This is a genomic window from Streptomyces sp. NPDC050842 (assembly GCF_044456565.1).
In the GTDB taxonomy this organism is placed as follows: domain Bacteria; phylum Actinomycetota; class Actinomycetes; order Streptomycetales; family Streptomycetaceae; genus Streptomyces.
The window spans coordinates 1-48,841 of sequence record NZ_JBITGA010000019.1; the positions used below are offsets into that span (position 1 = coordinate 1).

52 protein-coding genes are annotated in these 48,841 nt (G+C 71.1%); 29 read left to right on the plus strand and 23 right to left on the minus strand.

The window, feature by feature from the left end:
* Window positions 1-111: 111 nt before the first annotated feature.
* The 3 genes from ACIBG6_RS38170 to ACIBG6_RS38180 are packed head-to-tail and all read right to left on the minus strand — an operon-like array spanning window position 112 to window position 2,746.
* Window positions 112-1,083: a hypothetical protein gene (locus ACIBG6_RS38170; RefSeq protein ID WP_399227365.1), complete on the minus strand. Its 972-nt coding sequence runs from the start codon at window positions 1,081-1,083 to the stop codon at window positions 112-114.
* Window positions 1,080-1,946: a hypothetical protein gene (locus ACIBG6_RS38175; RefSeq protein WP_399227367.1), complete on the minus strand. Its 867-nt coding sequence runs from the start codon at window positions 1,944-1,946 to the stop codon at window positions 1,080-1,082. The genes ACIBG6_RS38170 and ACIBG6_RS38175 overlap by 4 nt, the downstream gene beginning before the upstream one ends.
* Before the next feature lie 17 nt (window positions 1,947-1,963).
* Window positions 1,964-2,746, minus strand: a complete 783-nt coding sequence (locus ACIBG6_RS38180) for a hypothetical protein (protein ID WP_399227368.1) — start codon at window positions 2,744-2,746, stop codon at window positions 1,964-1,966.
* A gap of 103 nt (window positions 2,747-2,849) precedes the next feature.
* On the opposite strand from ACIBG6_RS38180, the gene ACIBG6_RS38185 reads away from it, so the two are divergent.
* Entirely contained in the window at window positions 2,850-3,212 is a 363-nt protein-coding gene (locus ACIBG6_RS38185) for a DsrE family protein (RefSeq protein ID WP_024756301.1), read from the plus strand.
* Between the two features lie 27 nt (window positions 3,213-3,239).
* Here the strand turns inward: ACIBG6_RS38185 and ACIBG6_RS38190 are convergent, their stop codons facing one another.
* From ACIBG6_RS38190 to ACIBG6_RS38225, 8 genes are all read right to left on the minus strand, one after another.
* Window positions 3,240-3,500: a DUF3099 domain-containing protein gene (locus ACIBG6_RS38190; protein ID WP_399227369.1), complete on the minus strand. Its 261-nt coding sequence runs from the start codon at window positions 3,498-3,500 to the stop codon at window positions 3,240-3,242.
* A 176-nt stretch (window positions 3,501-3,676) separates the two neighbouring features.
* On the minus strand, window positions 3,677-3,964 hold the full coding sequence (locus tag ACIBG6_RS38195) for a DUF1416 domain-containing protein (RefSeq protein WP_017242395.1): 288 nt from the start codon (window positions 3,962-3,964) through the stop codon (window positions 3,677-3,679).
* Between the two features lie 55 nt (window positions 3,965-4,019).
* Window positions 4,020-4,865, minus strand: coding sequence for a sulfurtransferase (locus tag ACIBG6_RS38200; protein ID WP_055642244.1), 846 nt, complete (start codon window positions 4,863-4,865; stop codon window positions 4,020-4,022).
* 161 nt (window positions 4,866-5,026) lie between these two features.
* Window positions 5,027-5,107 (minus strand): putative leader peptide, encoded by an 81-nt coding sequence (locus ACIBG6_RS38205; protein ID WP_350497993.1) that lies wholly within the window; start codon window positions 5,105-5,107, stop codon window positions 5,027-5,029.
* Between the two features lie 417 nt (window positions 5,108-5,524).
* Window positions 5,525-6,211: a DUF2993 domain-containing protein gene (locus ACIBG6_RS38210; protein WP_317597690.1), complete on the minus strand. Its 687-nt coding sequence runs from the start codon at window positions 6,209-6,211 to the stop codon at window positions 5,525-5,527.
* Window positions 6,212-6,325: 114 nt separating this feature from the next.
* On the minus strand, window positions 6,326-7,498 hold the full coding sequence (locus ACIBG6_RS38215) for a hypothetical protein (protein ID WP_399227370.1): 1,173 nt from the start codon (window positions 7,496-7,498) through the stop codon (window positions 6,326-6,328).
* 11 nt (window positions 7,499-7,509) lie between these two features.
* Complete coding sequence (locus ACIBG6_RS38220) at window positions 7,510-7,764, minus strand: MoaD/ThiS family protein (protein ID WP_399227371.1); 255 nt, start codon at window positions 7,762-7,764, stop codon at window positions 7,510-7,512.
* A gap of 45 nt (window positions 7,765-7,809) precedes the next feature.
* Window positions 7,810-8,673: an alpha/beta hydrolase gene (locus tag ACIBG6_RS38225; RefSeq protein ID WP_399227372.1), complete on the minus strand. Its 864-nt coding sequence runs from the start codon at window positions 8,671-8,673 to the stop codon at window positions 7,810-7,812.
* 217 nt (window positions 8,674-8,890) lie between these two features.
* Here ACIBG6_RS38225 and ACIBG6_RS38230 point away from each other — a divergent pair, with 217 nt between their 5' ends.
* Together ACIBG6_RS38230 and ACIBG6_RS38235 are read left to right on the plus strand one after the other, a co-directional pair.
* Entirely contained in the window at window positions 8,891-9,712 is an 822-nt protein-coding gene (locus ACIBG6_RS38230) for a response regulator transcription factor (RefSeq protein ID WP_329622114.1), read from the plus strand.
* Window positions 9,713-9,736: 24 nt separating this feature from the next.
* Window positions 9,737-10,762, plus strand: a complete 1,026-nt coding sequence (locus ACIBG6_RS38235; protein WP_399227373.1) for a LacI family DNA-binding transcriptional regulator — start codon at window positions 9,737-9,739, stop codon at window positions 10,760-10,762.
* Between the two features lie 91 nt (window positions 10,763-10,853).
* Here the strand turns inward: ACIBG6_RS38235 and ACIBG6_RS38240 are convergent, their stop codons facing one another.
* Window positions 10,854-10,976, minus strand: coding sequence for a hypothetical protein (locus ACIBG6_RS38240; protein WP_399227374.1), 123 nt, complete (start codon window positions 10,974-10,976; stop codon window positions 10,854-10,856).
* A gap of 94 nt (window positions 10,977-11,070) precedes the next feature.
* On the opposite strand from ACIBG6_RS38240, the gene ACIBG6_RS38245 reads away from it, so the two are divergent.
* From ACIBG6_RS38245 to ACIBG6_RS38255, 3 genes are read left to right on the plus strand one after another with little or no spacing between them, the layout of a single operon-like run.
* On the plus strand, window positions 11,071-12,297 hold the full coding sequence (locus tag ACIBG6_RS38245) for a S1C family serine protease (RefSeq protein ID WP_399227375.1): 1,227 nt from the start codon (window positions 11,071-11,073) through the stop codon (window positions 12,295-12,297).
* 32 nt (window positions 12,298-12,329) lie between these two features.
* On the plus strand, window positions 12,330-13,061 hold the full coding sequence (locus ACIBG6_RS38250) for a response regulator transcription factor (protein WP_399227376.1): 732 nt from the start codon (window positions 12,330-12,332) through the stop codon (window positions 13,059-13,061).
* Window positions 13,058-14,455, plus strand: a complete 1,398-nt coding sequence (locus tag ACIBG6_RS38255; protein WP_399227377.1) for a sensor histidine kinase — start codon at window positions 13,058-13,060, stop codon at window positions 14,453-14,455. Before ACIBG6_RS38250 ends, ACIBG6_RS38255 begins: the two co-directional genes overlap by 4 nt.
* 7 nt (window positions 14,456-14,462) lie before the next feature.
* Here ACIBG6_RS38255 and ACIBG6_RS38260 read toward each other — a convergent pair whose 3' ends face one another.
* From ACIBG6_RS38260 to ACIBG6_RS38270, 3 genes are all read right to left on the minus strand, one after another.
* A complete protein-coding gene (locus tag ACIBG6_RS38260) occupies window positions 14,463-14,897 on the minus strand; it encodes a hypothetical protein (protein WP_399227378.1) in 435 nt (144 codons plus the stop codon).
* A 74-nt stretch (window positions 14,898-14,971) separates the two neighbouring features.
* On the minus strand, window positions 14,972-15,826 hold the full coding sequence (locus ACIBG6_RS38265; RefSeq protein WP_399227379.1) for a phosphatidylinositol-specific phospholipase C: 855 nt from the start codon (window positions 15,824-15,826) through the stop codon (window positions 14,972-14,974).
* Window positions 15,827-15,943: 117 nt separating this feature from the next.
* Window positions 15,944-17,797: a bifunctional metallophosphatase/5'-nucleotidase gene (locus tag ACIBG6_RS38270; RefSeq protein WP_399227380.1), complete on the minus strand. Its 1,854-nt coding sequence runs from the start codon at window positions 17,795-17,797 to the stop codon at window positions 15,944-15,946.
* 162 nt (window positions 17,798-17,959) lie between these two features.
* On the opposite strand from ACIBG6_RS38270, the gene mshD reads away from it, so the two are divergent.
* The 11 genes from mshD (at window position 17,960) to pstB (ending at window position 29,446) form a co-directional block, all read left to right on the plus strand.
* Window positions 17,960-18,886 carry a mycothiol synthase gene (mshD, locus tag ACIBG6_RS38275; protein ID WP_399227381.1) on the plus strand — a complete coding sequence of 309 codons (927 nt, stop codon included), beginning with the start codon at window positions 17,960-17,962 and terminating at the stop codon, window positions 18,884-18,886.
* A 100-nt stretch (window positions 18,887-18,986) separates the two neighbouring features.
* On the plus strand, window positions 18,987-19,373 hold the full coding sequence (locus ACIBG6_RS38280) for a GntR family transcriptional regulator (RefSeq protein ID WP_399227409.1): 387 nt from the start codon (window positions 18,987-18,989) through the stop codon (window positions 19,371-19,373).
* On the plus strand, window positions 19,370-20,212 hold the full coding sequence (locus tag ACIBG6_RS38285; protein WP_399227382.1) for an ABC transporter ATP-binding protein: 843 nt from the start codon (window positions 19,370-19,372) through the stop codon (window positions 20,210-20,212). Before ACIBG6_RS38280 ends, ACIBG6_RS38285 begins: the two co-directional genes overlap by 4 nt.
* On the plus strand, window positions 20,209-21,129 hold the full coding sequence (locus ACIBG6_RS38290) for an ABC transporter permease (protein WP_399227383.1): 921 nt from the start codon (window positions 20,209-20,211) through the stop codon (window positions 21,127-21,129). The genes ACIBG6_RS38285 and ACIBG6_RS38290 overlap by 4 nt, the downstream gene beginning before the upstream one ends.
* Before the next feature lie 251 nt (window positions 21,130-21,380).
* Window positions 21,381-23,690, plus strand: a complete 2,310-nt coding sequence (locus ACIBG6_RS38295; protein ID WP_399227384.1) for an RNA degradosome polyphosphate kinase — start codon at window positions 21,381-21,383, stop codon at window positions 23,688-23,690.
* A complete protein-coding gene (locus ACIBG6_RS38300) occupies window positions 23,677-24,708 on the plus strand; it encodes a CHAD domain-containing protein (protein WP_399227385.1) in 1,032 nt (343 codons plus the stop codon). The genes ACIBG6_RS38295 and ACIBG6_RS38300 overlap by 14 nt, the downstream gene beginning before the upstream one ends.
* The gene (locus ACIBG6_RS38305; RefSeq protein ID WP_399227386.1) at window positions 24,705-25,127 is read left to right on the plus strand and encodes an NUDIX hydrolase; all 423 of its coding nucleotides are present in this window, start codon (window positions 24,705-24,707) and stop codon (window positions 25,125-25,127) included. Before ACIBG6_RS38300 ends, ACIBG6_RS38305 begins: the two co-directional genes overlap by 4 nt.
* 209 nt (window positions 25,128-25,336) lie before the next feature.
* Window positions 25,337-26,485, plus strand: a complete 1,149-nt coding sequence (pstS, locus tag ACIBG6_RS38310) for a phosphate ABC transporter substrate-binding protein PstS (protein ID WP_399227387.1) — start codon at window positions 25,337-25,339, stop codon at window positions 26,483-26,485.
* Window positions 26,486-26,592: 107 nt separating this feature from the next.
* The gene (gene pstC, locus ACIBG6_RS38315) at window positions 26,593-27,567 is read left to right on the plus strand and encodes a phosphate ABC transporter permease subunit PstC (RefSeq protein ID WP_399227388.1); all 975 of its coding nucleotides are present in this window, start codon (window positions 26,593-26,595) and stop codon (window positions 27,565-27,567) included.
* Complete coding sequence (gene pstA, locus ACIBG6_RS38320) at window positions 27,564-28,640, plus strand: phosphate ABC transporter permease PstA (RefSeq protein WP_399227389.1); 1,077 nt, start codon at window positions 27,564-27,566, stop codon at window positions 28,638-28,640. The genes pstC and pstA overlap by 4 nt, the downstream gene beginning before the upstream one ends.
* Before the next feature lie 29 nt (window positions 28,641-28,669).
* A complete protein-coding gene (gene pstB / locus ACIBG6_RS38325; protein WP_399227390.1) occupies window positions 28,670-29,446 on the plus strand; it encodes a phosphate ABC transporter ATP-binding protein PstB in 777 nt (258 codons plus the stop codon).
* Between the two features lie 221 nt (window positions 29,447-29,667).
* On the opposite strand, the gene ACIBG6_RS38330 is transcribed toward pstB, so the two are convergent.
* Both ACIBG6_RS38330 and ACIBG6_RS38335 read right to left on the minus strand, forming a co-directional pair.
* Window positions 29,668-30,666 (minus strand): anion permease, encoded by a 999-nt coding sequence (locus tag ACIBG6_RS38330; protein ID WP_399227391.1) that lies wholly within the window; start codon window positions 30,664-30,666, stop codon window positions 29,668-29,670.
* Window positions 30,667-30,671: 5 nt separating this feature from the next.
* Window positions 30,672-31,292, minus strand: a complete 621-nt coding sequence (locus ACIBG6_RS38335) for a DUF47 family protein (protein WP_327163361.1) — start codon at window positions 31,290-31,292, stop codon at window positions 30,672-30,674.
* A gap of 194 nt (window positions 31,293-31,486) precedes the next feature.
* Between ACIBG6_RS38335 and ACIBG6_RS38340 the strand changes: the two genes are divergently transcribed.
* The gene (locus ACIBG6_RS38340) at window positions 31,487-31,852 is read left to right on the plus strand and encodes a metal-sensitive transcriptional regulator (RefSeq protein WP_399227393.1); all 366 of its coding nucleotides are present in this window, start codon (window positions 31,487-31,489) and stop codon (window positions 31,850-31,852) included.
* 51 nt (window positions 31,853-31,903) lie between these two features.
* On the opposite strand, the gene ACIBG6_RS38345 is transcribed toward ACIBG6_RS38340, so the two are convergent.
* The 5 genes from ACIBG6_RS38345 to ACIBG6_RS38365 all read right to left on the minus strand — a co-directional run bounded on the left by ACIBG6_RS38345 (window position 31,904) and on the right by ACIBG6_RS38365 (window position 36,327).
* Complete coding sequence (locus tag ACIBG6_RS38345) at window positions 31,904-32,089, minus strand: hypothetical protein (protein WP_399227394.1); 186 nt, start codon at window positions 32,087-32,089, stop codon at window positions 31,904-31,906.
* 143 nt (window positions 32,090-32,232) lie between these two features.
* Window positions 32,233-33,075 carry a hypothetical protein gene (locus tag ACIBG6_RS38350; RefSeq protein ID WP_399227395.1) on the minus strand — a complete coding sequence of 281 codons (843 nt, stop codon included), beginning with the start codon at window positions 33,073-33,075 and terminating at the stop codon, window positions 32,233-32,235.
* Between the two features lie 330 nt (window positions 33,076-33,405).
* Window positions 33,406-34,128 carry a phosphatase PAP2 family protein gene (locus ACIBG6_RS38355; RefSeq protein ID WP_399227396.1) on the minus strand — a complete coding sequence of 241 codons (723 nt, stop codon included), beginning with the start codon at window positions 34,126-34,128 and terminating at the stop codon, window positions 33,406-33,408.
* A gap of 213 nt (window positions 34,129-34,341) precedes the next feature.
* Window positions 34,342-35,370 carry an NlpC/P60 family protein gene (locus ACIBG6_RS38360; RefSeq protein WP_399227397.1) on the minus strand — a complete coding sequence of 343 codons (1,029 nt, stop codon included), beginning with the start codon at window positions 35,368-35,370 and terminating at the stop codon, window positions 34,342-34,344.
* 87 nt (window positions 35,371-35,457) lie between these two features.
* On the minus strand, window positions 35,458-36,327 hold the full coding sequence (locus ACIBG6_RS38365) for an NAD(P)-dependent oxidoreductase (protein WP_399227398.1): 870 nt from the start codon (window positions 36,325-36,327) through the stop codon (window positions 35,458-35,460).
* Between the two features lie 113 nt (window positions 36,328-36,440).
* On the opposite strand from ACIBG6_RS38365, the gene ACIBG6_RS38370 reads away from it, so the two are divergent.
* The 7 genes from ACIBG6_RS38370 (at window position 36,441) to ACIBG6_RS38400 (ending at window position 44,392) form a co-directional block, all read left to right on the plus strand.
* Window positions 36,441-37,013 (plus strand): TetR/AcrR family transcriptional regulator, encoded by a 573-nt coding sequence (locus tag ACIBG6_RS38370; protein ID WP_399227399.1) that lies wholly within the window; start codon window positions 36,441-36,443, stop codon window positions 37,011-37,013.
* 277 nt (window positions 37,014-37,290) lie between these two features.
* A complete protein-coding gene (locus ACIBG6_RS38375; RefSeq protein WP_017242359.1) occupies window positions 37,291-37,599 on the plus strand; it encodes a hypothetical protein in 309 nt (102 codons plus the stop codon).
* 115 nt (window positions 37,600-37,714) lie between these two features.
* Window positions 37,715-38,548, plus strand: coding sequence for a hypothetical protein (locus ACIBG6_RS38380; RefSeq protein WP_399227400.1), 834 nt, complete (start codon window positions 37,715-37,717; stop codon window positions 38,546-38,548).
* Window positions 38,538-39,869, plus strand: coding sequence for a hypothetical protein (locus ACIBG6_RS38385; RefSeq protein ID WP_399227401.1), 1,332 nt, complete (start codon window positions 38,538-38,540; stop codon window positions 39,867-39,869). The genes ACIBG6_RS38380 and ACIBG6_RS38385 overlap by 11 nt, the downstream gene beginning before the upstream one ends.
* The gene (locus tag ACIBG6_RS38390; protein WP_399227402.1) at window positions 39,866-41,419 is read left to right on the plus strand and encodes an SCO6880 family protein; all 1,554 of its coding nucleotides are present in this window, start codon (window positions 39,866-39,868) and stop codon (window positions 41,417-41,419) included. The genes ACIBG6_RS38385 and ACIBG6_RS38390 overlap by 4 nt, the downstream gene beginning before the upstream one ends.
* Before the next feature lie 20 nt (window positions 41,420-41,439).
* Window positions 41,440-42,834: an ATP-binding protein gene (locus ACIBG6_RS38395; RefSeq protein WP_329622142.1), complete on the plus strand. Its 1,395-nt coding sequence runs from the start codon at window positions 41,440-41,442 to the stop codon at window positions 42,832-42,834.
* 4 nt (window positions 42,835-42,838) lie between these two features.
* On the plus strand, window positions 42,839-44,392 hold the full coding sequence (locus tag ACIBG6_RS38400) for a type VI secretion protein (protein WP_399227403.1): 1,554 nt from the start codon (window positions 42,839-42,841) through the stop codon (window positions 44,390-44,392).
* Here ACIBG6_RS38400 and ACIBG6_RS38405 read toward each other — a convergent pair.
* Window positions 44,382-44,948, minus strand: a complete 567-nt coding sequence (locus ACIBG6_RS38405) for a GNAT family N-acetyltransferase (protein ID WP_399227404.1) — start codon at window positions 44,946-44,948, stop codon at window positions 44,382-44,384. The genes ACIBG6_RS38400 and ACIBG6_RS38405 overlap by 11 nt on opposite strands.
* Window positions 44,949-45,100: 152 nt before the next feature.
* Between ACIBG6_RS38405 and ACIBG6_RS38410 the strand changes: the two genes are divergently transcribed.
* The 4 genes from ACIBG6_RS38410 to ACIBG6_RS38425 are packed head-to-tail and all read left to right on the plus strand — an operon-like array spanning window position 45,101 to window position 48,699.
* Window positions 45,101-46,003: an ABC transporter ATP-binding protein gene (locus ACIBG6_RS38410; RefSeq protein WP_399227405.1), complete on the plus strand. Its 903-nt coding sequence runs from the start codon at window positions 45,101-45,103 to the stop codon at window positions 46,001-46,003.
* Window positions 46,000-46,776, plus strand: a complete 777-nt coding sequence (locus ACIBG6_RS38415; protein ID WP_399227406.1) for an ABC transporter permease — start codon at window positions 46,000-46,002, stop codon at window positions 46,774-46,776. The genes ACIBG6_RS38410 and ACIBG6_RS38415 overlap by 4 nt, the downstream gene beginning before the upstream one ends.
* A 13-nt stretch (window positions 46,777-46,789) precedes the next feature.
* Entirely contained in the window at window positions 46,790-48,031 is a 1,242-nt protein-coding gene (locus ACIBG6_RS38420; protein WP_399227407.1) for a sensor histidine kinase, read from the plus strand.
* On the plus strand, window positions 48,028-48,699 hold the full coding sequence (locus tag ACIBG6_RS38425) for a response regulator (RefSeq protein ID WP_399227408.1): 672 nt from the start codon (window positions 48,028-48,030) through the stop codon (window positions 48,697-48,699). Before ACIBG6_RS38420 ends, ACIBG6_RS38425 begins: the two co-directional genes overlap by 4 nt.
* Window positions 48,700-48,841: the final 142 nt, after the last annotated feature.

Sequence of the window (48,841 nt, forward strand, 5' to 3'; positions counted from 1 at the left end):
CCCGCCCACGACCGGGCATCAACAAGAACCCCACCCATGAACAATCCAACGACCGACCTGTCCAACCGTCACAGCAAAGACCGTTGCAGTACTAGCGACACACGGTGGCGATCAGCCGAGCAGCTGCGCCTGGAGGGCGACGGTCTGCTGGAAGGGCACGGCGAGCGCCTCGCCCTTACGGGTCTGGGTGACCAGCCCGAGGGTGTCGCCGGCCTGGATGTACGCCCACCGGGTCTGCTCGGGTCCGTACGGCTTCCGCTCGTCGAAGGCGTACAGGGAGAGGAAGGGCACCCGGACGTCCTTCAGGACGGTGTCCGCCGTCTCGCCGTCGACGCCGGCCGGGAGCCTGCTGCCGCGTACGCCCGTGTCCAGGACGTCGTCCTTGAACGCCTCCGCGAACGCGACCGAGGTGAACCGCATCAGGTACACCCGGGTGGTCGTGCCGTCCGGCGTCGTCCAGCCGCGGGCGGCGATGTGCCGCAGGGCGGAGTCGGCCAGGGCCTCCTTCACCGCGACCCGGTCGTCGGCGTGGAAGTGCGCGAGGTAGGTGTCGAGGCCGATCCAGCCCCCGTTCAGGCGGGGGTCGACCGTGGCGCCCTCCGGGGCGGGCAGCACGAGCTCGCGGAGGTCGGCGTGGTGGACCTCGCCGCCGTTCCCGTCGGAGTACGGACGCGGGACTCCCTCCGGCAGCGCCGGCAGGGCGATCGCGGGGTAGGTCCAGCGACCGTCGGACTCGGTCGCGAGACCGGGCACCTCGTCGCGCTCCATGGACGTCAGCCCGAGGGCCGTACCGGCACCGACACCGCCGCACACGAGCACCGCGGCGGTCCAGCGGGCGACGGCCGCGAGCAGCGGCCGCCGGGACTTCTTCGGCGCGGGGACGGGTACGAGTGCGGCTTCGGGTGCCGGTACGGCTTCGGCCTGAGGCACGGACGGCGCGGGGATCCGGGGCTCGACCTGAGCCTCGGTCCGGGCCTCAGCCTGGGCCTCGGTCTGCGGCTCGGCCGACGGCTCGCTCTGGGGCTCGCTCTGGGGCTCGCTCTGGGGCTCGGTCTGGGTCTGGGTCTGGGTCTGCTCGGTCATACGTACTCCCCCGGGGACTCGATGTGGTCGAGCTGCTGCTTGAGCAGGTCCGCCACGCCCGCCCGGTCGAACGGCCTGGCGCCCGCCGCCGTGACCGAGACCATGACCTCGGAGTCGTAGGCGACGCAGACCATGCCGTCGAGCTGCTCCTCCCGTTCCTTCTTCTTGAGCGTCTTGTCCTCGGGCATGAGGTAGCAGGCGGCGTTCCGGTGGTCCTTCACCTTGGGACCCTTCGGGAACTCCAGGAACTCCAGGACCTCCTTGCGGAGCCTGAAGCTGTCCTTGATCCGCTTCTTGTCCTTCATCCGCGTGATCTGCACGGAGAGGACGGCGGCGTCGGTCAGGTCCGTGAAGGAGCGGACCGCGATGCCCTGGATGCCGAGCCGGTCGACGTCCTTCTCGTACGCGCGCCGCTTCTTGCCGGAGAGGCCTTCGCCCTCCTGCTTCATCTGCGCGACGGCCTCCGCCTCGCCCAGCTCGCCGTCGTTCCCGAACAGCTCGTGGTCGGGGCCGAGCGCGTACCCGGGCGGCACGGGCAGCAGCAGCTTGCTCAACGGCGTGTTCGCCTTGCCGCGCGCGGCGGACTCGGCGGCCGGGTCCGTGTCGTTCGCGGTCGTCTCCGCCGGGCCCCACACCACCGTCGGCGCGGTGCGGTCGGCGGAGGAGACGGTGACGGCGGTGTACGTCACGCCGCCGCCCGCCGCGCCGAGGACCAGCACGGCGGGCAGGACGACCCCGAGCAGGGTCCGGCGCCCGCCGCGCTTCGGCTGCCGCGGGGCCTCGGCGGCGGCTTCACCGAGTGGAGCGGGCGCGATCGGTTCGGTGGGATCGATGGGTTCGATGGGTTCGATGGGTGCGTTCACGTCGTTCCGGTCCTCAGTCACAGGCGCCCCAGCTGTCGCTCGGCCAGCGAACGGATGTCCTTCTCCGCGATCTTCTTCGTGTCGAAGATGAAGATCTCGACCGCGATGTCGCCGCGGTGGAAGTAGGCCCTGGCCTCGTAGAAGTCGAGGTATCCGGCCTCCCGCCGCACGGGGAAGACGTAGTAGCGGCCGTCGCCGGAGCCCTTGAGGGCCTCGCCCTCGTCCTCCGCGTACTCCTCTTCGGTCATGTAGCCCTGCTGGTCCTCGACGTGATCCTGCGCGCCGAGTTCGTCGCCGGGGCGGTACTGGATCAGGCGGACCTGGCTCAGCCGGTTCTCGCCCGTCTTCCAGGACGTGACCGCGACGCGCCGGATGCCCAGCTCCAGCTGGTAGCTCAGCGCCTCCCCGGCCCGCTCGAAGTCGGAGGCGTACTCGCGGACCGACATCCAGCCGTCGCGGTCTCCGAACTCGTCCTTCTTCGCGCCCGCGGGCTTCGGGACCAGCAGCTTCCGCAGGTCGCCCTGCGCCTTGGCCTGTCGGTCCTCCGAAGCGGGGAGCGGATCCGGCGCCTGGCCCTTCGGGAGAGGCTTGGGATAGGCGAGGGCCGGCTGGTTCAGCGGCGGGAGCGGCGTCGGTTCGCGCTGTGCCTGGACGCCGTATCCGACCGCCGTGCCGCCGACGAGGCCGAGGACGGCGGCGACGGCGACGAGCCCGACCGTACGGAGGGCACGGCGGCGCGGTCGTACGACCTCGGACGGCGGCACTATTCCCTGATCAGGGCTGATTTCTTCGTTGTTCAACAGTCCCCCCACGAGACCTGAATCGCGGATTCCGTAACCCGCGCACCCAGCTGACACGTGAGAGCCGCAGGAGGTTGCAGTGCCGCGCATTACAGTTCGGCATATGGCGAAGAAGCTCGTGATCAAGGTGACCGCAGGGGCCGACGCCCCCGAACGCTGCTCTCAGGCCTTCACGGTGGCCGCCGTCGCCGTCGCCAGCGGGGTCGAGGTCTCGCTCTGGCTGACCGGCGAGTCCTCGTGGTTCGCCCTCCCGGGCCGCGCGGCCGAGTTCGAGCTGCCGCACGCCGCGCCCCTGCCGGACCTGATCGACTCGGTCCTGGCGGCCGGGCGCGTGACGCTGTGCACGCAGTGCGCGACCCGGCGCGAGATCACGGAGAAGGACGTACTGGACGGCATCCGCATCGCGGGCGCGCAGGTCTTCGTCCAGGAGGCCATGGCCGACGAGACCCAGGCCCTCGTCTACTGAGGACGGCCTGAGGCGCCTGAGGACGGCCTACTTCCGGCGCTTCTTGCCGTCGAGCTCGTCCCACCACTCGTCCGACTTCGGGTCCCCTGAAGGGTCGTCCCACCAGCGGTCCTCAGGGCCCCGGCGGTTCGCGATCATCGCGGCGACCGGGGGTATGACCATGGCGACGACGCACATGCCGATCGCCACCGGCATCGAGAAGAGCCGCACGACGGCCCAGGCGCCCACGAAAAGCACCAGGCAGGCGCCCATCAGCCAGAAGTAGACGTGGCGACGGCGTGCGTACACCTCTTCAGCGTACGTCCGGACCCTGGGTCCGGGCAGACCGAAGGGCCGTGCCTCAAGTCCTGGAAATGGCGTCCAACCCCCCAGGAGGCACGGCCCTACGGCCGGTATGACGAGGCTTCGCTCGAAGCCTGTGAGGCGCCCCCGGCGCCGAGCGGTGCGAGGGGCGCGTCAGAAAATCAGACCGCGATGGCGACCTCCGCGAGGCCGCCCTTCTGCGCCACGACCTGGCGGTCGGCGGTGCCGCCCGGGACCAGGGCGCGGACGGTCCAGGTGCCCTCGGCCGCGTAGAAACGGAACTGTCCGGTGGCGGAGGTCGGGACCTCGGCCGTGAACTCGCCGGTCGAGTCCAGGAGGCGGACGTAACCGGTGACGGGCTCGCCGTCCTTGGTCACGAAGCCCTGGATGGTGGTCTCACCGGGCTTGATCGTCGAGGCGTCGGGGCCGCCGGGCTGCGCTCCACACATGGTGTTCTGTCCTTACGGTCGAGGGGTCCGGAGAAGGGGAGGTCCGGAGGAGGACTTACTTGTTGGCGCCGAGCTCGATCGGCACGCCGACGAGGGAGCCGTACTCGGTCCACGAGCCGTCGTAGTTCTTGACGTTCGTGACCTCGAGCAGCTCGTGCAGGACGAACCACGTGAGCGCGGAGCGCTCACCGATGCGGCAGTACGCGATGGTGTCCTTCGCCAGGTCGACCTGCTCGTCCTCGTAGAGGGCCTTGAGCTCGGCGTCCGACTTGAAGGTGCCGTCGTCGTTGGCGTTCTTCGACCACGGGATGTTGCGGGCGCTCGGCACGTGGCCGGGGCGCTGCGACTGCTCCTGCGGGAGGTGCGCCGGGGCGAGCAGCTTGCCGGAGAACTCGTCGGGCGAGCGGACGTCGACCAGGTTCTGGGCGCCGATCGCGGCCACGACGTCGTCGCGGAACGCGCGGATCGAGGAGTCCTGGGCCTGGGCCTTGTACTCCGTGGCCGGGCGGGCCGGCACGGCGGAGCCGTCGACCAGGTCGCGGGAGTCGAGCTCCCACTTCTTGCGGCCGCCGTCGAGGAGCTTCACGTCCTGGTGACCGTAGAGCTTGAAGTACCAGTAGGCGTAGGAGGCGAACCAGTTGTTGTTGCCGCCGTAGAGGACGACCGTGGTGTCGTTCCCGATGCCCTTGGCCGAGAGGAGCTTCTCGAAGCCCTCCTGGTCGATGAAGTCACGGCGGACCGGGTCCTGAAGGTCCTGGGTCCAGTCGATCCGGATGGCGTTGCGGATGTGGTTCTTCTCGTAGGCCGAGGTGTCCTCGTCGACCTCGACGATGGCAACCTGCGGGTTGTCGAGGTTGGCCTCGACCCAGTCCGCGTCGACCAGGACGTCGCTGCGAGCCATGCTGTTCTCCTCCGGGGCAGTGTGCGGCGGTGTGGTGCGGTTGGTGCGGGTTTGTGATCCGGTACGCGTCGTCGCGTGGCGTACGACGTGCGTACGGCTGCACAGGTCGGCCCCGACCGCGGTCGAAGGGCCTGAGGGAATACGGGAGTCGGCGCTCCCGCTCAGACTGAGCGACAGAGCATGGCGGCGACGCGGCACAGGTCTACTGCCCGCCGCTTCGTGAGATCCGCCTGTCGCTTCATGCCCTCGATCGTAGGGACGGACAGGCGGCCGTGTCACCGGTGTGTCGTATTTTGAGACGCGATCGTCCGAGATGCGAGACGTGATCACCGTACGGGTCGGCTCCGGGCGCCTCCGCGCGGCGGTGTCCGCTTCGGTTTCTGCGGATCGGACGGCGACGTCTCAGCATGTGACCAGGGGCGCCGTCCATGGGTCGAACGGGGGCGTACGAGGGCGCATGAGCGCGCGCGGAGGCGTACGGGAGCGTGCGAGAGCCGCGCGGTGACGGCGCGGGTTTGATGGCGCGGTTGATGGCGCGGCGCTGCTCACGGGCCGCTCAAGGGCGCTCAAGGGTCGCTTACGGCCGCTCAAGGGCCGCCGTGGGGCGGCCGCCCGGCCGGAAGCCCCCGCGCAGTCCTCCCCGCCGCCTCCTCCGGGCCTCAGCCCGCCAGGGCGATGTCCTTGCCCGTCACCGCGACGGCGAGGCCGTCCGGCCTGGCCTCGACCTTCTCCACCTTCATCCCGGCGATCAGCCCGATCGGCCGCTCGAAGTCGGTCCGCTCGCGGACCAGTTGCTCCACACCCGGAATGCCCTCGCCCGGCACCTCGTCCGCGCGGACCTTGATCGTGTCGCCGTTCACCACGGTCACGGTGGACAGGACCGAGCGGGTCAGCGTGCGGCCCATGATCTCGACCCCGCCGGTGACCTTCACCTTCCCGTCGCCGCCGTAGGCGACGGTGGCCTCGCGGTCGGAGGCGGCCGTGAGGTCCGCGTACGAGATGAGGGCGGTGCCGGACGCCGAGCCCGCCCGCGCGCCCGACCAGTCGCCGGTGACGGTCACGTCCCGGAGCGCGGCCGTCAGCTCGCCGATCCGGATCTGCCGGCTGCCCGCCGTCGCCTCGACGCCCTTCGCCACCACGTCGACCTCGTCGAACCGCTTGTCCGCGACCTGCGTGAGGAACGGGAAGCCCTTGATGTCGATCTCGATCGAGTCGCTCTTCGTCCCCGAGAGCTTCACCCGGCTCGCCGCCTCCGACTCGGCGTACGCCACGGCGAGCCGGTCGATCCCGACGAGCACCCCGCCCAGCACGACGGCCACGATCAACAGAATCCGCAGTGCTCGCATGGGCTGTGCGTCTCCCCGATAGACAGAAATGCGACTGGATAAGTGTTCGGCCCCCCGACACGAAGATCGACGTGTCGAGGGGCCGTTTGGTTCCCTCCCGGGTCCCGGCCGGACTCAGGCCAGGGCGCGGCCCAGCAGGTAGACGGCGGGCGCGGCGGCCGTCAGCGGCAGCGCGATCCCCGCGGTCATGTGGACGAAGCGCGACGGGTAGTCGTAGCTGGCCACCCGCAGGCCGATCAGCGCGCAGACCCCGGCCGCGAGGCCGATCAGCGCGCCGGAGGAGCCCAGGTCGGTCAGCCCGCCCGCCGCGATCCCGGCACCCGCGCCCGCGAGGAGCGCGATGACCAGGGAGACCGGGCCGGGCAGCGGGAGCGCCCGGGCGACGACGGTCGCGGCGACCGCGATCCCGCCGACGACGACCGCGTCCGGGGCGGCGCCGAGGTGCCCGGCGGCGACGACCGTCAGCGCGGCCGAGGCGATGCCGGCCATCAGGCCGTACATCCGCTCGTCCGGGTCGGCGTGGCTGCGGAGCTGGAGGACGAGACAGAGCAGGACCCAGACGCCGAGCGTGCCCAGGATCGCGGCGGCCGCGTGCTCCCGGCCGGTGGCCAGGAGGGCGGCGTCGGCGACGAGACCGCCGGCGAAGGCGAGGGCGATGCCCTGCCGGGCGGGCCACATGCCGTTGAGCCGGAACCAGCCGGCGGCGGTGAGGCCCTGGAGGAGGACGAGCGGGACGAGCAGCCCGTACGGGCCGAGGGCGGCGCCGCCGGCGAGCAGCAGGCCGAGGACGGCGGTCAGGGCCGCCGGCTGGAGACCGGGCTCGATCACGGGCGAGCGGCCTTCGGCACGCGCGCGCTGGGCGTCGGTGATCCGGGTGTTGCCGGAGGTGGTCGGCGACGAGTAGCCCGAGCCCGCCGCCTCGGCCACGGGCTCGGGCGCGTACTCCACCGGCACGGGCGTGTCGTACGCCACGGGAGCCGCGGGAGCCGCCGCGTACTGCTGCCGCTGCTGCTGGCGCTGGTGCTCATACGGCTGCGGCTGCTGCGGCTGCTCGTACGTCACGCCCTGCGGCTGCGGGTACGCCGTGCTGTCGTAGGCGGGCTGCGCGTACGGATCCTGGTACGGCGCCTCGTACGTCACGGGCGGCTGCTGCTGTTGCCGCTGCTGGACCGCGGGCTGGAACTGGGTGTCCCAGGTCTGGCCCTCCCACGTCTGCGTGACATCCGGGACGTGCTGCCCGTGGCCCTGCCCGTTCGCGTACGGGTCGTACTGCTGGTCGTTGCTCATGCTGCTGGGGTTCACCCTCCTGCGAACGGGGGGAGCACCTCGACCGTGCCGCCCTCGGCAAGCCGTACGGTCTCATGGCTCCGGGTGCCGACGGGGTCGCCGTCGATCAGGAACGAGCACCGCCGGAGGACCTGGGCGAGCTCGCCCGGGTGCTTCTCGCGGGCCGCGTCCAGGGCCTCCGCCAGGGTCTCGGCGGTGTACGGCTCCTCGGCGACACCGGCGGCGGCCTTGGCCGCGGCCCAGTAGCGGATGGTTCCCGCTGCCATAGCGGCGCTCCCTTCGTTCGTGTGCGCGCCGCTTCCCATGATGGGCTATCGGCGCGTGAGCCAGTCCCCCAGCCGGGCGAGCAGTTCCTCGTCGGCCGCGTTCTCGGCGTGGCCCATCCCCGGTTCCAGCCACAGTTCGGCGTCGCCCGCCCCGGCCAGCATCCGCGGGTGGTCGAGCGGGAAGTACGCGTCCCGGTCGCCGTGCACGATCAGCAGAGGGACCGGCGCGATCAGCGGGACGGCCTCGACGGGCGAGAGGGGTACGGGGTCCCAGGTCCGCCGGTCGATCCGGGTGCGGAGCCCGTAGCGGCCGACCATCCGGCCCGCGGGGCGGGTGACCACCCAGTGGAGGCGGCGCATCGGGGCCGTACCCCGGTAGTACCAGCGTGCGGGGGCGGAGACGGCGGCCACCGCGTCCACGCGTCCCTCCGTACCCCGCTCCAGGGCCGCGTGGCGCAGGACGACGGACCCGCCCATGGAGAAGCCGACCGTCACCACGCGCGCGTGGCCGAGCTCGCGGGCCCAGCGGACGGCCGCGGACAGGTCGAGGACCTCCCGGTCGCCGACCGTGGAGCGGCCGCCGGAGCCGCCGTGCCCGCGGAAGGAGAAGGTGACGACGGCCGCGCCGCGCTCCGCGAAGGCGCGGGCGGCGCGGCGGACGGCGGGCCGGTCGGCCGACCCGGTGAAGCCGTGGGCGACGACCACGGCCGTACCGGTGACGGCCGTCTCGGCGACGCCCGTACCGGTGACGGCCGTTTCGGTGACACTTGCCGCAGGGGGTTCGTAAACCGCCTCGATACGGACACCGTCATCCGTACGCAACATCACACGCCGCGGATCGCAAGGATGGACGGAAGTGAGCGACGAGACATCCACCATGTGAAATCGGCTCTCTCCCTCTGAACTCATGTGGGCTATTCTGCTGGGCATGAGGATCCGGGCAACGCAGCCCCCGGGTCCTTTTGCGTTTTCCGACCGTTGTTACGGATAGGTGAACAAAAGCTCTCAGGGCGCGAGAGCTTTCAGTGATCTGTACGAAGCAGTGCACGTCCTCGCAGGGACCGAGGAGGAACCGCGTGATGAGCGAGCGAACGAAGCACGACCGACCGATGGCAGGTGGCGCGGTATGAGCTCTCTGCTGCTCCTGACCAACGCCCTCCAGCCGTCGACCGAAGTGCTGCCCGCACTCGGCCTGCTGCTGCACAACGTCCGGGTGGCTCCGGCCGAGGGCCCGGCCCTCGTGGACACCCCCGGCGCGGACGTGATCCTCGTCGACGGCCGGCGCGACCTCCCGCAGGTCCGCTCCCTCTGTCAGCTGCTGCGCTCCACGGGGCCCGGCTGTCCGCTGATCCTCGTCGTCACGGAGGGCGGCCTCGCGGCCGTCACCGCCGACTGGGGCATCGACGACGTCCTCCTCGACACCGCGGGACCGGCCGAGGTCGAGGCGCGGCTGCGGCTCGCGATGGGCCGCCAGCAGATCGTCTCCGACGACTCCCCGATGGAGATCCGCAACGGCGACCTGTCGGTCGACGAGGCGACGTACAGCGCGAAGCTCAAGGGCCGGGTCCTGGACCTGACCTTCAAGGAGTTCGAGCTCCTCAAGTACCTGGCCCAGCACCCGGGCCGGGTCTTCACGCGGGCCCAGCTCCTCCAGGAGGTGTGGGGGTACGACTACTTCGGCGGCACCCGAACGGTCGACGTCCACGTGCGGCGGCTGCGGGCGAAGCTGGGCCCCGAGCACGAGTCGCTGATCGGCACCGTGCGGAACGTTGGCTACCGCTTCGTCACCCCGGAGAAGGTCGAGCGCGCGGCCGAGGAGGCCCGGGCGAAGGACACCCGGACGGAGGAGGCCGCCCGCACCGCCCGTGTCAAGGAGGCCGACCGGGAGGTCACTCCGCTGGAGGACAGGAACGTGGCGGACGCCACAGTGCGACCTGCCGGTAGGTAGGTCACCCCGCGTAGACTGCCGCGCGTGGCCAAGGTGACGCGGGATGACGTAGCTCGACTGGCAGGTACTTCGACCGCGGTCGTGAGCTACGTCATCAACAACGGACCCCGGCCGGTCGCCCCGGCCACGCGCGAGCGTGTCCTCGCCGCCATCAAGGAGCTGGGCTACCGTCCCGACCGGGTGGCCCAGGCGATGGCGTCCCGGCGCACGGACCTCATAGGCATGATCGTCCCGGACGCCCGGCAGCCGTTCTTCGCGGAGATGGCCCACGCGGTCGAGCAGGCCGCCGCCGAGCGCGGAAAGATGGTGCTCGTCGGCAACTCCGACTACCGCACCGAGCGCGAGGTCCACTACCTGCGGGCCTTCCTCGGCATGCGGGTCTCCGGACTGATCCTGGTCAGCCAGGGCATGAGCGAGCAGGCCGCGAGCGAGATCGAGGCCTGGGACGCCCGCGTGGTGCTGCTGCACGAGCGCCCCGAGGCGATCGACGACGTGGCCGTCGTGACGGACGACATCGGCGGCGCCCAGCTCGCCACCCGGCACCTCCTGGAGCACGGCCACCCGTACGTGGCCTGCCTCGGCGGCGTCCCGAACACCCCGGCCGTCGGCGACCCGGTCGCCGACCACGTCGAGGGCTGGCGGCGCGCCATGGTGGAGGCGGGCCTCCCGACCGAGGGCCGGCTCTTCGAGGCCCCGTACAACCGCTACGACGCCTACCAGGTGGCCCTGAAGCTGCTCGCGGGCCCGGACAGGCCGCCGGCCATTTTCTGCTCCACCGACGACCAGGCCTTCGGCGTCCTGCGGGCCGCACGCGAGCTGCGCATCGAGGTGCCGTCGGAGCTGGCGGTCGCGGGCTTCGACGACGTGAAGGAGGCGGCGCTCACCGACCCGCCGCTGACCACGGTCTTCTCGGACCGCCCGGCGATGGCCCGGGCGGCGGTGGACCTGGTCCTGGACGACAGCCTGCGCGTCGCGGGCTCGCGCCGCGAGCGGGTCAAGCTCTTCCCCTCGGGCCTGGTCGTCCGCCGCTCCTGCGGCTGCGGCGAGTAGGCCTTCACGCCGGTACGCGCCGGTACGGGCACGCCGCCCGTACCGCGCGGGGACGTCGCCGCCCCCGCACGGGATCGTGATCGGCAGCCGATCAGCCGAGGAGCCGGCCGGGCTGACCGCCCACACGCTCGTTGGTGACGGCCAGCAGGTCGTTGGTGCTGCCGCCGTCGTACGAGCCGACCGCGAGATGGACGACGGCTCGGACGGGCCCCACTCAGGGGGATCCTTATTTCGGGCATACAGGGTTCTGTCGGGCCTCTCAGCCGGTCCTCAGACGCCTCTCATGTACGGCTCCGAGAGTCATAGCCATGACGGACTTCCAGGAGCAGCAGCCGCAGCAGCAGCCGTACTACCCGCCGCAGCCCCCGAGGCCCCCGTACGCCCCGACGCAGCAGCAGGGTGACCGGCAGCCGTACGACGCCGCGCAGCCGTACGAGGCGACCCGGCCGATCACCACCGAGCCGATCACCACCGAGCCGGGGACCACGATCTGGCCGTCCGGCGGGCACGGCGGGCACGTCCCTCCGTCCGGCGGGCACCTCCCTCCGTCCGGCGGGCACCTCCCGCCGCCGCCCCTGGATCCACCGGTCGCCGTCGCGGCGGACGGCGCCCCGGGCGCCCGTCGCCGCGCCAAGCGCGGGGTCGGGCTCCTCGCGGCCGTGGCCATCGCGGCCGCGGCGGTCGGCGGCGGTGCGGCGACGCTCGTCCAGCAACTCACCACCGACACCCCCGCCACCGCCTTCTCGGGCGTGACCGGCACGAACGTCTCCGCGAGCAGCGCGGGCACGGTCGCCGGCGTCGCCCAGGCCGTCTCCCCCTCCATCGTCGAGATCTCCGCGAGCTCGAACTCCGGCAAGTCCACCGGCTCGGGCGTGATCATCACCTCCGACGGCGAGATCGTCACCAACAACCACGTGATCTCCGGCGCCTCCCAGATCAGCGTGCAGCTCAGCGACGGCACGTCGTACCGGGCGGAGGTCGTCGGCACCGACCCCGACAAGGACCTGGCGCTGATCAAGCTCCAGGGAGCCTCCGGCCTGAAGGCCGCCACGCTCGGCGACTCGTCCCAGGTGAAGGTCGGCGAGGAGGTCGTGGCGATCGGCTCCCCCGAGGGCCTGACCGGCACGGTCACCAGTGGCATCGTCTCGGCGCTCGACCGGGACGTGACGGTCGCCAAGAACGACGACGGTGCCGGTGCCGGTGCCGGTGCCGGTGCCGGCCAGGAGCAGCAGCAGCCGCAGTACGACCCGCGACAGGGCTGGCCGTTCGAGTTCGGCGGGCAGCAGTTCAACGGCGACACGGGCACGTCGAAGACGACGTACAAGGCGATCCAGACCGATGCCTCGCTCAACCCGGGGAATTCCGGCGGTGCGTTGATCAATATGAACGGCGAGATCATCGGAATCAATTCGGCCATGTATTCGCCCAGTTCTTCGAGCGGTTCCACGGCCGGAAGTGTCGGCCTCGGATTCGCCATTCCGGTCGACACGGTGAAGGCCGACCTCGACGGCCTCCGTTCCGGCGGAGACGACTGAGCGGTGTCCGGAGTGCGTGCGAGGCTGGTGCCATGACTGGCCAGGTGAACGAAGGCGCCCGCGAGCGCATCCTGATCGTCGAGGACGAGCCCGCCGTGCGGGAGGCCCTGCGCCGCAGCCTCGCCTTCGAGGGGTACGACACGCAGGACGCCGTCGACGGTCTCGACGCGCTCGCCCGCATCGAGGCGTACGTCCCCGACCTCGTCGTCCTCGACGTCCAGATGCCCCGGATGGACGGGCTCACCGCGGCCCGGCGCATCAGGGCCTCCGGCTCGACCGTGCCGATCCTCATGCTGACCGCCCGCGACACCGTCGGCGACCGGGTCACCGGCCTCGACGCCGGCGCGGACGACTACCTCGTGAAGCCCTTCGAGCTGGACGAGCTCTTCGCCCGGATCCGGGCGCTGCTCCGGCGCAGCTCGTACGCCTCCGCCGCCGCGGCCCCGGCCGACGACGACGTGCTGTCGTTCGAGGACCTGCGGATGGACCTGGCGACGCGCGAGGTGACCCGGAGCGGGCGGACGGTGGAGCTGACGCGCACCGAGTACACGCTCCTGGAGATGTTCCTGGCGCACCCGCGGCAGGTGCTGACCCGGGAGCAGATCCTCAAGGCGGTGTGGGGCTTCGACTTCGAGCCGAGCTCGAACTCGCTCGACGTGTACGTGATGTACCTGCGGCGCAAGACGGAGGCGGGCGGCGAGCCGCGCCTCGTGCACACGGTGCGGGGCGTCGGCTACGTCCTGCGCGGAGGAGGCAGCGAGTGATCCGCTTCAGGCCCCTGGCCTGGTTCCGTTCGCGGCCGCTCCGGTCGCGGCTCGCGCTGCTCACCGCGTTCGCGGTGGCGGTCGCGGTCGCGGCGGTCTCGCTGGCCTGCTGGTTCGTGACGCGGGCCCAGCTGGAGGCCGAGATGGACTCGTCGCTGCGCAGCAGCAGGCTGGACGAGGCCTCGGTGCAGAACCTGCTCACGCTGTGCCGCCTGGGCACGACGCCGCCGCCGATGGGGGGCTCGTACACGGTGCAGGTGATCTTCGCGAACGGCAGCGTGTGCACCTCCGGCAAGGCCGCGATCCCGGCCGGCCCCGCCGACCTCGCGGTGGCGCGCGGCCAGCTGTCGTACGCGCTGCACACGGTGAAGGACGGCGACGGCCGGGAGATGCGGGTCTACACGTACCCGCAGGGGGGCCCGCCCGGGCTCGCGGTCTCCGTCGCCCGCCCGCTCGCCGAGATCGACAACTCGATGTCCACGCTGCGCTGGGTGCTGCTCCTGGTCTCCGGGATCGGCGTCGTCGGCGCCGGCGCGGCGGGCCTGTGGGTCGCGCGGACCGGCCTCGAACCGGTGAACCGGCTGACCGGCGCCGTCGAGCACGTGGCCGCGACCGAGGACCTGACCCTCCGTATCCCGGTGGACGGCGAGGACGAGATCGCGCGCCTGTCGCGCTCCTTCAACACGATGACGGCGGCGCTCGCGACCTCCCGCGACCGGCAGGCACAGCTGATCGCGGACGCCGGCCACGAACTCCGCACGCCCCTCACCTCGCTCCGGACGAACGTCGAACTGCTCGCGCGGAGCGAGGAGACCGGCCGGGCGATCCCGCCGGACGACCGGCGGGCGCTGATGGCCTCGGTGAAGGCGCAGATGACGGAGCTCGCGGCGCTGATCGGCGACCTCCAGGAGCTGGCCCGCCCGGACACGGTGCGGCCGGGGCCCCTCGAAGTCGTCCCGCTCCACACCATCCTCCGCTCGGCCCTGGACCGGGCCCGGCTGCGCGGCCCGGAGCTGACCTTCGTCACGGACCTCGCGCCCTGGTACGTACGGGCGGAGCCGGCGGCGGTCGAGCGCGCCCTCGTCAACGTCCTGGACAACGCGGTGAAGTTCTCGCCGCCCCGGGGCACGGTCGAGGTGACCCTGATGCGGGGCGAGCTGACGGTCCGGGACCACGGCCCGGGCATCCCGCCGGACGAACTCCCCCACGTCTTCGACCGCTTCTGGCGCTCCCCGTCGGCCCGCAGCCTGCCGGGCTCGGGCCTGGGCCTCTCGATCGTCGCCCGCACGGTCCACCAGGCAGGCGGCTCGGCAAGCCTCGCCCCGGCCCCGGGCGGCGGCACGGTGGCGACGGTCCGGCTGCCGGGCGCACCGACGCCGCCGCCGGAACACTGAAGCCGGATCAGTCTCCGGTGAAGCCCCAGAAGCACAGCTCCGCCGGACGGCCCTCGCCTGCGTACACGATCGTGCAGCAGCCGGAGCCGCGATCGAACGGAGGGAACCAACCGTCTCCGGCCCGCTTCAGGGCCTGCTCGACGACCTCCCGTCCGGGCTGCGCCGTGCCGAAGAGTTCCATGGCTTCCGCCGCTTCGACCACCCTCACGTCGCCGGGCTCCTCCATGGCCTCCTCGCAACGGACCACGCGCTCGACGTCCAACACCGAATGCGCCGGCTCCTCCTCCAGCCAACCGCTCGCCATCAGCGCTGCCGGCGTCTCGATGCCCGCTTCCCGGTAGTACTCGGCGTCCTGGGCGAAGACCGCCTCGCGAAGATCGTTCAGCGCATCCTGCTCACTGTGCCGGAAAGGCGTGAAGTACGACCATCTGCTCGCTCCCATGCCGGGGAACCTTACTGACGGCCTGAGACAGGAGCCCTTGGCGAAGTACCGCAGCGTGATCGCCCGGGCAGGTCCTAGTTGTGCCGGAGGAGGGCCTCGACGAGGCCTGAGCGGGTGTTCGGGTAGTCCATGGGGACGATCCCGAGGCCGGTCCGCCCGGCGGCCTCGGCGCCGTCGAGCCAGGAGTGGACGCGGGGGTTGAGCCGGTCGGCGTTCCAGCGGGGCGGGAGCGCGGCTGCGGTCGACACGTAGTTGACGTACAGCTTCCCGGGCTGGGCGATCGCCTTGCGGAAGTGGGCCTCGATCTTGGGGTACTTGCCGAACGGTTCGGCCATGTAGTCGTCCTGGATGTCGAAGAGCGAGCCGTCGCCGTAGCGGACGCCCGGCAGCCCTCCGTTGTCGGCGAGCAGGACGACACGGCCGCGGGCCTCGCCGAGGAGCGGCAGGCCGGCGCCGATCCGGAAGAGGGAGCGCCAGCCGCGCGCGTCGAGGTAGTCGTCGAAGACGGCGCGGAAGGTGGCGTCGGACTCCTCCGAGTACTCCTGCTTGACCCGCATGAGGACGGTCTCGGAGGGGTGGGCGGCGAGGAAGGTCCGGCAGGCGACGAGGACGTCCCCGAACATCATGTTCTGGTACGAGGCGCCGTGGTGGATCGCGAAGGACCCGCCGGTCACCCGGCACCGGATGTCCAGGAAGCGGATCCCGCTGTCCAGCTGCTGGGCGATGGTGCTGTTCTGGCATTCGGTCCAGGGGCCGCCGTACCGGGCCCCGGAGTCGTGCGTCCCCGGGATGGTCAGCTGCCGCAGGGCCGTACCGTCCCCGTGCGCCGCCATCCAGGCCCGTACGTCCACGGCGGAGGCGGCGGGCGCCCCGAGCATCACTCCGGCCCCGGCGGCGAGGGCCCCCACGAGAAAACGTCGTCGCTCCATGAGCCGGATGATGTCAGGGTCACGACAAACACACCAGGGGTCTTCCGGACGTACGCGAAAGGGGGCGGCGGCCCGTCGGAACGGTCCGCCGCCCCCTCGCTCAGGGGCCCGGAAGGGCTACTTGACGACCGTGATGCGGCCCGTCGCCGGCGGAGCCAGCGGCGCGGTGGCCGAGGAGTGCGCCGCCAGGTAGGCGGTGAACATGTCCAGGTCGGACGCGCCGACCAGCTTGTTCTTGTGCTCCTTCAGGACGGCGAAGCCGTCGCCGCCACCGGACAGGAACTCGTTCATCGCGACCCGGTAGGTCTTCGCCGGGTCGATCGCCTCACCGTTCAGCCGCACCGAGTCGACCACGATCCGGTCGGCGCCGGCCTTGGTCATGTCCAGGGTGTAGGTGAAGTTCTTCGACACCTGGAGGATCTTCGGGGCACCCAGGTTGAGGCCGCTGACCTGCTGCTGGAGCGTGGTGACGAGCTGGGCGCCGGTCAGGTCGACCGCCGTCATCATGTTGGTGAACGGCTGGACGGTGTACGCCTCGCCGTAGGTCACGACCCCGTCGCCCTCGGCGCCGGACGCCTTGTGGGTCAGCGGCGCGCGGACGCCGCCCGGGTTCATCAGGGCGAGCTGCGCACCGCCCTTGTCCGCCGGGGCCATGCCCTCCAGCTGCGCGTCCGCGATCAGGTTGCCCAGCGGCTTCTCGTACACCGCCGGCTCGAGGGGGTTCTCGATGTCGGCGGAGATGTGACCGACGGGACGGCCGGCGATCGGCGCGGCCAGGTCCTTCCAGCGCTTGATCAGCTTGCTCATGTCGCCGGCCGGCTTCACGTCACGGGTGACGACGTGGTTCGCGGAGGCGACGGCGGTGCGGACGATGTCCTTCGTACGACGGTCGTAGGTGAGCGTCGTGTCGGTGTAGAGCCGGCCGAAGGAGGCCGCCGAGGTGACCGTGCGCGGCTTGCCCGCCGGGTCCGCGATGGTGCACGCGTAGGCCTGGTGGGTGTGGCCGGTGACCAGGGCGTCGACCTGCGGGCTGACGTTCTTGGCGATGTCGACGATCGGGCCGGAGATGCCGTTGCCGGGACCCGGGCTGTCACAGTCGTAGTTGTACGCGCCCGAGGCGGGCAGGCCGCCCTCGTGGAGCAGGGCGACGATCGACTTCACGCCCTTGCGCTCCAGCACCTTGGCGTACTTGTTGATCGTCTCGACCTCGTCGCCGAACTTCAGGCCCTTGATGCCCTCGGCGGACACGATGTTCGCCGTGCCTTCGAGGGTGACGCCGATAAAGCCGATCTTGACGCCGTCGCGCTCCCAGACGAAGTACGGGTCGAGCAGCGGCTTGCCGCTCTTCTCGTCCGTCACGTTGGCCGCGAGGTAGGGGAAGTCCGCGCCCTTGAAGGTCCTGCCCTCTTCGAAGCAGCCCTCGGTCGGGTGACAGCCGCCGTTCTGTATGCGGGCCAGCTCGCGCGCGCCCTCGTCGAACTCGTGGTTGCCGACCGAGCTCACGTCGAGCTTCAGCTTGTTCAGCGCCTCGATGGTCGGCTCGTCGTGGAACAGCCCGGAGACCAGCGGCGAGGCGCCGATCATGTCGCCCGCGGCGGCGGTGACGGAGTACCGGTTGCCCTGGCGGGCCTGCCGCAGGTGCGTGGCCAGGTACTCGACGCCGCCGACGTCGTTGATGGTTTCGGTCGTGCCGTCCTCTTTGAGGTGGGTGAGCCGGCCCGCCGAGCCGGTCGGCGGCTCCAGGTTGCCGTGGAGGTCGTTGAAGGACAGCAGCTGGACGTCGACCATCCGGCCCCATCCCTTGCCGTTCCCGTAGCCGTTCTCGCTCCCGGCGGCGAACGCGTCCCCGGCGGCACCCGCCGACGACGGCATCGCGGCGAAGAGCGCCCCGACGGTCGCGAGTCCCGCACCGGCGGCCAGAATTCGCCGCCCGGTCTTGTTCTTCCGCTTCTTCCCCGGTATTGCTGCCATCTCTCCCCTTGCCCCTTGCCCCTTTTGCGGCGTTGATCTACGCACCCGTCTGCCGGTGCAGCCTAGAGTCAACGCGCGTAGCGCAACAGGGGGTAGCGGGTTACAAGACAGTTGCCGCCGCCTTTCCCCTGGGCGGCGGTACGTCACCGTAGGCTCGTACCCATGACTTCCGACGCGGCGCCGGCCATCGAACCGGGACGGCAGATCCACACGTATGACGAGCTCTCCCCCGAGCAGGTCCAGGACGTACTGGAGCTCCTCGAGGCCGCCGACCGGGCCGACGGGCTGCACGCCGTGTCCGAACAGGGGCGGCTCTACCTGCGGCACGGCCGCCGCGAGGGCGTGCGCCACTTCCTGCTCACCGTCGGCCCGCACCTCTACGGCTACGCCCAGCTGGAGGAGACCGACCCGATCGAGGCCCCGGCCGCCGAGCTCGTCGTCCATCCGAGCCACCGCGGCCGCGGCCACGGCCGGGCGCTCGGCACCGCCCTGCTCGCCGCCTCCGGCAAGCGGCTGCGCGTCTGGGCGCACGGCGGCAAGTCGGCGGCCCGGCACCTCGCGCAGGTCCTGGGCCTGACGCTCTTCCGCGAACTCCGCCAGCTGCGCCGGTCCCTGACGCCGCTGGACATCCCGGAGCCGGTCCTGCCCGAGGGCGTCACCGTCCGAACATTCGTCCCCGGCCAGGACGACACGGCCTGGCTCGCCGTCAACGCGACCGCCTTCGCGCACCACCCCGAGCAGGGCTCGCTCACGCAGCGGGACCTGGACGACCGGATGGCCGAGCCGTGGTTCGACCCGAAGGGCTTCTTCCTCGCGGAGAAGGACGGGAAGCTGATCGGCTACCACTGGACGAAGACGCACGCCGAGGAGCAGCTCGGCGAGGTGTACGTGGTCGGCATCCTGCCCGAGGCGCAGGGCGGCGGCCTCGGCAAGGCGCTGACGGCGATCGGCCTGCGGCACCTGGCGGCGCAGGGGCTGCCGACGGCGATGCTGTACGTGGACGCGGACAACACGGCGGCGGTGACGGTCTACGAGCGGCTCGGCTTCGCGACGCACGAGGTGGACCTGATGTACCGCACGGAGTCCTGAGCCCTCCTCGACCATGTGAGGACAGGGGGCGGTTGACACCGCCCCCTTCTTTGCACCACCCTTTCACTACTTGATTAGTGAAAGGGTGGTGGAAGCGATCGTGGTCGAGTACCGCATCGACCGGCGCAGTGGCATCGCCACCTACCTCCAGATCGTCCAGCAGACGAAGCAGGCCCTCCGGATGGGCCTCCTGGAGCCCGGCGACCGACTGCCCACCGCACGCGAGGTCGTCGAAGCGACGGCCATCAATCCGAACACGGTCCTCAAGGCCTACCGCGAGCTCGAACGCGAAGGCCTCGTCGAGGCCCGCCGAGGCCTCGGCACCTTCGTCCGGGCCACCCTCGGCACCGGCCCCGCCGACTCGCCCCTCCGCGGCGAACTCACCGCCTGGGCCCACCGCGCCCGCGCCGCCGGGATGGACCGCGAGGACGTGTCCGCGCTCTTCACATCCGTACTGAAGGAACACTTCGAGGGGGACGACGCATGACGAGAGACGGCATCGCGCTGGAGGCCGATCTCCTGGGCAAGAAATACGGCGGGAGAGGCGGCGGCTGGGCCCTGCGGGAGTGCGACTTCGCCCTCCCCGCCGGCCGCATCTGCGCGCTCGTCGGCCCCAACGGCGCCGGCAAGTCCACCCTCCTCGCCCTCGCCGCCGGGCTGCTCCGCCCCACCGAGGGCACGATCCACGCCCCGGCCCGCGAACACCTCGCGTACGTCGCCCAGGACAAGCCGCTCCACCCCCGGCTCTCCGTCGCCGACACCCTGCGCATGGGCCGCGAACTCAACCCGGGCCGCTGGGACGAGACAGCCGCGCAGCGCGTGATGGCCGACGAACTCGACCCGCGCGCTCTCGTACGCGACCTCTCCGGCGGCCAGCGCACCCGCGTCGCCCTCGCGCTCGCCCTCGGCAAGCGCGCCGAACTCCTACTCCTCGACGAACCGATGGCCGACCTCGACCCGCTCGCCCGGCACCAGCTGATGGGCCTGCTCATGGCCGACGCCGCCGAACACGGCACGACCGTCGTCATGTCGTCGCACATCCTCACCGAGCTGGAGGGCGCCTGCGACCACCTGCTCCTGCTCCACGGCGGCCGGATGCGCCTCGACGGGCCCGTGGACGAACTCCTCGCCGCCCACACCCTGCTCACGGGCCCGGTCGGCGACCTCGCTCCGCACACGGTCGTCGAGTCCCGCACGACGGGCCGTCAACTCACGGCCCTGATCCGCCACGAGGGTCCGGTCGAAGGCCCCTGGGAGACGAGCGAGCCGTCCCTGGAGGACCTCCTCCTCGCCCACCTCCGCACCCCCGAAGGAGCCAAGGCATGAGCACCCTCACCCTGAAGGGCCCCTACTGGGTGACGGTCCGCCAGTACCGCCGGACGCTGCGGCTGGTGGGTGGCGGAGTCCTGCTGAGCCTGGTGCTGATGCTCTGGCTCCGGTACTGGGACGGCCAGACGACCGGCACCAACCAGGACAACGGCCACGCCGTCCTGCGGATCGCCATGGACTGGGCGTCCACGGCCATGCTTCTCCTGCCGCTGTTCGTCGGCGCGTTCGTCGCGGGACCGCTGGTCGCGCGCGAGCTCGAATCGGGCACGTACAAGCTCGCCCTCACACAGTCCGTCACACCGGCCCGCTGGCTCGGCACGAAGCTCCTGGTGGCCGGTGCCACGACCGTCGCCGCCACCGCCGTGCTGATCGGCGTCTACCGGCTCGGCTGGGCGAACTTCACCGACGCCGCGTGGTCGTTCCTCTGGTACGAGCCGGGCACGTACGTGGCCACCGGACCCGTCGTCCTCGCGCAGGCCATGCTCGCCCTCGGCCTCGGCGCGCTCATCGGCCAACTGGTCCGCCGCACCGTGACGGCCATGGCGTTCACCGGCCTCGTCACCGGCCTCGTCCTCCTCGTCGTCGGCCAGCTCCGCTGGTCGCTGATGCCGGTGAAGACCCTGACCGGGCCGCTCACCGAAGGCATCACCGCCGCCCTGCTCGTCACCTCCCGCGAGACCGGCTCAGGTCTGATCACGACCAGCGGGGAACGGCTCCCCGCGCACGCCTGCTTCGAACGCACCGAGCAGTGGGGCGTCTGCCCGGCCGACATGAACGTCGCCGGGCAGTACTGGGACTATCACCCCGTCTCCCACTACTGGCCCATCCAGCTCATCGAGACCGGCATCCTCCTCGCCCTCGCCGCCCTCGCGGCCTACGCCGCCTTCCGCGTCCTCCGCGCCCGGCATCCGTAGCCAGAACCCGCAGCGGCAACCCGTAGAAAAAGAGAACGGGCGGGGCCCGCACACGGCCCCGCCCCCGATCAGCCCCCGATTCCCGAACGACATGTCGTCGTTACCGGCCATTCAGACGCGCTTGCGACGCTCACGCAATGAAGCGCTCCGTGACCACGCCCGGCAGGGCGGTCCTCCCCAAAGGGAGACTTCCCTCCCCCACGGCCCGCTCCGACGCGCCCGATGACCTCTTCGCGCGGAAGAATGGGGCCATGAGCAAGCAGCCCGCCGAGGTCCCGGTCCAGTCCTCCGCCACGCCGTCCGCCCAGACCTCCTCGCAGACGTCCGCACGCGCGTCCGCGAAGACGTCCGCCTCGTCGTCCCTCGGACCCATAGCCGCGCACCGCCCGCTCGGCGGCGCGAACGCGGCCGGCGCGACCGAGGCGGCCGACGTGGCCACCGTCGCCGGCATGGACGCCGATCCCGACTCGTACGTCGCCGACGCCTCCCTCGGTGACGAGCTGCCGCAGGGACGCTTCCTCGACCGGGAACGCAGCTGGCTCGCGTTCAACGAACGCGTCCTCGAACTCGCCGAGGACCCGACGACCCCCCTCCTCGAACGAGCGAACTTCCTCGCGATCTTCGCTTCGAACCTCGACGAGTTCTTCATGGTCCGGGTCGCCGGCCTCAAGCGCCGCATCGCGACCGGCGTCGCCACCCGCTCCGCCTCCGGCCTCCAGCCCCGCGAGGTCCTCGAACTCATCTGGACCCGCTCCCGCGAGCTCATGGCCCGGCACGCCGCCTGCTACCAGCAGGACGTGGCGCCCGCCCTCGCCGACGAGGGCATCCACCTGATCCGCTGGCCCGAGCTCACGGAGAAGGAGCAGGCGCGGCTCTTCACCCTCTTCCGGCAGCAGATCTTCCCGGTCCTCACCCCGCTCGCCGTGGACCCGGCGCACCCCTTCCCGTACATCTCCGGCCTGAGCCTCAACCTCGCCGTGGTCGTACGCAATCCGGTCAGCGGCCACCGCCACTTCGCGCGCGTGAAGGTCCCGCCGCTGCTCTCCCGCTTCCTGGAGGCCTCCCCGCAGCGGTACGTCCCGCTGGAGGACGTCATCGCGGCGCACCTGGAGGAGCTGTTCCCCGGCATGGAGGTGCTCGCGCACCACATGTTCCGGGTGACGAGGAACGAGGACCTGGAGGTCGAGGAGGACGACGCCGAGAACCTGCTCCAGGCCCTGGAGAAGGAGCTCATGCGGCGCCGCTTCGGCCCGCCGGTCCGCCTGGAGGTCGAGGAGTCCATCGACCCGTACGTCCTCGATCTCCTCGTGCGCGAGCTGAAGGTCTCCGACGCCGAGGTCTACCCGCTGCCCGGCCCCCTCGACCTGACCGGTCTCTTCGGGATCGCCGGGCAGGACCGGCCGGAGCTGAAGTTCCCGAAGTTCGTCGCGGGCACGCACCGGGACCTGGCCGAGGTCGAGTCGGCGTCCGCGCCGGACATCTTCGCCGCGCTGCGCGAGCGGGACGTGCTGCTGCACCACCCGTACGACTCGTTCTCGACGTCCGTCCAGGCCTTCCTGGAGCAGGCGGCGGCCGACCCGGACGTCCTCGCGATCAAGCAGACGCTGTACCGGACGTCCGGCGACTCCCCGATAGTCGACGCCCTCATCGACGCCGCCGAGTCCGGCAAGCAGGTCCTCGTCCTCGTCGAGATCAAGGCCCGCTTCGACGAGCAGGCCAACATCAAGTGGGCGCGCAAGCTGGAGGAGGCCGGCTGCCACGTCGTCTACGGCCTCGTCGGCCTGAAGACGCACTGCAAGCTGTCGCTGGTCGTCCGCCAGGAGGGCGAGCTCCTCCGCCGGTACTCGCACGTCGGCACCGGCAACTACCACCCCAAGACGGCCCGGCTCTACGAGGACCTCGGCCTCCTCACCGCCGACCCCCAGGTCGGAGCGGACCTGTCCGACCTGTTCAACCGGCTCTCCGGCTACTCGCGCCGCGAGACGTACCGACGGCTGCTCACGGCGCCGAAGTCGCTGCGCGACGGGCTGGTCTCCCGGATCACCAAGGAGATCGCCCACCACCGCGCCGGCCGGCCCGCGTACGTACGGATCAAGGTCAATTCGCTGGTCGACGAGGCCGTCATCGACGCCTGCTACCAGGCGTCGCGGGCCGGCGTCCCGGTCGACATCTGGGTCCGCGGCATCTGCGCCGTGCGCCCCGGCGTCACCGGCCTCTCGGAGAACATCCGGGTCCGTTCGATCCTCGGCCGCTTCCTGGAGCACTCCCGGGTCTTCGCCTTCGGCAACGGCGGCGAACCCGAGGTCTGGTTCGGCAGCGCCGACATGATGCACCGCAACCTGGACCGCCGGATCGAGGCCCTCGTACGGGTCTCGGACCCGGCCCACCGGGCTGCGCTGACCCGGCTCCTGGAGACCGGGATGTCCGACACCACCTCCTCCTGGCACCTCGGCCCCGACGGGAACTGGACGCGGCACGCGACCGACCCCGAGGGCCGGCCGCTGCGGCACGTCCAGGAGATGCTCATCGACGCGCGGAGGCGCCGGCGTGCACAACCTTGACCCCCTGCGGGACGTCACGGCGGGGGAGGTCGTGGCCCCCTATCTCCACGCCCGGGCCGCGGACTTCCTCCGCGGCCTGCGGATCCACGGCGAGAGCGGCTCGGACTCGGCCGGTACGGACGAGGCGGCCCGTACGCTGCGGGCCGCCGCCCGGCGGATCAGCGGCACCCTCCACACCTTCCGGCCGCTGCTCGAGCCCGCCTGGGCCGACCAGCTGCGGACCGAGCTGGCATGGCTCTCCGGGACCCTGGCCCTGGAGCAGGCCTGTACGTCCCGGCTCGTCCGGCTGGTGGACGCACTGTCCCGCCTGTCGAGCAGCGGCGGCCCGGTACCGGCCGCCCGCGGCGGCGAAGGCCAGCGGGCGGGCGCGGGTACGGGTGCCGGCGCCGGTACGGGCCCCGGTGCGGGGCTCACCGTCGGTGCCGCCCGGGCCGGCGCCCTCCTCGAACGCCAGCTGACCCTGGCCCGGACACGCGCCCACTCGGCCGCCCTCCAGGCCCTCGGCTCCGCGCGCTTCCACGCGGTCGCCGACGCCGTCGCCCTCCTCGCCTCCGAGGTGCCGCTCGGCCCCGCCGGCGCGGCCCCCGCCATGGAGGTCGTCGACGCGCCCGCCGCGGTCGCCGAGCGGCGCCTCCTCGAATCGGTGGCCGCACTCCCCCTGACCCGGGCGGCCCACCCGTACAACGCCGACGCCCTGGCCCTCGCCGCCGGGGAGTCCCAGGACGCGCCCTGGCACCGGACGCGGCACCTGCTGCGCCTGCACCGGTACGCCTCCGAGGTCCTGCACACCGGCGGCGAGCCCGACCCCGTCCTCTTCGAGTCCGCCCGCGCCCTGGACCGGCACCGCGACGCCGCCGAGGCCGCGGCGGCCGCCGCCGCGGCGGCCCGCACCCCCCGGATCGCCCCGGCGACGGCGTACGCCCTCGGGGTCCTCCACGCCGACCAGCGGCACGAGGTCGAGGCGGCCCGGTTCGCCTTCCAGCACGCCTGGCGAAGAGCGACGGCCCCGGTCCCGTGACCACCACCCCCCTCCAGGAACCCATCCGCGCCGCCGGGTGCGTCCTCTGGCGCCCGGCACTTTCCGGCCACGGCATCGAGATCGCCCTCGTGCACCGGCCGAAGTACGACGACTGGTCGCACCCGAAGGGCAAGCGGAAGCCCGGGGAGACCGCCGAGGCCTGCGCGCTGCGCGAGATCCTGGAGGAGACGGGCCGGCGCTGCGCGCTCGGCCCCCGCCTGCCCACGGCCCGCTACACGGTGGCCGGCCGCCCCAAGGAGGTCGTCTACTGGGCGGCCCGTGCCCTCGACGGCGCCTTCGCGCCGACCCGTGAGGTCGACCGCCTCGTCTGGCTGCCGCCCGGCGAGGCCCGCGCCCTCCTCACCCAGCGCCGCGACCGCGAACTCCTGGACGCCGCCATGGCAACCTCACGCCACTGACACCCCACCCGGAGTGACCACACCCGTGCTTCCGACACGGTTCACTTTCCGTTCACTCTCTTCCGTCGGTCGCTTCACCTGTTCTGCCTAATTTCGGACTCACACGGTGCACGAAGCGCAACAGTGCACCACCACCCGACACACGCCGCCGTAGAACGATCAGGACACTGGGTCCGCGGCAAGGCGGCTTCTGGAAGGAACACCCGAAAGTGAAGCTTTCGCGCAAGAACGGGCTTCGCGCCTCAGCGATCGGTGCCCTCGTCGTCTCCGGCGCCCTGGTCCTCTCGGCGTGTGGCTCGGACGACAACACGGAGACCCCGGCGAAGGAAGGCGGCAAGACGACGACCTCCGCCGCCGCCGCGTCGAACATCGACTGCGCCGGAGCCAAGGGCAAGCTGCTCGCCGCCGGCTCCAGCGCACAGCGCAACGCGATGGACCTGTGGGTCAAGAACTTCCAGGCCGCCTGTGAGGGCGTCGAGATCAACTACCAGGGCATCGGCTCCGGTGGCGGCATCACCAAGTTCAACCAGGGCCAGGTCGCCTTCGCCGGCTCCGACTCCGCCCTGAAGGAAGAGGAAGTCGCCGAGTCGCAGAAGATCTGCACGGGCGGCAAGGGCATCAACCTGCCCATGGTCGGTGGCCCCATCGCCATCGCCTACAAGCTGGACGGCGTGGACAACCTCGTCCTGGACGCCTCCACCATCGCCAAGATCTTCGACAACAAGATCACCAAGTGGAACGACCCGGCGATCGCCAAGCTGAACCCGGGCGCCAAGCTGCCCGACAGCACGATCCAGGCCTTCCACCGCTCGGACGAGTCGGGCACCACCCAGAACCTGGGCAAGTACCTCTCCACCGCCGCCCCGGCCGACTGGAAGCACGACCCGAAGTCGAAGTCGTGGCCCGCCCAGGGCGGCCAGGCCGCCAACGGCTCCTCCGGTGTCGCCACCGCGGTCAAGGACACCGAGGGTTCCATCAGCTACATGGAGCTCTCGTACGCCACCGCGAACAAGTCCTCCACGGTCAGCATCAACACCGGTGCCTCCGCCCCGGTCGCCGCCTCCTCGGAGAACGCGTCCAAGGCCATCGCCGCCGCCAAGGTCAAGGGCACGGGCAACGACGTCGCCCTCTCCCTCGACTACAAGACCAAGGCCGAGGGCGCCTACCCGATCGTCCTCGTCACGTACGAGATCGCCTGCGACAAGGGCAACAAGGCGGAGACCCTGCCGACCCTGAAGGCGTTCCTCAACTACACCGTGAGCGAGGAGGGCCAGAAGGTCCTCGCCGACGCCGGCTACGCCCCGCTCCCGGCCGAGATCGCGGCCAAGGTCCGCGCGATCGTCCCCACCCTGTCCTGACCCCCGGCCGGGCCCGGCCCCTCCCCTAGGGGGGCCGGACCCGGCATCCGGTGCACCGCCGCCAGGAGCCCGCACACCCGTACGGGCGCCGCAGACCGGAGAAGCAGATGGCTACCACCACACCAGACATACAGAGGAGCCGGCGCGCCAAGAGCGCGTCCCGCCCCGGGGACCGCATCTTCAGCGGTCTGTCCCGAGGGTCCGGCATCACCCTCCTCGTGATCATGGCCGCGATCGCCGGCTTCCTCACCTACCGTGCCGTCCTCGCCATCTCGAAGGACAGCACCAACTTCTTCACCACCTTCGAGTGGAACCCCGCCGGCAACCCGCCGGTCTTCGGCATCGCCGTCCTCGCCTTCGGCACGGTCGTCTCGTCGATCATCGCGATGGCGATCGCCGTGCCCGTCGCCATAGGCATCGCGCTCTTCATCTCGCACTACGCACCGCGCAGGCTGGCCAAGCCGCTCGCGTACGTGGTCGACCTGCTCGCCGCCGTGCCCAGCATCATCTACGGCCTCTGGGGCGCGATATTCCTCGTCCCGTACCTGGACGGCCTGAACCAGTGGCTCGACGAGTACCTGGGCTGGACGTACATCTTCGACAAGGCCAACGAGGGCCCCGCCCGCTCGCTCTTCACCGTCGGCATCCTGCTGGCGATCATGATCCTGCCGATCATCACCAACGTGACCCGCGAGGTCTTCCTCCAGGTCCCGAAGATGCACGAAGAGGCGGCCCTCGCCCTCGGCGCCACGCGCTGGGAGGTCATCCGCATGTCGGTCCTGCCCTTCGGCCGCTCCGGCATCATCTCCGCCTCGATGCTGGGCCTGGGCCGCGCGCTCGGCGAGACCATGGCCGTCGCCGTGGTGCTCTCCCCCAGCTTCCTCGTCTCCGGCCACCTGCTGGACCCGGGCGGCGGCACGTTCGCCCAGAACATCGCCGCGAAGTTCAACGAGGCCAACGAGTTCGGCCGTGACGCGCTGATCGCCTCCGGTCTCGTCCTCTTCGTCATCACGCTGCTGGTCAACGGCGCGGCTCGCTGGATCATCGGCCGCCGCAAGGAGTACTCGGGGGCCAACGCATGAGCCACGCCATACAGGATCGCCCGCCCGTGCAGTCCCGGGTCAAGCACGATCCCCTCAAGCACGCCCGGCTCCCCCGCTGGACCCCGTTCGCCATCGCCCTCGGCTCCGTCGCCGCCGGCTGCGGCCTCGGTCTCGTCGCCGGCTGGCACAGCCGCATCCAGTGGGGCCTGCTCTCCTCGCTCTTCTTCGTCCTGGCCACCTACCTGATCACCTCGAAGGTGGAAGGCAGCCGCCAGGCCAAGGACCGCGTCGCGACCAGCCTCGTGTGGGTCTGCTTCATCCTGGCCGTGATCCCGCTGCTCTCGCTGGCCTGGGTCACGATCAGCAAGGGCATCGAAGTCCTCGACCCGTACTTCCTCTCCCACTCGATGAACGGCGTCCTGGACACCGAGGCCGGCGGTGGCGTCTACCACGCGCTGCTCGGCACCATCGAGCAGGTCCTCATCGCGACGCTGATCGCCGCGCCGATCGGCCTGCTGACCGCGGTCTACCTGGTGGAGTACGGCGGCGGGAAGCTCGCCCAGGCCGTCACCTTCTTCGTCGACGTCATGACGGGCATCCCGTCGATCGTCGCGGGCCTCTTCATCCTCGCCACCTGGAATCTGATGCTGGGCTTCGGGCCCTCCGGATTCGCCGGCGCGATGGCCCTCGCGATCCTGATGATGCCGGTCGTGGTCCGCTCCACCGAGGAGATGCTCAAGCTCGTCCCGAACGAGCTCCGCGAGGCCTCCCTCGCGCTCGGCATCCCCAAGTGGCGCACGATCCTGAAGGTGGTCCTGCCCACCGCGATCGGCGGCATCACCACGGGCGTCATGCTCGCGGTCGCCCGCATCACCGGTGAGACGGCCCCCGTCCTGCTCCTCGTGTTCGGTACGAAGCTCATCAACCCGAACCCCTTCGAAGGCGCTCAGTCCTCGCTGCCGCTGTACGTGTACGAGCAGTACGCGGTCGGCACCGACGCCGCTGTGTCCCGTGCCTGGGCCGCCGCGCTCGTCCTGATCGCCTTCGTCATGATCCTCAACATGGTGGCCCGCGGCATCGCCCGCTGGAAGGCCCCCAAGACCGGCCGCTGACCGCGGCATCATTGGAAGTAGTGATTCACATGGCCAAGCGAATCGACGTCAGCGGCCTCTCCGCGTACTACGGCGCCCACAAGGCGATCGACGACATCTCCATGACCGTCGAGCCCCGCTCCGTGACGGCTTTCATCGGCCCCTCCGGCTGCGGCAAGTCCACCTTCCTGCGGACCCTGAACCGCATGCACGAGGTCACCCCCGGCGGCCGGGTCGAGGGCAAGGTGATGCTGGACGACGAGAACCTGTACGGCTCGCACGTCGACCCGGTCGCCGTGCGCCGCACGGTCGGCATGGTCTTCCAGCGCCCCAACCCCTTCCCCACCATGTCGATCTTCGACAACGTGGCGGCGGGCCTGCGCCTCAACGGCAAGTACAAGAAGGCCCAGCTCAGTGACATCGTCGAGAAGTCCCTCAAGGGCGCGAACCTCTGGAACGAGGTCAAGGACCGCCTGAACAAGCCGGGCTCGGGCCTCTCCGGCGGCCAGCAGCAGCGTCTGTGCATCGCCCGCGCCATCGCGGTCGAGCCCGACGTCCTGCTGATGGACGAGCCCTGCTCGGCCCTCGACCCGATCTCCACCCTCGCCATCGAGGACCTGATCGGCGAGCTGAAGGAGCGCTTCACGATCGTCATCGTGACGCACAACATGCAGCAGGCCGCCCGCGTCTCGGACCGCACGGCCTTCTTCAACCTGTCGGCCGTCGGCCAGCCCGGCAAGCTCATCGAGCTGGACGACACCGAGCGGATCTTCTCCAACCCGAGCGTCCAGGCGACCGAGGACTACATCTCCGGCCGCTTCGGCTAGACCGCTCCACCCCAAGACCGTCTTACGGTGCTGCATGGCGGTGCCACCGTATGACGAAAGGGCCCGGCTCCCCCACAGGGGAGCCGGGCCCAACCATTTGTCTCAAAGCGCCAGCGTCAGCGTCAGCCGAAGAACAGCTTCACCACGCTGCAATCCCCCGGGGGATAACCCCCGGACCCCCAGCAGGACCGGGTGGCGCCGGCCGCCAGTGGCGCCGGCCGTCAGCCGAAGAACAGCTTCACCACGTAGTAGCTCGCCGCCGCGACCAGCGCCGCCGCCGGCATCGTGATGAACCAGCCCAGGATGATGTTCTTGGCGACACCCCACCGCACCGCGTTGACGCGCTTCGTCGCGCCCACGCCCATGATCGCGGAGGTGATGACGTGCGTCGTCGAGATCGGCGCGTGGAACAGGAACGCCGAGCCGAACATGATCGACGCACCCGTCGTCTCCGCCGCGAAACCCTGCGGCGGGTCCAGCTCGATGATCTTGCGGCCGAGCGTCCGCATGATGCGCCAGCCGCCCGCGTACGTACCGAGCGAGAGCATCACGGCACAGGCGATCTTCACCCACACCGGGATGTCGTCGCCCGCCTGCTGCACGTCGGCGATGACCAGGGCCATCACCACGATGCCCATCGTCTTCTGCGCGTCCTGCAGACCGTGACCGAGCGCCATACCGGCCGCCGACACCGTCTGCGCGATACGGAAGCCGCGCTTGGCCTTGTGCGGGTTGGCCTTGCGGAACATCCACATGATCGCGCACATGACCAGGTAACCGGCGACGAGACCGACGACCGGCGAGATGAACATCGGGATGACGACCTTGTCGAGGACGCCGCCCCACAGCACCTCGGTGCCACCGGCCAGCGCCGCGCCCACCATGCCGCCGAACAGCGCGTGCGAGGAGGACGACGGCAGACCGAAGTACCAGGTGACGAGGTTCCAGATGATCGCGCCCACCAGCGCGGCGAAGAGGATGCCCATCCCCTTGTCGCCGGTCGGGGTCTCGATGAGCCCCTCACTGACGGTCTTGGCGACCCCGCTGCCCATGAAGGCACCCGCGAGGTTCATGACCGCCGCCATCGCCAGCGCCGCCCGGGGGGTCAGCGCCCGGGTCGACACCGAGGTGGCGATGGCGTTGGCGGAGTCGTGGAAGCCGTTCGTATACGTGAAGCCGAGCGCGACACCGATGGTCACGATCAGAGCGAAGGTGTCCACGAAGCTCAGGACTCCTTGACCGCGATGGTCTCCACCGTGTTGGCGACGTGCTCGAAGGCGTCGGCCGCCTCTTCCAGCACGTCGACGATCTGCTTGAGCTTCAGCACCTCGATGGCGTCGTACTTGCCGTTGAAGAGCTGCGCGAGGAGCTTGCGGTGGATCTGGTCGGCCTGGTTCTCCAGACGGTTGACCTCGATCCAGTACTCCGTGAGGTTGGCCATCGTCCGCAGGTTCGGCATGGCCTCGGCAGTCAGCTCGGCCGCCCGGGCCAGGACCTCGATCTGCTGCTCGACACCCTTGGGGAGTTCCTCGACGTTGTAGAGGACGACCAGGTCGACGGCCTCCTCCATGAAGTCCATGATGTCGTCGAGGGACGACGCGAGGTTGTAGATGTCCTCACGGTCGAAGGGCGTGATGAAGGAGGAGTTCAGCTGGTGGAAGATCGCGTGGGTAGCGTCGTCGCCGGCGTGCTCCGCTGCCCGCATCCGCTCCGCGATCTCGGCCCGGGCGGAAGGCTCCGCTCCGAGCAGTTCCATCAGGAGCTTCGAGCCCGTGACGATGTTGTCCGCGGACGCGGCGAACATGTCGTAGAAGCTCGTCTCCCTGGGGGTCAGACGAAATCGCACGTGAGGTCCTCGGGGTGCTGGGTTTCGGTCAGGCTGATGCTAGGCGCATCATCCGGCCACGGCTAACCGGCGTCCTCTCAGTGTCGCCCATCAGGCACAGTGAACTGCACGGGCCCCCGCCCGGATCGGCGGGGATCGGTACCATATACCCACGAGGGGTATACACCCCCTTATCTGGACAACGGGAGGACGCGATGACGACCACCGACGCGGACCAGGTCACCCCCGAGACCGTCGAGGCAGTCGGGGCCGTCGAGCCTGCCGACCACGACCACGGCGTGCACGGCTACCACAAGCAGAAGGACGAGCACCTCAAGCGGCTCCGCCGCATCGAGGGGCAGATCCGCGGCCTCCAGCGGATGGTCGACGAGGACGTCTACTGCATCGACATACTGACCCAGGTCTCGGCTTCGACGAAGGCGCTCCAGTCCTTCGCCCTCCAGCTCCTGGAGGAGCACCTGCGGCACTGCGTCGCGGACGCGGCCGCCAAGGGCGGCGAGGGCATCGACGCCAAGGTCGAGGAGGCCACCAAGGCCATCGCCCGCATGATGCGCACCTGAGCGGAGTCCGCGCACGCGCGCACCCTCTCCACGAGCCAGCGGGCCGTACGGTCAGCGTTCCCGTTCCCGTACGGCCCGCTCGGCGGCGACCCGCAGGACCTCGTCGATCCGGTCGGCGCTGAGGCGCTCCCCGTCCGCGGCGGAGGCGGCGATGATCAGTTCGCCGCACAGTTCGATCTCGGCGAGGGCGACGCAGTCCGGGTCTGCGGGCACGGTCGCGGTACCGGGCGGGGCCACGTGCGGTCACCTCTTCCTGCCGGCTTCTGTCTCCCAGGTCTCCCGGCGGTCTCCCAGCGTAGGGAGAGGGCCACGCAGGGCGCATGACACGTCCGGACCATTTGGCGATGGTCCGAACCACCCCGGCCCTGCCGCGGCCCTGCTCAGGCCTTGATCTTCCCGGCGTAGATGTCGCGCCGGTCCGGAAGCGTCACCTGGACGCGGACCCCGAAGCCGTACAGCAGGGTGGTCGACGCGACCGCGACCGTACGGCCCTGGTTGCTGAAGCTGAACTGGTGGCGGACCTTCCGCAGCCGCCCCTCCGCGTCCAGATACGCGTCGAACGGCACCGTGTCCGTGGCGAACCCTTTCGCCGCCGCGGCGAGCGCCCCGCGCAGCTGCGGCGAGGCGGCGCGCGCCGCGTGGGCGATGTCGGCGACGCCGCGGTAGTGGCGGACCTTCACGCCTGCCAGGTCGACCTCTCCGAGGTACGAGACCTCCCGGGCGCCCCGCAGCAGCTCCGCCGCGGCCGCCGGGTCGGTGGCCCCGCCCGTGACGAGGTTCCCGTCGTCGAGGGTCGTGGTGTCGACGCGGACCCACTTGTCGGCGGGCACCCCCGCGCCCCGGTTCTTCATGTAGAGGGCGCCGGGGGTGAGGAGCTCGGTGATCGGCCGGTGCTCGTCGGTCCCGGCGGCGTCCTTGGGCAGCACCACCTGGAGCCGGCCGGTGCGGCGGCGGAAGTCGTAGCCGCCCTCGCCGCGGATGGTGACCCGGGTCCCGCCGGCGGCCATCTCCATGGAGGTGCTCGCCTTGGCGGTGCCGGCCCTGGTCAGCGCGTCGGCCGCGTTCCGTACGGCGAGGAGCGGGTCCACCGCGGGCTTCGGGTCCTCGGGTGCGGCGCAGCCCGCGACCGCCGAGCCCCCGACGAGTGAGCCGACCAGGGCGGCGGTGACGGCGAACGCGCCGCTCCCGCGGCCGCGCGGACGCCCGTATCGCTGCACCACCATCGCCTGCCAACCCCCAACGCCTCACCGCTGTTTGCCCGGGACCCGCACGTCCCCGGTCCCGCGGGCCTGGGAACGCCCGATCCGCATAACGACGGCACGGGCGAGCCGTCACGCGCAGTACCGTGGTGGGGTGCACGCGCATGCCTCCCCCCACACGACCACGACGACGGAACGCGGCTCGTTCGCGCTGGCCAGATGCAGCTGCGGCTGGTCGGGGCCGGCCCGCAGATCGCGGGAGAGAGCCCGTACGGACGCCTCGGAACACGTCCGTACGTCGGCGGTTTCCGGCGACGCGTCTTAGACCCTCAGACCCTCAGGCCCCTTGGCCCCTCAGGCCGCGAGGTCGTTCTGGGTCGTCCCGTTGGCCGGGCCGCCGAGCCGGGGCTCGGGGATGTCGACGGCCTCGGGCCGGAGCGGTTCCGCGGCCCGCCGGGAGCGGACGAGCCGGGCGCCGCGGCCGGAGCGGGCGACGGCGGAGACGACGGGGGTCAGCAGGGCGAGCGCGACGGGCGCGAGGAGCAGCGCCACCGCCGTACCGAGGGCGAAGCCGCCGATGACGTCGGTCGGGTAGTGGACGCCCATGTAGACCCGCGCGAAGCCCTCGGCGAGGGCGAGGCCGATGGCGGCGAGGCCGAACTTCCGGTGGGCGACGAAGAGGCCGACGCCGAGCGCCATCGCCATGGTGGCGTGGTCGCTGACGAACGAGAAGTCGGTCTTGCCCTCGACGAGGACGTCGAGGCCCTCGTGGTCGTTGAACGGCCTGGGGCGCTCGACGAAGCCCCGGATGGGGATGTTGACGAGAAGGGCGACACCGGCGGCCAGCGGGGCCCAGACGAGCCCGGCGACGGCCGAGACGGAGTCCGCGAGGGTGCCGCTGCGGCGGACGCTCCACCAGCACCAGAGCACGACGAGGACCATCCCGAGCATGATCCCGTACTCGCCGACGAACTCCATGACGCGGTCGAACCACGGCGGAGCGGCCTTCGCCAGCCCGTTGATGTCGTAGAGCAGGCTGACATCGGGGTTGGAACCGTCCGATGCGAGTCCAGCCATCTGCTGTGGCCCCTTGCTTCTCGTGTGTGTCTTCCCACCCCCGTGGTCAGAGCGTTCGGATCAGGGAACGAACTGTCTGAGGCGTGCGTTCCGCTCTCTCCGGTGGATCATGCCGACGTTATCGAAGAGTGACGGTTCACCGCAGCTCAGGGCCACTGCATGACGGAGAGTTCCGGCCATGTCCCATACGACCCGACGGTCCGTCTCCTGCCCCTACGTCTGCGGAAGATGGGTGGGCAGCGCGGCGGCGCCCTCCTTGGTGACCCTGGTCGCGCCGAAGTAATCGGGGGTGTCGATCCGGTCGAAGCGGATCACCGCACCGGTGCGCGGGGCGTCGATCATGTACCCGCCGCCCACGTAGATACCGACGTGCCGGATGGCACGCGAGTTCGTCAGATCGTCGGAGAAGAAGACGAGGTCGCCGGGGAGGAGCTCCTCCCTGCTCGGGTGCGGACCGGCGTTGTACTGGTCGTTGGCGACGCGCGGCAGCTCGATGCCGACGTTCAGGTACGCGGCCTGGGTCAGCCCGGAGCAGTCGAACCGGCCATTTTGCGCCGCCGTCCCCGTACCGCCCCACAGGTACAGGGTGCCGAGCTTCTGCTGGGCGTAGTGGATGGCCCCCGCGGCCTGCCGGGAGGGCTCGACGCGGCCCACGGGCCGCGCGAAGCTCTTCTCCAGGGAGCGGATGATCCGCACGTAGTTCTGCGTCTCGCTGATCGGCGGCACCCCGCCGTGCTTGATGACGCGGTACGCGCCCGCGTTGTACGCGGCCAGCATGTTGCTCGCGGGGTCGCCGGGCACGTTCTTCACGTACCCGGCGAGCTCGCAGTCGTACGAGGCGGCCGAGGGGATCGCGTCCTGCGGGTCCCAGATGTCCCGGTCGCCGTCCCCGTCGCCGTCGATGCCGTGTCCGGCCCAGGTGCCGGGGATGAACTGGGCGATGCCCCGGGCGTCGGCCGAGGAGACGGCCCGCGGGTTCCAGCCGCTCTCCTGGTAGAGCTGCGCGGCGAGGAGGGCGGGGTTGATCGCGGGGCAGAGGTTGCCCCACTTCTGCACGAGCCCCTGGTAGAGGGCGGGGACGGAGCCCTTGGCGAGCCCCACGGTGCCGTTCTTGCCGCTGCCCGCGCCGCCGATGAGACCCGACGCCGCGGAGTACGTCCCGACGACGAGCAGTGCGACAAAGCTGAGGCAGACCCCGAAGGCCCCGCCGGCCACCAGCCACGCCTTGCCAGCCCTACGCACCGTCAACCACCCCTCGGCTCATGGCAGTACGCCCCGGGGTCAGTCTAGGCGGCGGGGAGCCCGGAGGGGTGGTTGCACGACGTGCCGTCAGTTCTTCTTGAGCAACTCCACGAGACTGGAGGAACTGTCGTCCCCGTACCCGGCTTCCACACCGCGCCGGAACAGATCGGCGACCGCGGCCGGCAGGGCACCGTCCACGCCCGCGTCGGTGACGGTGTGCAGGACGTGCTCGGCGCTGGCGAGACCCATGGCGAGGCGGTCGACGTCACCGCCGTGGTGACCGGCGTCGACCCGGGGCCCGTAGAAGTCGATGAACTGGCCGAGGTCGAGCGCGTTCCTGGCGTACGGCTGGAGCTCGACGGCCGTGATGCCGTGCGCGTCGGCGAGGGCGAGGGCCTGCCAGTAACCGGAGAGCGACGTCCAGAACATGACCATGTTGAGCTGGTAGAAGAGCGCGGCGAGGCCGGGGTCCTCACCGCGGTAGTCGGTACCGGTGAGCACGGAGAGCGCACCGCGGTGGGCCTCGAAGACCTCCCGGGGCCCGCTGTAGAAGGCGGAGCTGGCCGGGTCGCCGACGCCGGACGGCGGGGTGAGGACGCCGCCGGTGAGCTGGACGGCGCCGCGCTCCGCCGCCCAGGCGGCGGCCTCCCGGGCTCGCTGCGGGGTGTCGGAGCTGAGGTTGACGAGGACCCGGCCGGCGAGGACGGCGGGGTCGACCTCGCCGAGGACGCCGTAGAAGGCGTCGTAGTCGGTGAGGCTGAGGACGACGAGCTCGTTCGCGGCGACGGCCTCGGCGGGACCGGCGGCGAGCACCGCTCCCCGCCGCACGAGCTCGGCGGCACGGCTCGGGGTCCGGTTCCAGAGGGTGACCTCGTACCCCTGGTCGAGATAGGCACCGGCCATGGCGCGCCCCATGGGCCCGAGCCCGATGACGGTGACGGAAAGTGCGTTCTGCACAGCAACCCCCTGCGATACGCGCTCTAAAACGAACGCTCTAATTACCGACGAGGCAAGACCGTAGCACGCTCTAAAACGAACGCTCTACTCAATAGGCCGACTAGACTCACCCCATGCAGACCAGCAGCACCCACGACCGGATCGTCGTCGCCGCCGCACGCCTCATCCAGCGCCAGGGCTACGTCGGAACGGGCATCAAGCAGATCGCGAAGGAGGCGGACGCCACCCTCGGCTCCGTCTACCACTTCTTCCCGGGCGGGAAGGAAGCCGTCGCGGTCGCGGCGATCGCGCACAGCCGCGAGGAGTTCGCCGGCTTCCTGCGCACCGCCCTGGACGGCGAGGACGACCCCGCCGAGGCCGTCGACGCCTGCGCGCGCCTCCTGGCCCGCGAACTCCGCGCCTCAGGCTGGACGGACGGCTGCCCGGTCACCGCCGCCGCCCTGGAGACCCTCGGCCCCGACAACCCCATCCAGCGGGCCTGCGCCGACGCCCTGCGCGCCTGGCAGAACCTGGTCGCCGACAAGCTCCTCGGCTGCGGACTCCCCTCCCCCGAGGCCCGCGACCTGGCCGCCACCGTCATCAACACGCTCGAAGGCGCGGAAGTGACCGCCCAGGTCACCCGAAGCGAGGACCCCCTCCTCCTGGCGGGCCGTCACCTGTCGCGCCTGGTCGCCTCGTACGTCTGACGACCCCGCGGCTGCGCGACGGCGCCCCAAGAGTGCAACAACGACAATCATTGCCCGGAGTCACCCTCCGTGATACACAGAGTGACCATACGCTTCTTCGCATGGAAACCGGCCACACCCGCGCAGGTCAAGACGGTCAGACCGGTCAAGTGTGCGGGGATCGGGTAAAGAGACCCGTCAAGGCGTCACACGCGAGCGGTTTCATCAGCGAAGATAGGGCGATGACCCATGCCGTCCGGCAGGGGCAGTTAACTACCCAACAGGGGCGGTGAGTTACATGTACCTGGCGGCAGAAAAGGGCGACATCACCACCATCATCGGTGGAATCGCCCCGAACTGGGGGCCTTTCGGGAGCCTGGGCGCCGAGGCCAAGATCATGATCGAGGTCGTGATGGCCGTGGCCATCCTGCTCTGCCTCGGCATCGCCATCTGGGGTGCGGCCAAGCAGCGCATCGGCGCGACCGCGCTCCGCGACACGTTCAGCGCGGAACAGGGCAAGGGCCTGATCGTGGCCGGCCTCACCGGCGTCTTCATCATCGGATCGCTGGGAACGCTCTTCACCATCGTGTACGGGATGGCCGTCTGATCCCCCGTCGGACTCCATCCTCCTGAGGCCTGCTGATGTCGTGTTTGCGTTCCCTGATGCCCAGCCATGTTGCAGCACTGTCGTACCCGCGAACGAGTGAGGGGGCGTACCCGGCATGAGCCTCGGCGACGAGCACGACGGCTTCGGCGGCGTGGGCGGCTCGGGCCAGACCCGGACCCGCCTGCCCGAGGGCAACAGCGGCGACGTCTACGGCGGCGCCCGCCGCCCCGTACGCAGCTCCCGCTCCCTGATCACCGTCGTGGGCGTGGTGGTCCTCCTCATCGCGGCGATCGCCTTCGCCAACCGCGGCGGCGCGGACCCGGCGGACGCGGCCCCCACGACAGGCACCCCGGGCAAGGCGGCCCCGACGGCAGCGACAGGCGTCCGCCCGGTGACGGGCAAGAACGGCCAGTTCCCGGCAGGCTTCGCACACGACGAACAGGGAGCCCAGAGCGCCGCGTCGAACTACGCGGTGGTGCTCGGCTCGGCCGAGATGTTCCAGGACGGGCCCCGCGCGGAGATCGTGCGCGCCATCCACGACCCCGCGGTCGTGGAGGACCTCCTGAAGAAGCTCGACGCCTCGTACTCCGCGGGCCTCATGGCCGGCATGGGACTCGACGAGAACGGCGCGGCACCCTCCGGCACGACCTTCGTCTCACGCACCGTCCCGGTCGGCACCAAGGTCCGGGACCACACGGAGAACTCCGCGACGGTCGAGGTCTGGTGCACCGGCCTGGGCGGCCTCGCCGGAGCGGGCTCGACCAAGCCCGTCACCTCCACCTGGTTCACCATCACCCAGAAGCTCACGTGGGTCGGGGGCGACTGGCGCGTGGAGTCCTTCAGCCAGAGCGAGGGCCCCACCCCGGTCAACGGCGACAGCCGCGCCTCCACGGCCGACGAGATCGCCGAGGCCGTCGAGGGATACGGAGGGTTCACCTATGCCCGCTAGCCGAAGCCTCGCAGGGCGCGCGTCGACCGCGGCCTTCGCCGCGTTCCTCGCCGTACCCCTCCTGCTCTCCCGGGCCGCCCAGGCGGCCCCCACCCCGACTCCGACTCCGTCGGCCCCCACGCCGTCCCCGACCGCGGGCAACAAGGAGTGCGAGCTCCTCACGGGAACGGCCAAGCAGCTCTGCGAGAGGAGCGAGTCCGGCGGAGCCGGCACCCCCCTCCCCGACTCGAACACCGCGGTCGACCCCCTCTCCTCCCTCGCCCGCGGCTGCGCAGACGCCGCCATCGCCACCATCGACTACCTCTCCAAGGCCGTCAAAGAAACCGCCGACGTCGACTTCACCAACGTGGAGTTCCTCGGCCGGTACGCGATCGTCTTCGCCGCCGCCACCGTCCTCACCCTCCTCCTCTGGCTCCTCGCCGTCGCCAAGCGGGCCATCCGGGGCGTCCCCCTCGCCACCGCCCTCTCCGAGGCCATCGGCTTCCTCTGGCTGACGGTCCTCGCCTCCGCGTTCACCCCGCTCATCCTCTACACCGTCGTCAACGCCACCGACGCCGTCACCGAGGTCATCGCCTCCGGCACCGGCCAGCAGACCGACGTCTTCTTCGGCAGCTTCAAACAAGCCCTCGAGAAGGGCGACAGCATCGGTGGCGGCCCCATCATGCTGATCATCGTGTCGCTGGTGACCGTCCTCGCCGCCGGCGTCCTCTACCTGGAACTGTTCCTCCGCGCCGTGATGCTCTACGTCGGCGCCCTCCTCGGCGTCGTCGTCTACTCCGGCCTCGTCGACAAGAACATGTGGGGCCACGTCCGCCGCTGGGCCGGAATCATGATCGCCGTGATCCTCGTCAAGCCGGTCATCGTGATCGTCCTCGGCCTCGCCGGGGCACTCTCCTCCGGCACCGGCCCCGACTCGTTCTCCGCCGTCGTCTCCGGACTCGCGATCATCCTGCTCGCCATCTTCGCCTCCGGGGTCATCTACCGCTTCGTCCCCGGCTTCGGCGACGAGATCGCCGCCTCCCGCAACAACCGGCTCCACCGCGCCGGCGAGAACACGGCCGCCGCCGTCATCTCCTCCCCCGCCTCCCTCGTCTCGCAGGGCATCAAGACCCACAGCACCCGCGACAGCGGAGGCGGCGGCGGCCAGGGCTCCCAGGCCGCCCGCCCCGCCAACCCCCTCGCCGGCGGCGTCGCCGCCCACAGCAGCCGCGGCGGCGACAACCGCGGCGGCGGGGCCACGCCCCCGCCCGCACCCCGTAGCAGCAGTCCCACCACGGGTACCCCGCACAGCAACCGCAACTCTGGAGGTGGAGGGCGTTGACGACCCAGTCCCAGCCGGTCGCGCCCCGCCGCACGTACCTCGTCGGCCGGGCCCGGCCGAACGCGATCGTCGGCAAGAACCGTGAGACGGGCGAGATCGCCCTCATCATCGTCGGCGCGTTCCTCGGCATGATGAGCGGACTCCTCGTCCCCCTCCTCCCCCTCCGGATCGCACTCCTCGCCGGCCTCCCCATGGTCGCGATCGCCGCCGTGTACCTCCCGTACAAGGGCCGCACGTTCTACAAGTGGTTCGAGATCAACCGCAGCTACAAGCGCATGCTCAAGCGCGGTACGGCCTACCGCTCCGTCGCCGCCGAGTCCGGCACCCGCCTCGACGGCCGCGAGGTCGAGATCGGCCCGCCCCCCGGCATCGGCCGCGTCGGCTGGCTCGCCGCCCCCTTCGGCCCCGACGAGATCGCCGTCCTCCTGCACGCCGACCGCCGCACCGTCACCGCCGCCATCGAGATCGAGGGCCCCGGCGTCGGCCTGCGCGACAGCGAGGACCAGGAGGCCCTCGTCGACCGGTTCGGCACCCTCCTCAAGCACGTCGCCAACGGCGACGGCTTCGTGACCCGCCTCCAGATGCTGGCCCGCACCCTCCCCGCCGACCCCGACGCCCACGCCAAGGACGTCAGCCAGCGCGGCGACACGGCCGCGCCCGCCTGGCTCAAGGAGTCGTACGAGCAGCTCCAGTCGATGGTCTCCACCTCCAGCGAGCAGCACCGCGCCTACCTCGTCGCCTGCATGCACTACACGCGCGAACTCGCCGCCGAGGCCAACGTCATGGCCCGCGCCGCCCGCCACGCCTCCGGCGCCCGCAAGCTCGACCGCGACGCCGGCCTCGCCGTCGTCATGGCCCGCGAGCTCACCGACATCTGCGCCCGCCTCGCCGAGGCCGACATCCGCGTACGCCAGCCCCTCGGCCAGTCCCGGCTCGCCTCCCTCGTGCACTCCATGTACGACCCGGACCACCCCATCGACCACATCCAGGCCATGACGAAACGAAACGCTTGGCCCGCCGAACTCGACGCGATGGAACCGACGTACCTCCAGGCCAAGACCCGCGAGTCCTCCACGCGCGCCCCCTGGTGCCACGCCACGGCCTGGGTGAAGGAGTGGCCCATGACCCCGGTCGGCGTCAACTTCCTCGCCCCGCTCCTCGTCCACACCCCGGACGTCATCCGCACGGTCGCCGTCACCATGGACCTGGAGCCCACCGAGGTCGCCATCGAGCGCATGCTCACCGAGAAGACCAACGACGAGGCCGACGCCAGCCGCGCCGCCAAGATGAACCGCACCGTCGACCCCCGTGACATCGCCGCCCACGGCCGGCTCGACCAGCGGGGTGAAGATCTCGCCAGCGGTGCGGCCGGAGTGAACCTCGTCGGGTACATCACGGTGTCGTCGCGTTCGCCCGAGGCCCTCGCCCGGGACAAGCGCACGATCAGGGCCTCCGCCGGAAAGTCGTACCTGAAGCTGGAGTGGTGCGACCGCGAGCACCACCGGGCCTTTGTGAACACCTTGCCGTTCGCGACCGGCATCCGCCGCTAAGGCCGAAGGGGCACCGTCCGATGCGAGATCCGATGTCCGTCCTGACCGACGCCTTCACCTCCTTCGTCTTCGGCAAGGTGGAGACGACCCGCCTGCCCGTCCGCACCTCCACCGGACAGGCCCAGGCCGTCTACCTGCCGACCGCCGCCCCCGGCCTCGGCGACTCCGGCGTGATCATCGGCCGCGAGGTCTACAGCGGCAAGGGGTACATCTACGACCCCTTCCAGCTGTACGGGCAGCAGCTCCCCGCCCCCCACTGGCTGGTCCTCGGCGAGTCCGGAAACGGCAAGTCGGCGCTGGAGAAGACGTACGTGCTCCGCCAGCTCCGCTTCCGCGACCGGCAGGTCGTCGTCCTCGACGCCCAGGGCGAGGACGGCGTCGGCGAATGGAACCTCATCGCGCAGGAGCTGGGAATAACTCCCATCCGGCTCGACCCGATGGTCGCCAACGACTCCGGCATCCGCCTCAACCCCCTCGACCCCTCGATCACCACCACGGGCCAGCTCGCGCTGCTCCGCACGATCATCGAGGTGGCGATGGGCCACGGCCTCGACGAGCGCTCCGGCTTCGCGCTCAAGGTCGCCCACGCCTTCGTCACCGAGCACACCACCCACCGCCAGCCGATCCTCACCGACATCGTCGAGCAGCTCCGCCACCCCAAGGCCGAATCGGCGGAGGCGATGAACGTCGACATAGACGACGTACGGGCCTGGGGCCTGGACGTCGCCCTCGTCCTGGACCGCCTGGTCGACGGTGACCTCCGGGGCATGTTCGACGGCCCGACGACCGTCGGCATCGACCTCGACGCGCCCCTGATCGTCTTCGACCTCTCCCACATCGACCGCAACTCCATCGCCATGCCGATCCTCATGGCGATCGTCGGCGTCTGGCTGGAGCACACCTGGATCCGCCCCGACCGGAAGAAGCGCATCTTCCTCGTCGAGGAGGCCTGGCACATCATCAACAGCCCGTTCGTGGCCCAGCTGTTCCAGCGGCTGCTCAAGTTCGGCCGCCGCCTCGGCCTGTCCTTCGTCGCCGTCGTCCACCACCTCTCCGACGTCGTCGACGGAGCGGCGGCCAAGGAAGCCGCGGCGATCCTCAAGATGGCCTCCACCCGGACCATCTACGCCCAGAAGGCCGACGAGGCACGCAACACGGGCCGGGTCCTCGGCCTGCCACGCTGGGCGGTCGAGATCATCCCGACCCTCACCCCCGGCATCGCGGTCTGGGACGTCAACGGCAACGTGCAGGTGGTCAAACACCTCATCACCGAGCGCGAACGCCCCCTCGTCTACACCGACCGCGCGATGACCGAGTCCTCGGTCGCCGACCCGGAACTCGAGTGGGAGACGGAGCAGCGCGCGATCCTCGTCGAACAGCAGATGAACGGCACGTCGCAGTCGACGGTGGCGTAGCCGCATGGACACGACACGAAAGGGAGGGGGAGGCATCTCCGACGGGCTGCTGCTCAGCCTGTTCGGCCTCCTCCTCTGCCTCACGGTCCTGGTGTGGACGGCGACCGGTCTGGCCGGCCTCTTCTCCCACGGCGCCTGGCCGCAGGGCGTCGCCTACACGGGCACCCCGTCGGCCCTGCGCTCCCTGGCGACGGCCCCGACGGACCTCCCGGCGGCCTGGCCGACCACACCACCGGGCCAGCTGTCGGGGTACGGCCTGTTCTGGGGCCTGCTGATCGGCGAGGCGATGATCCTGTTCGTCCTCGCGGTCTTCGCCCTGGGCACGATCGCCCGCTGGCGAGCGGTGCGGGCGAACAGGAAGGCGGGTACGTACGGGACGACCCGGGAGCCGGTACGGGACACCCCGGGGCCGGTACGGGACACCCGGGAGCCCGCATACGAGAAGCCCGCACGGAAGGCCCGGCCCCCGAAGTCCGCGCCCGAGGAGCCCATACACGAGGAGCCCGTACGGACGGCCGCTCCCCCGGCCCCCCGACGGCCCGCGCCGGCGGAGGCACCGGAGACGTCTCCCCCCGCGGTCCCGGTCCCGGCGACCACCCCGGCACCGCACGCTCCCCTCCCCGCGGGCACCGCCGCCCCCCGCCTCGTCTACGGCCCCCCGGAGACCCGCCACCCCGTCGCCGTCCAGGCGATCAGGGACGCCGAGGGCCCCGTCCTGGTCGTCACCTCCGACCCCACCGTCTGGTCGTCGACGAAGGACGCCCGCGGCAAACTCGGCCCGGTCCTCGTCCACGACCCCGGCCACCTCTGCGACACCCCCGCCCGGCTCCACTGGTCCCCGTCCGAGCACTGCGAGGACCCGGCCGTCGCCCAGCAGCGGGCGGCCGCCCTGCTCGCCCCCGTACGCCCGCACTCCCGCCTCGACGCGGCCACCGCCGACACCGCGGAAACGCTCCTGCGCTGCTGGCTGCACGCCGCCGCCGTCGACGGCCGCCCCTTCCGCCAGGTCCACCGCTGGGCCCAGGGCGCCGGCGCCCACGAGCCCGTACGTATCCTCCGCAGCCACCCCAAGGCCGCGTCCGGCCACGCCGGCCTCCTCGAATCGGCGCTCACCGCCCACCCCGAAAGCCGCCGCCTCGCCCAGGAACTGACGGCCCGTGCGCTCGCCGCCCTGTCCTCGATCCACATCAGGGAGGCCTGCGTCCCGAATCGAACGGATTCGCTGACGCTCGCATCATTCGTCGCCGAAGGGGGCACCCTCTACGTGGTGGGCGAACCGATCGAGGACCCGCGGACCCACCCCGGCGCGATGCCGCTCCTCACGGCCCTCGCCGCAAGCGTGGTCGAGCACGGCCGCCGCATGGCCGCACGGTCATCCGACGGTCGGCTCGACCCACCACTGACCCTCGTCCTCGACGACGTCGCCGCCGTGGCCCCGCTCCCCCACCTCCCGGAGCTCCTCGCCACCGGCCACGACCAGGGCCTCCCGACCCTGGCCCTGATGCGCTCCCCCGAACAGGCCAGATCCCGCTGGCCCGAGGACTCGCTCAGCCGCTGACCGAGGTGCGCCTGATCTCGTACTCGTTCTCCATGGCCGTCTCGTGCCCCGGTACCGGCACCCGGTCCCCCGTCGCCACGAACCCGAACCGGCGGTAGAACGCGGCCGCTCGCGCGTTCTCCTCGTGGACGTACAACCGCACCCGCTCGACCGGCTCCGCCAGCGACCAGGACCACTCCACGCCCGCCCGGAACAGCGCGTCGATCACACCCGCCCCACGCGCCTCGGGGCGCACGTAGACACCCACTATGTGCGTCTGGACGACCTTCGCCGCCTCACCGAAGCGCACCTCGTCCGCCGGCCGCTCCACGAGCAGCGAGATCGTGCCCGACCAGCTGCCGTCCGGGCCCTCGGCCACGAACTGCCGCGCGTTCCCGGCGCCGCTCTCGGAGCCACCCTCCGCCCGCTCCTGCCAGAAGGAGTCGGGCCGCTCGACGGCGGCCTCGTACGTGTCGAGGAACGCGAGGTGCGCGACCGGGTCCTGAAGGGCGGTCAGCCGGATCTCGCGGGTCTTCTCCCACTCGTCGGCGCGGATGGTGCGTATCGAATAGTCCATGCCGACGATCCTGACGACGCCCGCGCCCTCCTGACAAGGACTTTTCCCCGAGACCATGCCCACCCGCCGTCGTACCCCGGTACTACGCCCGCGCCGAACCTCCCACCCCCGGTCGGACGAACGCCCCCGGCCGTCTCCCTACCGTCGAAGACATGATCCGAGCAGAGAACCTCACCAAGCGGTACGGGGACACCACCGTCGTCCAGGACCTCAGCTTCACCGTCCGCCCCGGCGCCGTCACCGGCTTCCTCGGCCCCAACGGCGCCGGAAAGTCCACCACTCTCCGCATGATCCTCGGCCTCGACGCCCCGACCCGCGGCCACGCCACCGTCGACGGCCTCCCCTACGCCGCCCACCGCGCCCCGCTCACCCGGGTCGGAGCCCTCCTCGAAGCCCGCTCGCTGCACCCGGGCCGCTCCGCGTACCACCACCTCATGGCCCTCGCCCACACCCACGGCATCCCCCACACGCGCGTGGACCGGGTCCTCGCCCTCACCGGCCTCACCCACGTCGCCCGCAAGCGCGTCAAAGGCTTCTCCCTCGGCATGGGCCAGCGCCTCGGCATCGCCGCCGCGCTCCTCGGCGACCCGGCCACCGTCGTCCTCGACGAACCCGTCAACGGCCTCGACCCCGAGGGCGTGCTCTGGATCCGCACCCTCCTCAAGTCCCTGGCCGGCGAAGGCCGCACCGTCCTCGTCTCCTCGCACCTCATGAGCGAGATGGCGCTCACCGCCGACCACCTGATCGTCATCGGCAAGGGCCGCCTCCTCGCCGACACCACGGTCGACGAACTCGTCCGCACCTCCGGCGGCGCCTCGGTCAAGGTCGTCACCCCGGAAGCGGCCCGCCTCCGCGAACTCCTCCCCGGCGCACGCGTCACCACAGAGGCCCCCGACACCCTCGTCGTCACCGGCCTGGAAGCCCCGGAGATCGGCCGCGCGGCCGCCGCCCACGGCCTCCCCCTCCACGAACTCACCCCGCAGGCCGCCTCGCTGGAGCAGGCGTTCATGGACCTCACCCGCGACTCCGTCGAATACCAGGGAGCCCCCGCATGACGACCACGACCTACGACCTGACCCCCGCCCGCGTCCTCCGCTCGGAATGGCACAAGCTCCGGACCGTCCGCTCCACCTGGATCACCGCCCTCACAGCCGTCGCGTTCGTCCTCGGCGTCGGCATCCTCATGGGCGCCACCTACACCTCCGACGGCGGCGACTCCGACGTCGACACCGTCGTCCTCACCCTCTACGGCTCGCAGCTCGGCGGCATCGCCCTCGCCGTCCTCGGCATCCTCGTCACCGCCGGCGAGTACGCGACGGGCATGGCCCGCGCCTCCTTCACCGCCGTCCCGCGCCGCCTCCCCGTCCTGTGGGCGAAGGCCGCCGTCTACACCGTCACCGTCTACGCGCTCACCCTCGCCACCGCTCTCCTCACCTTCCTCACCGCCCAGTTCTTCCTCTCCGGCACCGACCAGGCCGCCTCCCTCACCGACGACGGCGTCCTCGCCGCGATCGCCGGCAACGCCGCGGGCGTCACGCTCCTCGGCCTCATCGCCCTCGGCCTCGGCGCCGCCCTGCGCTCCGTGCCAGGCGCGATCGGCGCGTTCGTCGGAGGGGTCCTGATCGTGCCCGAGATCCTCGGGATGCTCCCGTACGAGGCCATGGACACGGCCATCCGGTACTTCCCCACCCAGGCGGCCGGGGCCCTCGGCTCCGCGACCCCGATGCCCGGCGCCGCCTCGCCCGGCGCCGCACTCCTCGCCCTGCTCCTGTGGGCGGCCGCGACACTCGCCGTCCCGGCCCTGCTGCTCAAGTCCCGCGACGTATAGGGATGATGACCGGGTGACCACACAGGAGACGACAGCCGAGGCGACGGGCCTGAGCAGGTACCTCCAGCGCCTGCTGGCCCGGGCACGGGCCTTCGACGCGCGACGCCCCGCGGTGTGGGACGCCGCCGTGACGCTCTTCTGGACGGGGGCGGCACTCGTGGACGCGTCCGGCGGCTGGCGGAACACCGCCCCCGACCCGTCCGTCCCGGTCTGGCTCGTGTTCGCCACGAGCCTGGCCCTCACCCTGCCGCTCTACTGGCGCCGCCGACGCCCCCTGGCCGTCCTCGCCGTGATGGCCTGCGCGACACTCGTCGGCGACGGCACGGGAGCCTTCCTCCAGGCCGGCTACCTCCAGATGATCCCGGTCTTCCACCTGGCGCTCACCCGCCCGCCGCGCACGCTCCTCTGGGCCTTCGCCCTGATCCTCCCGCCGCTCGTGACGGGCGCGGTCCGCTTCCCCCGCGAGACCTGGGACCAGCGCGTCGTCCCCACCCTGTGGGCGTACGCGCTCGTCGCCCTCCTCGGCATCGTGGTCCGCTCCCGCAGGGACCACACCGCGGGACTCGTCGACCGGGCCCGGCGCCTGGAGATCGAACGCGACCAGGAGGTCAGGCTCGCCGCCGCCGCCGAACGCACCAGGATCGCCCGCGAGATGCACGACATCATCGGCCACAACCTCTCGGTCATCACCGGTCTCGCGGACGGCGGCCGGTACGCGGCGGCCAAGAACCCCGAGCGCGCCGCCCAGGCCCTCGACGCCATCGGTACGACGAGCCGCCAGGCCCTCGACGACCTCCGCCGCCTCCTCGGCGTCCTGCGCGACGACGAACAGGAAGCGGTCCGCGACCCCCAGCCGACCCTGGCCGACCTGGACACCCTCCTCACCGGCGTACGGAAGGCAGGCCTGTCGGTCCGACTCGACGTCCAGGACGAACCGACCGTCCAACCCCTCGCACCAGGTGCCCAGCTGACGGTCTACCGGGTGATCCAGGAAGCCCTGACGAACACCCTCAAGCACGCGGGCCCGTCGGCAACGGCGACCGTACTGCTGGCCTACGCCCCGAAGGAACTCCTGGTGGAGGTGGCCGACACGGGCACGCAGAACACCCCGGCCCTCGCTACCGCTCCCGGCCAGGGCCTCACGGGCATGCGCGAACGCGCCGCCCTCTACGATGGCCGACTCGCCTGCGGCCCCCTGCCGGCCGGCGGCTGGCAGGTCCGTCTCCGACTCCCCCTGGAGGACTCCCCCTCGTGACGACCGTACTCATCGCGGACGACCAGCCGATGCAGCGCTTCGGCTTCCGCATGCTCCTCGAGAGCCAGGACGACATGACGGTCGTCGGCGAGGCCTCGAACGGCACCGAGGCGATCCGCCTGGTCGACCGCCACCACCCCGACGTCGTCCTGATGGACATCCGGATGCCCGGCCTCGACGGCATCGAGGCCACCCGCCGCATCGTCACGACGGGCGCCCGCACCCGGATCCTGATCGTCACGACGTTCGACCTCGACGAGTACGCGTACGAGGGCCTGCGCGCCGGCGCGAGCGGCTTCCTGGTGAAGGACGCCCAGCCGGAGGAGCTCCTCGCGGGCATCCGCGCGGTCGCGAGCGGCGACGCGGTCGTGGCCCCGTCCCTGACGCGCCGTCTCCTGGACGCCTACATCCACCACCTGCCGCAGTCCGCCGCGGCGGCGGCCCCGCCCCAGGAGGATCCGCGTCTCTCCTCCCTCACGGAACGGGAGCGCGAGATCCTCACGGTCGTCGGCCAGGGCTGGACGAACACGGAGATCGCCGAGCGTCTCCATCTCGCGGAGTCCACGGTGAAGACCCACATCGGCCGCATCCTCGCGAAGACGGGCGCCCGCGACCGCGTCCAGGCGGTCATCCTGGCCTACGACACCCAACTGGTAGCGCCGGCCTGACGGGCCGCGCATTTCCGATCCAGAACGCAGAAAAGCCCCGCACCATAAGGTGCGGGGCTTTCCCACAATGATTGTTCGGCGGCGTCCTACTCTCCCACAGGGTCCCCCCTGCAGTACCATCGGCGCTGAAAGGCTTAGCTTC

Bases quoted from the DNA above. Each gene is read 5' to 3' on its own strand.
- ACIBG6_RS38265 (WP_399227379.1), bottom strand. From the start codon at position 15,826: ATGGAGCGACGACGTTTTCTCGTGGGGGCCCTCGCCGCCGGGGCCGGA.
- ACIBG6_RS38250 (WP_399227376.1), top strand. From the start codon at position 12,330: ATGACTGGCCAGGTGAACGAAGGCGCCCGCGAGCGCATCCTGATCGTC.
- pstA (WP_399227389.1), top strand. From the start codon at position 27,564: ATGAGCCACGCCATACAGGATCGCCCGCCCGTGCAGTCCCGGGTCAAG.
- ACIBG6_RS38370 (WP_399227399.1), top strand. From the start codon at position 36,441: ATGCAGACCAGCAGCACCCACGACCGGATCGTCGTCGCCGCCGCACGC.
- ACIBG6_RS38285 (WP_399227382.1), top strand. From the start codon at position 19,370: ATGACGAGAGACGGCATCGCGCTGGAGGCCGATCTCCTGGGCAAGAAA.
- pstB (WP_399227390.1), top strand. From the start codon at position 28,670: ATGGCCAAGCGAATCGACGTCAGCGGCCTCTCCGCGTACTACGGCGCC.
- ACIBG6_RS38220 (WP_399227371.1), bottom strand. From the start codon at position 7,764: ATGGCAGCGGGAACCATCCGCTACTGGGCCGCGGCCAAGGCCGCCGCC.
- ACIBG6_RS38260 (WP_399227378.1), bottom strand. From the start codon at position 14,897: ATGGGAGCGAGCAGATGGTCGTACTTCACGCCTTTCCGGCACAGTGAG.
- ACIBG6_RS38410 (WP_399227405.1), top strand. From the start codon at position 45,101: ATGATCCGAGCAGAGAACCTCACCAAGCGGTACGGGGACACCACCGTC.
- ACIBG6_RS38415 (WP_399227406.1), top strand. From the start codon at position 46,000: ATGACGACCACGACCTACGACCTGACCCCCGCCCGCGTCCTCCGCTCG.
- ACIBG6_RS38170 (WP_399227365.1), bottom strand. From the start codon at position 1,083: ATGACCGAGCAGACCCAGACCCAGACCCAGACCGAGCCCCAGAGCGAG.
- ACIBG6_RS38195 (WP_017242395.1), bottom strand. From the start codon at position 3,964: ATGTGTGGAGCGCAGCCCGGCGGCCCCGACGCCTCGACGATCAAGCCC.
- ACIBG6_RS38210 (WP_317597690.1), bottom strand. From the start codon at position 6,211: ATGCGAGCACTGCGGATTCTGTTGATCGTGGCCGTCGTGCTGGGCGGG.
- ACIBG6_RS38385 (WP_399227401.1), top strand. From the start codon at position 38,538: ATGCCCGCTAGCCGAAGCCTCGCAGGGCGCGCGTCGACCGCGGCCTTC.
- ACIBG6_RS38400 (WP_399227403.1), top strand. From the start codon at position 42,839: ATGGACACGACACGAAAGGGAGGGGGAGGCATCTCCGACGGGCTGCTG.
- ACIBG6_RS38200 (WP_055642244.1), bottom strand. From the start codon at position 4,865: ATGGCTCGCAGCGACGTCCTGGTCGACGCGGACTGGGTCGAGGCCAAC.
- ACIBG6_RS38245 (WP_399227375.1), top strand. From the start codon at position 11,071: ATGACGGACTTCCAGGAGCAGCAGCCGCAGCAGCAGCCGTACTACCCG.
- ACIBG6_RS38340 (WP_399227393.1), top strand. From the start codon at position 31,487: ATGACGACCACCGACGCGGACCAGGTCACCCCCGAGACCGTCGAGGCA.
- mshD (WP_399227381.1), top strand. From the start codon at position 17,960: ATGACTTCCGACGCGGCGCCGGCCATCGAACCGGGACGGCAGATCCAC.
- ACIBG6_RS38380 (WP_399227400.1), top strand. From the start codon at position 37,715: ATGAGCCTCGGCGACGAGCACGACGGCTTCGGCGGCGTGGGCGGCTCG.
- ACIBG6_RS38405 (WP_399227404.1), bottom strand. From the start codon at position 44,948: ATGGACTATTCGATACGCACCATCCGCGCCGACGAGTGGGAGAAGACC.
- ACIBG6_RS38270 (WP_399227380.1), bottom strand. From the start codon at position 17,797: ATGGCAGCAATACCGGGGAAGAAGCGGAAGAACAAGACCGGGCGGCGA.
- pstC (WP_399227388.1), top strand. From the start codon at position 26,593: ATGGCTACCACCACACCAGACATACAGAGGAGCCGGCGCGCCAAGAGC.
- ACIBG6_RS38350 (WP_399227395.1), bottom strand. From the start codon at position 33,075: ATGGTGGTGCAGCGATACGGGCGTCCGCGCGGCCGCGGGAGCGGCGCG.
- ACIBG6_RS38215 (WP_399227370.1), bottom strand. From the start codon at position 7,498: ATGAGCAACGACCAGCAGTACGACCCGTACGCGAACGGGCAGGGCCAC.
- ACIBG6_RS38225 (WP_399227372.1), bottom strand. From the start codon at position 8,673: ATGAGTTCAGAGGGAGAGAGCCGATTTCACATGGTGGATGTCTCGTCG.
- ACIBG6_RS38230 (WP_329622114.1), top strand. From the start codon at position 8,891: ATGAGCTCTCTGCTGCTCCTGACCAACGCCCTCCAGCCGTCGACCGAA.
- ACIBG6_RS38375 (WP_017242359.1), top strand. From the start codon at position 37,291: ATGTACCTGGCGGCAGAAAAGGGCGACATCACCACCATCATCGGTGGA.
- ACIBG6_RS38205 (WP_350497993.1), bottom strand. From the start codon at position 5,107: ATGAAGCGACAGGCGGATCTCACGAAGCGGCGGGCAGTAGACCTGTGC.
- ACIBG6_RS38355 (WP_399227396.1), bottom strand. From the start codon at position 34,128: ATGGCTGGACTCGCATCGGACGGTTCCAACCCCGATGTCAGCCTGCTC.
- ACIBG6_RS38395 (WP_329622142.1), top strand. From the start codon at position 41,440: ATGCGAGATCCGATGTCCGTCCTGACCGACGCCTTCACCTCCTTCGTC.
- ACIBG6_RS38185 (WP_024756301.1), top strand. From the start codon at position 2,850: ATGGCGAAGAAGCTCGTGATCAAGGTGACCGCAGGGGCCGACGCCCCC.
- ACIBG6_RS38295 (WP_399227384.1), top strand. From the start codon at position 21,381: ATGAGCAAGCAGCCCGCCGAGGTCCCGGTCCAGTCCTCCGCCACGCCG.
- ACIBG6_RS38290 (WP_399227383.1), top strand. From the start codon at position 20,209: ATGAGCACCCTCACCCTGAAGGGCCCCTACTGGGTGACGGTCCGCCAG.